The sequence below is a fragment of the Gordonia paraffinivorans NBRC 108238 genome (genome assembly GCF_000344155.1).
Taxonomy (GTDB): Bacteria; Actinomycetota; Actinomycetes; order Mycobacteriales; family Mycobacteriaceae; genus Gordonia; species Gordonia paraffinivorans.
This window is the reverse complement of the sequence record NZ_BAOQ01000002.1, coordinates 1-57,314: the sequence shown is the minus strand read 5'-3', so window position 1 is coordinate 57,314 and position 57,314 is coordinate 1. Positions and strand designations below refer to the sequence as shown.

The following is a 57,314-nucleotide window of genomic DNA, read 5'->3' as shown; positions in this document are numbered from 1 at the left end:
GTAGACGCCGGGACGGGACGCCGACAGCTCGGCGACCGCGGTCTCGATCTCCGCGCCGATCTCCGGGGTATCGGGCGCGCCGGCGCAGAGGACCAGCTGGATCTCCTGATCGAAGTCATGGGCGGCCGCGACGAGATGGGCGACGCCCTTCTGCCGGGTGATGCGGCCGACGAACGCCACGATCGGACGGGTGGGGTCGACGCCGAGCGCGGTCAGTGTCGAGTCCGGCCCGAACGGGTCGTCGACCGGATGCCACCGGGTGGTGTCGATGCCGTTTCGGACCACGTGGACCCGCCCCGGGTCCAGTCGGGGGTAGGTGGAGCAAACGTCGTTGCGCATGCCGGAGCTGACGGCGATGACCGCGTCGGCGTACTCGACGGCGTTTCGTTCGACCCAGCTCGACACCCGGTATCCGCCGCCGAGCTGTTCGGCCTTCCACGGCCGCGACGGTTCCAGCGAGTGAGCGGTGAGGATGTGCGGGATGCCGTAGAGCTGCCCGGCGAGGTGGCCGGCGAGGCCGGTGTACCAGGTGTGCGAGTGAACGACGTCCGCGCCCTCGGCGCCGACGACCATGCGCAGGTCCGCGGAGAGCGTCGTGATCGCCGCATTCGCCCCGGCCAGCCCGGGGTCGGGGGAGTAGACCCGGGCGGTGTCGCGCTCGGCTCCCATGCAGTGGACGTCGACCGTCGCGAGATCGCGTAGGTGCCGGACCAATTCGGTGACGTGTACGCCGGCACCGCCGTACACCTCGGGTGGATACTCCCGGGTCATCATCGCCACCCTCATGGTGATGACGCTAGTGGTTGCCCGGGGTCTTCGCCATCGCAGCGGTGCCCGGGCTCCGGGCCCGGTCCCGCGGTGCACCCGGACGGTTACCGCGGGGGCCGGTTCCAACTCGCCCGTCGTCTGGCCCGTGCCCCCGATCGCGGTTAAGTTGGGGGAGTGAGATCACAGCCGCACGTCCTCGGCATCGTCCTCGCCGGTGGAGAAGGCAAGCGCCTCTACCCGCTCACGGTGGACCGCGCCAAGCCTGCGGTGCCGTTCGGCGGTGCCTACCGGCTGATCGACTTCGTGCTTTCCAACCTGGTCAACGCCGGATACGAACGCATTTGCGTGCTCACGCAATACAAATCGCACTCACTGGACCGGCACATCTCGCAGACGTGGTGGACGTCGGGATTCCACGGGGAGTACATCACCCCGGTGCCCGCGCAGCAGCGCCTCGGCCCTCGTTGGTACACCGGCAGCGCCGACGCCATCTTCCAGTCGATGAACCTCATCTCCGACGAGGAGCCCGAGTACATCGTGGTCTTCGGAGCCGACCACGTGTACCGGATGGACCCGTCGCAGATGGTCGCGGCGCACATCGAGTCCGGTGCCGAGGTGACGGTCGCCGGCATCCGCGTGCCCCGTGCGGAGGCCACCGCTTTCGGGTGCATCGACGCCGACGACTCGGGCCGGATCACACGGTTCCTGGAGAAGCCCGCCGATCCGCCCGGAACCCCCGACGATCCGGACGTCACCTTCGCCTCGATGGGCAACTACGTGTTCAGCACCGAGGCCCTGGTCGAGGCGCTGCGCGCCGACGCCGCCGACTCGGACTCCGACCACGACATGGGCGGCGACATCATCCCGGCGTTCGTCGCCCGCGGGCAGGCCCACGTCTACGACTTCAAGGACAACGAGGTCCCCGGCGCCACCGAACGCGACAAGGGATACTGGCGCGACGTCGGAACCCTCGACGCCTTCTACGAGGCCCACATGGACCTGGTGTCCGTGCACCCGATCTTCAACCTCTACAACACCAAGTGGCCGATCCGGGGTGAGACCCACAACCTGCCGCCCGCGAAGTTCGTGCAGGGCGGTGTGGCAGAGGACTCCGTGGTGGGTGCCGGCTGCATCATCTCCGCGGGTACGGTCCGCAACTCGGTGCTGTCGTCGAACGTCATCGTCGAGGACGGTGCCGTCGTCGACGGCGCCGTGCTGATGCCCGGCGTGCGCATCGGCAAGGGTGCCGTCGTGCGCCGCGCGATCCTCGACAAGAACGTCGTGATCGGGGACGGCGAGCAGATCGGCGTCGACCTCGACGCCGACCGGGAACGCTTCTCCGTCAGCGCCGGCGGCGTGGTGACGGTGGGCAAGGGCGTTCGGGTCTAGGACCCGCGCGCACCTCCCGGGCCCCGAGCGGCAGGCGCGTGCGCTCCGCGGTCAGTCCAGCGCGGCCCGGATGAGCTCGCCGATGTCGGCGTCGGCGTTGTCGGGCAGCGCGTCGATCGGCCACCACTGCAGGTCCACCGACTCCTCGCTGCGGGCGAACCGCGGCAGCGATCCGTCCGCGGTGGGTGCGGCGACGATCCGGTAGCGCACGTCGAGGTGCCGCGTCGGGACCCCCAGCGAGCACGTGATCGGGTGCGTGTGCAGGTGGACCAGTCCGGCGTCGGGTGCGTCGCGGTCGAGGTCGAGGCCGGCGATCCCGGACTCCTCCCGGGCCTCGCGCAGCGCCGCGTCGGCGAGGGTGTCGTCGGACGGCTCGCAGTGTCCGCCGAGCTGGATCCACTTCCCGACGCGGGGATGGAGGGTCAGCAGCACGTGGCGGCGGTCGGCGTCGAAGACGATCGCCGATCCGGTGAGATGCCCGGCGGCACAAGCCCTCAGGCACGCCTCGGAGGTCGCGGCGAGGAACGCCAGGTATGCGTGCCGCAGGCTGTCCTGCGCCGAGGTGGGCGCAGTCCACGACGTCAGGGCCGCCACTGCGGACGCGTGCAGCGATTCGGCGCTCACAGCTCGATCACCCATTCTTCGGTCGGGGCGGCCGGGCGCAGCGGTGCGGGTTCGCGCGGGTGTCCGATGGCCACGGCGCCCAGCGGCTCCCACGCGTCGTCGAGTCCGAGCACGCGGCGGACGGTGGGCGCGGCGAAGATCGTGGACCCGATCCAGCAGCTCCCGATCTCCCGGACCGACAGCGCGATCAGCAGGCTCGCCACCGCGCCGCCCGCGGCGACCGTGAACATGGTGTGCTCGGCGGCGTTGCGGCGATCGTCGGGGTAGGTGTGCGCACCCTCGGGGACGAGAAACGGGATCACGAGTTCCGGTGCGTCGTAGAGGATCTGCCCGCGCCGCAGGCGCTTGGCGATCGACTCCTCCGACTTGCCGTCGGCGGTCAGGTCGGCGCGCCAGTCGGCGTTCATCGCGTCCAGCAGCTCTCGTCGCCGATCCGCCGAGCGGACCCAGACGAACCGGACCGGGTGCGTGTGGTGCGGCGCCGGGGCGGTGAGCGCCTCGCCGAGCGCCTCCCGAAGCAGGCCGGGGTCGACCGGGCGATCGTCGAAGGAACGCACCGAGCGGCGCGTGCGGACGGCCTCCCGGCGCCCTTGCGCAATCGCCTCCTCGGTGCCCAGTCGGAACAGGTCCTCCTCGGCGGGCCGGATGAGGTCGGCTGCGGTCGTGCCGTCGTCGACCGGCGCGAATCCGCGGACCACGGCGACCGGCACCCCGTCGAGCTTGCCCTTGACCAGATCGGCGGCGGCCGCGAGTTCGTCGGCGACCGCGATGTCGGTGACGACCAGCGGATTGCCGTAGTCATCGACACCGCCGTCGTACGGATGGCTGACGGCGATGCCGGCCGAACCGATGGCGACGTCGACCTGCCCGGTGCGCCAGGCACGGCCCATGGTGTCGGTGATGATGACGGCCACGTCGAGGCCGGCGCGCTCGGCGATCTCGCGCCGCAGGCGCGCCGCGCTGGCATCCGGGTTCTCCGGGAGCAGCGCCAGCTCGTCGGTGCGGACGTTGGAGCCGTCGATGCCCGCGGCCGCCTGCACCAGGCCGAGGCGGTTCTCGGTGATGAGGGTGCGGTTCTTGCGTGCCAGCACCCGGACCGACTCGGCTTCGACGAGTCGTCGCCGCAACGCGTCCCGCTCGTCGGGATCGGTCGGCGCGGTCACCATCCGGCCCTCGGCCTTGGAGATGATCTTGCTGGTCACCACCAGGATGTCGCCGTCGGCCAACCACGGTGCGGCGGCGAGGATCTCACCGGCCACATCCGACGACGGACCGAACTCGCCGAGTCCGGTGACCGGTCGGATCTCCAGACCGCCCGGCGCCCGGTGGTCGGTGCGCTCGCTCACGCCGTGCCCACGTTCCGGCCGGGCAGGGCGACGTCCACGAGCGCACATGCCGCGCGGATCATCTGCGCGGTGGCGGCCGGGTCGGTCATCAGCAGCGGGGCCGACCCGATGGCGATGCCGTCGACACTCGCCCGGTCGCCGTCGGCGATGAGCCAGCCGTCGAGGATCCCGTTGCCGCTGCGGGCGCCGTAATGGGCCGCGATCGCCTCGGCCGAGGTCTCGACCCCGATGACCGACAGGCACTCGTCGGCCATGCCGCGCAGCGGGCGGTTGTCGATCACCGGCGAGATGCCGACGATCTTGGCCTTCGTCGACCGCAGCGCGCTGCGCATCCCGGGGACGCTCACGATCGCGCCGATGCTCACCACCGGATTCGACGGCGCGAGCAGCACCACGTCGGCCTCGGCGATCGCGTCGAGCACGCCGGGGGCCGGGGTGGTGTCGTCGGAGCCGACCTGGGCGAAGCCGAAGGTCGGGACCTGGGCCCGGTGACGCACCCACCATTCCTGGAAGTGGATGGCGACACGTTCGTCCTCCGCGCCATCCGGTTTGGCGATGACGACGTGCGTCTCGTGCCGGTCGTCGGTCACCGGGAGCAGGCGCACGCCCGGGTTCCAACGGCGGCACAGGGCGGCGGTGACGTCGGAGAGCCGGAAGCCCGCATCGAGCATCTGGGTGCGGATCAAGTGCGTGGCGAGGTCACGGTCGCCGAGACCGAACCAGTCCGGGTCGGCTCCGTAGGCGGCAAGCTCCTCCTTGGCGTTCCAGGTCTCGTCGCGGCGGCCCCAGCCGCGTTCGGGGTCGATGCCGCCACCGAGCGTGTACATGCACGTGTCGAGATCGGGGCAGATGCGCACGCCGTGCATCCAGGCGTCGTCGCCGACGTTGACGATCGCGGTGATCTCGTGGTCGCCGGCCGGGGCGTCCGGGAGCGGCGGGAACGGGGTGGCGCCGAAGAGTTCGCGTGCGCCGAGCAGGAATCGCGCGCCTCCCACGCCGCCGACGAGTACGGTCACCTTCACAGCAGGTACTCCTTCACACCGCCACTCTAGTGGTCTTCGGAGCGGGCCCCGCCGTCGGCGCCGGAGGCGGCTCGGGCAAAGGCGACGCGTCGGCGGAGTGTGATCTTCGTCGGGCTTGGTTGATCTCGCCGTGTCGAGTCACATGAAGAGCAGTCGGCGATGGTAAAGGGGAATCTTCGTTTCGACTTGACCCGGAGCGCCCTCGGCGTGTCTAATCACATCAGTGTCATTCCGAGTTTGAGATCGAGAACCTTCGAAGTCGAGAACCGCTGGCCTCCAACGGATTCGATCATATGTTCGAACTCGGCCAAGGGGGGGGGTCGGCAGCGGATGGGGTGCCGTCGCTCGGGCGCTGTGTGCAACGCGAGCAGGCACTTCGCCGACGCGTAGTACAAGTGGTGTGGCAGCAGTGGTGGGTACGGCACACATGTCGTGTTCGCGAAGGACAGTTAACGACCGAAATCCCGAGCTAGGAGGCGCCGACGATGGCTTTGGACAACCCGATCGGCAATCCGCTTGAACCACATGATCGCCCGCAGTACATCTCGGATTCGAGCGTCGTCGCAGGGTCTGCGGACCGCGATGTCGCCGGATTTCACGGCATCGGCCCGGTCGATGATTCGATGATCGGCGGCACCGCCCGCCCCGGTGTCCCCGAAATCGGTGACGCCGCTTCGGATTTCGCCGGTGGCGCCGACGACCGGTCCGGTCGCCGGCATCTGGCCCTGGTGCCCAACGGATTCGACGAGCTCTTCGACGCCGTCGAGGAATCGTGGCAGGACCGGGCGCTGTGTGCGCAGACCGATCCCGAGGCGTTCTTCCCGGAGAAGGGCGGCTCGACCCGTGAGGCCAAGCGCATCTGCCAGGGGTGCGAGGTGAAGGCGGAATGCCTCGAGTACGCACTTCACAACGACGAGCGCTTCGGAATCTGGGGTGGCCTGTCGGAGCGTGAGCGCCGGCGTCTCAAGCGCGGCATCATCTGAGTCCGCCGGCGGGCGCGGGTCGACGACACGAGAGATGTCGCCGATCCGACGTCATCTGAACGGATCAATTCCGATCATTCGAATTTCATACGGGCCGAACGTATTCGGCCGGCAGTTCGGCGGCGGGCCGTCGAACGCGATCATCGACCGCGGATCACTCTGGTCCGCGGTCGATCGTGTCTTCGTCGAGTCCGAGGTGGGTGGCGACCTGCTGGACGAGGACCTCGTGGATCAGCTCGAGCAGATCCGTGCCCTTCTTCGCCCGCGATTCCAGCGGCCGGCGGAAGAGGATGATCTGGGCGCGCGTCGGCACGCCGTGGACATCCATGCCCGCCGGGATCAGCCGCGCCAGCGGCACGGCGCCGTCCGCGGTCACCTCGTCGGGCCACTCGACGGTCTCGGGGTCGCGGGGGAGGAGGCGCGGGATCTCGTCCACGGCGATGTCGAGACCCGCGAGCTGGTCGTGCCAGTTGGCGTCGATCTCGGCAAAGGCCTCGAGCGCGATCGCGTCGAACTCGTCGGACCGGGTGTTGTAGGCGGGCACGTGCTGCGGCAGCAGCGGGGAGCGCAGCCCACGACCACGACGGTCCCGGAAGCGGCCCGGGCGCCGACGACCACGGCGGATGCCCGGCGCGCCATAGGGGCCCGGGGTGCCGTGGGAGCCGCGCGCGGGCTTTGGGTGGATGCGCATGGCGCGAGTGTAGGAGGTCGTGGCGACCCGTGTCGCGCCTGCCCCGCGGCGGTCGATGAGCGTGTCGGCTCAGTGGTTGCCGACAAGGCGGGCTAATCTCGTCTCGTGAAGCTTCCCCGTCTGTGCTGCCGACCCGGCTGCGCCCGATCCGCGGTGGCTACGCTGACCTTCGTCTACGCCGAATCGACCGCGGTCATCGGTCCGTTGGCGACCTCGGTGGAGCCGCATTCCTGGGATCTGTGCGAGGACCACGCGCGTCGGATCACCGTGCCGCGCGGGTGGGAGATGCTGCGCAGCGAACGTGGCTTCTCGGTGCCGGCCGAGGACCACGAGCTGACCGCACTGGCCGAGGCCGTCCGGGAGGCGGGCGCCGTCGCCGGCGGTCCGCGTCCCGGCTTCGACGCCGGCCGCGGGTCCATCGACTCCCTCGACGCACTCGACTCCGGGAGGTCCCCGGTCGACGCGGCCGTGGACGCCGCGCTCGCCGACCGTCGGTCCGGCCGCCACCGCGCCGGACCGGTCGACCAGCAGTCGCCGCTCACCCAGGGCTCGTCCTCGTCGACGCCCCGCCACCAGACCCGTCCGCGTCCGGGACGCCGGGGACACCTGCGTGTCCTGCCGGACCCGGTCGACTGAACGCACGCCGCCACGCGCACGGCGCGACACCCGTCCACCTCGCGCTGGGCGCGACCTCCGTCCACACGGACGCACCCGACACCGTCATCTCCCGATCCGGGACGATTCCCCGGATCGGGCCCACGAGTGTGTCGTGTAGCGGGACGGGTGTCACCGTGGCTGGCTACGCTGGTCCCATGCGTACCGGTGCCCCCGACCTCGACGACGCCGAGGAGTTGCTCTCCGCGGACGCCGACGGTCTGTTGCGGACCGTCGCGCTCGCGGGGGCCCAGATCCGGGCCACCGCCGAGGCTGTCCGCGAGGGTGCGCTCGCACCACTTGCCGAGTTGCGGCCGCGCAGCGTGGTCGTCGTGCACGGTGCCGGCGAGGTGTCCCATCGGGCCGCCGGGCTGATCGTGGCCGCCGTCGCGTCCCGGATCGACGTGCCGGTGGTCACCGCTCCGGTCCTGCCGGGCTGGGTGGGCCCCCTCGACGTGGTCGTCGTGGCGGGCGAGGACGCCGGGGACATGGCGCTCGCCGATGCCGCCGCGCGCGCCGGGCGGCGCCGCGCGGAGGTGGTCGTGGCCGCGCCGATTGCGGGACCGCTACGGGATGCGTTGGGCGGCAACGGGATCGATCTCTCCCCGCGCTTCGACCTGGAACCGCGGTTCCGGTTCTTCGGATTCGTCGCCGCGCTGCTGGCGGTGTTCGGCGCGCTCACCCAGGTGCGGATGACGGGTCCGGTGCCGGCCCTCGACGACCTGGCCGACGCCCTCGACGCCGAGGCCTCGGCCTCGCATCCGAGCCGGGAGACCTTCCGCAACCGGGCCAAGTCCCTCGCCGTCCGACTCCAGGACCGCCCGGCGGTCTGGACCTCGGACTCCCCGGCGGGCACCGTGGTCGCCGCGCATGCGGTGGCGGGCCTCGTCGGCATCGCCGGGGTCGTCGGCGCCGTCGCCGAACTGGCCGAGGTGGCGCGGGCGTCGCGGCTGTTAGCCGCCCGCTCGGGTGGTGCGCCGGCCACCGACTCGATCTTCTACGACCCGGACTTCGACGAGCCGCCGGCCGACCAGGCCCCGCGCATCCTCGTCGTCTCCACCGCGCGCCGGGAGTGGTACACGCGGCAGCGTGTGATGGGGCTCGGCGACGTCGACCTCGTGGTCGGGGTCGACGCGGCCGACCAGCCGGCAGCCGCCGAGGCGCCCCGGTCGGACCTGCGCCCGCTGCCGGGGGAGGACCCGGTCGCCGACGGTCCGGGCGACGTTCTGGACTTCTTGATCGTGGCATTGAGGGTCGAGATGGCGGCGGTGTATCTCCGCCTGATTGGGAACACGGTGCAATGAGGATTCTCGAGGGATTGGTTCGTCCCTACGCGTGGGGTTCGCGTACGGCGATCGCGTCGATCCAGGGCAGGCCTGTCCCGTCGGCGCATCCGGAGGCCGAACTGTGGTTCGGCTCCCACCCGGCGGGTTCGGCGCGCTGCGTCGACGAGTCCGGTCCGGAGCAGCCACTGGTGGACGTGATCTCGGCCGACCCGGTGTCGACTCTCGGGCCGGCGAGCACCGAGGCGTTCGGCGATCGCCTGCCGTTCCTGCTCAAGATCCTCGCCGCCGAGGAGCCCCTGTCGCTGCAGGCCCATCCGTCGGCCGAACAGGCGCGCGAGGGGTTCGAGCGGGAGAACGCGCGCGGACTCGCGCTCGACGCCCGCGACCGCAACTACCGCGACCCCTGGCACAAGCCCGAACTGATGGTCGCGACCACGCCGTTCGACGCCCTCGCCGGATTCCGCGACCCGCACAAGACGATCGAGCTGCTGCGGGAACTACAGGTCAGCGAGCTCGACCATTACCTGGGAATGCTGGCCGGACAACCGGATTCGGAGGGGCTCCGGGCGGTCTTCACCACCTGGCTGACCCTTCCCGAGGCGATGATCCGCCGGCTCGTCCCGGCGGTGCTGCACGGCGCAGTCGAGGTGCTGGCGCAGGGGCGGACGCAGTTCACCGCCGAGCTGCGCACGCTGTGCGAGCTCGGCGAGGACTATCCCAACGACCCCGGCGTGCTCGCCTCCCTTCTGCTGAACCGCGTGCACCTCGAGCCGGGCCAAGGACTGTACCTGCCGGCGGGCAATCTCCACGCCTACCTCCGGGGCACCGGCGTGGAGATCATGGCCAACTCCGACAACGTCCTCCGCGGCGGACTGACGCCCAAGCACATCGACGTGCCCGAGTTGCTGCGCATCCTCGACTTCACCCCGGTCGACCCGGCCGACCTGACGCCGTCGGTGCGCACCCTCGGCGCCGAGCAGATCTACCTCACCCCGGCCCCGGAGTTCCGGTTGTCGCGGGTCGAGTTGGACGGCACGGGACTGCGTCACGCCTCGTCGATCTGCTTCGACATGCCCGGACCGCAGATTCTCTCGGTGCTCAGCGGGGCCATCGAGGTGCGGCCGGTGGACGGGACGCCGCTGACCGTGCCGGCGGGTCGTGCGCTGTGGATCACCGACTCCGACCCCGACGTCATCGTCCATGCCGCGTCGTCGCGAACGGTGTTCTACCGGGCGCTCGTGCCGGTGGCGGTGTCGTCTGCCGGCGACGCCGAGGCGGGCGGGGTCGCGGTCGGGGAGCACGCGTCGGCCGCTGTCGACTGACCTCGCTCGGGCGCGTTCAGCGCGCGGCGGCCGCCGGTTCGGGATAGCCGCCGATCAGCGTCCACTCGTCCGGCGTCGCGACCATCGTCACGAGTACCGGGGGTCTCCCGGCCGTCAGTGAGAGATCCTGTGGCGCACGGGGATTCTGGGTCACCGTCACCGTGTGGCCGCCGGTCGGGTCGTCGAGTCCGGGCGCGGTGATGATCATGCGGGTCGTGTCGGCCCGGGGTGGCGGCGGCGTCACGCCGTCGGCGATGACCAGTGCCGGTCCGGGCCGTGCCGTTGCGCGGTCGTCGGCCAGCGACAGGGCGCTCGGATCGGCCACGGCATTCACCAGCGGTGCCCACCGGTGCGGACGGTCGGTGTGGATGCGGACCGCGGCCCCGACGGCGACCGCGCGCAGTGCGATCTGTGCGACGACGTGGAGTCCGGCGGACACCGCGACCGTCGCGATGCCCGGCCCGACGAGGCGGGTCGCCACCGCGCGCCCGGCATGGTCGGCGCCGATCAGCTGGCCGCAGCCGCCCGCCGGCAGCCGCACCGAGCGGAGGAATTCCCGTGCCTCCTCGCCCCTCAGCGCCGGGAGATCCCGATCGAGGCGGGTCGGGGTCGCGATCGGCAGACTCACGCCGAGCGCGTCGAACTGGCGTCCGTCGAGAGGCACCAGGCCCTCCGGCCAGGTCGCCAGCGCGCGGTGGGCACCCGGGAACTCGTTGAAGCGGACGAAAGCGGCGACCTCCACCTCGCCGCGGTCGTTGCGCGAGCGACGATCGGTGGAGACATGGCGGAGGCGAACGGTGAGGGTTGTCGACACGGCGGGATTGACCCAGACGTCGCGGATGGTCGCCGTCAGCGCTGCCGGTTCTACTGCCGCACTGCGGATCCGGAGTCCGGCGACCCCCACCGAGTCCCACTCCTCCTCCAGCGAGTCGATGCCGGCGCCCTCGGTGAGCTGCGTGGTGACCGAGGTGATCTGGGCGGCCGACAGGATCGTCGTCCTCAGCCCGTGCTCGCCGAGGCGTTTGGCGACGCGGCGTGTGGTGATCGTCGCGGTGCGCAAGGCCCCGGTGGCGCCTCCGCCTCGTCGTGCCACCGCGTCCGGGCAGTCGAGCGGGTCCAGGCGCAGGACGACGAAGATCGACCGCTGGGCCGTCGCGGCCAGCGGACCGAGCGTGCGTTCGTAGGTCGACGGTGCGACGCCCGAACCCCACACGCGCACACCGTGGCTGATGACCTCGACGGAGCTCAGGACGATGTCGTAACGGTTGACGCAGTCGGCGAGGGCGTCGAGCGGGACGAGCTGTCCGGCCTCCTCGGCGAGCGTGCTCGATCCCGGGGCGAGGTAGGTCACCGCCGGACCGCCCGGGTCGACGCGGATGACCGTCACGAGGGTGTCGCCGACCCACCGCGCGCCGATCGTCGTGGGTGCCGACGGGCGTCGGGCCGAGGGATGGCTTGCCGGGCCGGCGAGCGGGACGTCGAACGGCGCCGGCGCCAGATCCGATGCACTGCGCCGCACCCGGGACCAGGAGAACGCGGCACGTCCGGCCAGGCGCCCGAACAGCGACGGGCGTCCGCGGAAGCGGATCAGTCCGGCGGCGAGGACGGCCGCGACGGCGAGGGCCGCCGCTCCCCACACGCTTGCCGACGCCGTCCAGATGACGAGCCCGGCGGCGAGGATCACCTCGACCACCACGAGTGTGCGCATCGCTGCCGCACGCGAGTTCGCGTCCACGCTTCGGCCCCCCAGTTCCCCCGATACGGCGTCGTCGACGCCTCCGCCGGCGGGTGTCCACAGCCGCCGAGCCCCACCTGTCGGGGGCCTGTTCGTCGGTTAGGCTACTACCGCGCGGCGGGGGGTACGCCGCGAGAGATCACAACCGTCCACGGCCTGCCCGGCTGCTGTGCCGACGGTGCGGACAGGGGGAGTCGTGGCACGTCAACTGACGACCAAGGCTCAGGTCAACGGCTACCGCTTCCTCATCAAGCGCCTCGAGCACGCCCTCGTGCGCCGTGACGTGCGGATGCTGCACGACCCGATGCGTTCCCAGTTGCAGGCCCTCGTGGTCGGCACGGTGCTCGGCCTCCTCGTCCTCGGCGGCTGCGGCGTGTGGGGCCTCGTCCGCCCGCAGGGTTCGGTCGGCGACGCGAAGATCATCGTCGGCAAGAACAGCGGAAGCACCTACGTGCTGGTCGAGGACACCCTGCACCCGGTGCTCAACCTCGCGTCGGCGCGACTGATCTCCGGCAGTGCCGAGAAGCCGGCGTCGGTGGCCGACGGAAAGTTGAAGTCCTACCCGCGCGGCCCGTTGCTGGGCATCCCGGGCGCACCGGGCTCGCTGCCGTCCTCGGCGCACAAGGGGACCTCGACGTGGACGGTGTGCGACACCACCGAGGTCTCCGACGACGGCTCGGCGGAATCCATCCGACAGACGGTCATCGGGGACCGCCCCGTCCTCGACGAGGCCACCGCGAGCACCACCGCGCCGCCAGACGCGATCCTGGTGCGGTCGGACGACGCGACCTTCCTCGTCTACCAGCTGTTCCGGAACGGTTCGTGGAGCCCGATGCGCGCCGAGATCGACACCGACAGCGCGCCGGTCATGCGCGCCCTCGGACTCGAGGGCACGACGCCACGCCGCATGTCGCCGGGCCTGCTCAACGCCTTCCCCCTCGTCGATCCGATCGCGGTGCCGACGATCCCCGGGGCGGGCGAGCGGGGGGCCGTCGAGGGGATGACCGTCGGTTCGGTGGTGAGGTCGGTGGGCGTCGACGACGAGACCAGCTATCACCTCGTCCTGCGAGACGGGGTTCAACAGATCGGCGAGCCGGCCGCGGAGATCCTGCAGCTCGCCGACAGCAAGGGGAATGCGGAGGTGCGGACGGTGCCGCCGGGGCGTCTCGCCAGCCTGAAGGTGGTCGACACCTTGCCCATCTCCGACTTCCCGCAGCTCACACCGACCCTGCTCGGCGCCTCGGCCGACCCGACCCTGTGCCGCACCTGGACCAGGGCGTCCGGTGAGCCCCGGGCCGAGACCATGTTGCTGGCCGGGCGGGACCTGCCCTTGAGATCCGGCGCGGTGCCGGTGCGTCTCACGTCGGCGGACGGCTCCGGACCGGGACTCGACCAGGTGTACCTGCCGCCGGGATCGGGGGAGTACCTGCAGGTGACCGGCAACGAGGACAACTCGACGCGTAAGGAGTCGCTGTTCTACGTCAATGATTCGGGCGTGCGGTTCGGCATCCCGGACCCGCAGACGGCCGAGATGCTCGGTCTGGCCGGGGAGCCCGCTCCCGCGCCGTGGTCGGTGGTGTCGCTGCTCGCCCCGGGGCCGACGCTCTCACGAGAGGCCGCGCTCGTCGCGCACGACGGTCTGAAGACCTCGGCGATCGAACGCGACGGGGAGTAGTCCCGCGGTCCAGGGGTGCGGCGGGCACGCCGTCAGGTGAGCGGGCCGCCGATGATGTTGCCCACGATGCCGCGGATGATGGTGGTGCCGTCCTCGTGCCGGAGCTCGTCGTACCAGGCCGCGGTCTTCTCGGGATCCTTGCCGTGGGTGACGTCGCACCGCTTGCGGGCACGGAGCACGAGATCGCCGGCGCGTTCGGTGCGGGCGGCCTGGTAGGCGGCCAGCGCGGCTGACACATCGTCGGGATTGTCTTCGAACGCGAACTGCAGGGCCACTGCGTCCTCCATCGCGGAGCAGCCGCCCTGGCCGATGTCCGGGGTGGTGTTGTGGGCGGCGTCGCCGAGCACCGCCACACGGCCCTTCACCCAGGTGTGGAACGGGTCGAGGTCGCAGATCTCGACCCGGTTCGTCGTCGCCGGATCGAGTTTGTCGATGAGTGTCTGCACACCCGCTGCCCAGTCGGCGAACTCCGCGGCGAGGAACTCGCGGGCGGTGCCGCGTTCGAACGGCACCCCTTCGGGCATCGGGACGTCGAAGAAGAAGTAGAAGCGGTTGCCGGCGACCGGCATCACCGAGACACGTCGTGAATCTCCCACGTACGTGGTCCATTCCGTTGCCGGGCCGATCCGCTCGTCCACCTCGACGAGGCCGTTGAAGTTGACGTAGCCGGCGTAGCGGCGCTCCACGGGGTGGCCCAGCACGTATTCGCGGGTCAGCGACCTGGCGCCATCGGCGCCGATCACCAGGTCGCCGGAATCGCTGGTGCCGTCGGCGAATTCGACGGTGGCCCGGTCGCCGTCGTCGTGGACGGCCACCACCTTCTTGCCGAAATGGATGTCGTCGAACCCGTAGGCGTTCATCAGCATCAGCTGCAGTTCGGCGCGCGCGATCGGGTACGGGCGCTGGCCGACCTCGTCGATGAGCGGCTGCATGCTGAAGCGGCACATCGTCTCACCGGTGAAGGCGTCGACGTAACTCATCGAGTCGACGATGCCGCCGAGCTCGGCGGTCTCCTTCTCCAGGCCGAGGTGGTTCAGGCATTTGACGCCGTTGGACCACACCGAGATCGCGGCACCGACGGGCTTGTTCTCGGTGACCTGTTCGTAGACCTCGACCTCGATGCCGAGCTGTTTGAGCGCGATCGCCGCAGACATCCCGCCCATTCCCGCGCCGACGATCACTGCCTTCACTCTCACCACCGCTTCCTCGTCCACGAGCACCGCCACGCCCCGGCCGGGTCCGAGGGTGGTGGTCACCAGGCTAAGACGACATGGGACCGCGCGCGCGACGAGCGGCCGGCGGTGTGACGAGGGGATCGCTCAGTGTGTGCGGCGGGCGCGGACGAGGTCGGTGACCATCCGTTGCCACTGTGCGGTGATGGTCTCGAGGTCGAATCCGACCTCCTGCATGAGGTATCGGACCGATCCGGCCGACATCGGGGCCTGCACGGTCAGCGCCATGAACTCGACGTCGTCGTCGAAACCCAGCTGTCGCAGCAGGATTCGAACGTGTTGGGTCGACGCCCGGCCGGCCGGGTGGGTGAGGAAGTCCTCGGCGGTCCCGCCGGCCTCGAGCAGGATGTCGAGGTGGTCGCAGGTGAGCTTCAGTCGTGCCCGGCCGTAGGCGAGCAGTCGCTCGAGCGGCGGCGCCCCGGGACCGAGAGGTTCGGGGCCCGACAGGTAGGCCTGCTGCATCTCGGATTCGGAGTGGTCGAGCAAGGCCAGCATCAGGCCGGTGCGATTGCCGAAGCGGCGGAACACTGTGCCCTTGCCCACACCTGCCTCGCGTGCGACCGCCTCCATGGTGACCGCGGAGGCCCCGTGGTGGTCGATGAGGTTCTTGGCGGCGGCCAGCAACAACCGCCGGTTACGTGCGGCGTCGGCACGTTCGGTCTCCGCGTTGGTGACGGAGATCTGGATCGGGGAGTGGTCGGGGCCGTTCGACACGTGACGAGGGTAACTCTTGACCTCGGACGGGAATCAATCGGACCCTGGTCCGGTTAGAGATTGCGTAACCGGTCCACGAGGGCCGAGTAGCCACTTCGAAAGGAATGTCATGTCGGATCGAGCCGTCGAACTCGTCGCGCTGGTCGGTAGCCTCCGGGCAGCCTCCGTCAACCGCCAGCTGGCCCAGGTGGCCGCGGACAACGCCCCGGCCGGTGTCAATGTCACCGTCATCGACAACCTCGGCTCCCTGCCGTTCTACAGCGAGGACATCGACGTCGAGGGCCGGCTCGACCCCGCCGTGGTCGCACTGCGCGAGGCTGTCGGCAAGGCCGACGGCGTGCTCATCGCCACCCCTGAGTACAACGGCTCCATCCCGGCCGCGCTGAAGAACGCCATCGACTGGCTCTCGCGCCCGTACGGCAACGGCGCGCTCAACGGCACCCCGGTCGCGGTCTTCTCCGCGGCGCTCGGGCAGTACGGCGGCCAGTGGACCCGCGAGGACACCCGCAAGTCGGTGGGTGTCGCCGGCGGCCGCGCCATCGAGGAGGCCGACCTCGGCCTGCAGATCCCCGCGCTGCCCGAGAGCGGTCTGAACCACCCGGAGATCGTGGAGAAGGTCGTCGCCTCGGTGAACCGTCTCGTCGCCGAGGTGGCCGTCAACGCCTGAGGCCTGTTCCTTCTCTCTCATACGCCGCGCCGGGTGGACTGCCACCCGGCGCGGCGTCGTCCTGTCAGGGGGGCGGCTACGGGGTCGGGCAGACCGTTCGTGTCCGTTCCGTGACCGGACTGTGGACTGTCGGTGCACACGTTGTGGAGCACTGTTGGACAACCTGTGGGCGACACGCCGGGAGTGCCGGCGACACGCCGGAATTTGAGATCGTGCACCCCTGCGACCTGCATGTCTTTCACCGATGTTATTCACAACCCCTTGTGGTGGCATGAAATGTCAGCCACTAGGTGTAGTGTTTCCAGTACCAGCGAAGCAGGCGCCGAGGGCGGGCATCGATCCTCGGAGAAGGCCCTGGAAGCGGTGACACAGATCACCATCTTCACGCTGGGAAACCGCACGTCACTGGCGATTCACACACGACTGAGGAGAACACTCGATGTCTTCGATCACCGTCTACACCAAGCCGGCATGCGTCCAGTGCAACGCCACCTACAAGGCCCTCGACAAGCTGGGTCTCTCCTACGAGGTCGTCGACATCAGCCAGGACCCGGAGGCCCGTGACTACGTCATGGCGCTCGGCTACCTGCAGGCCCCGGTCGTGGTCGCCGGCGACGAGCACTGGTCGGGCTTCCGTCCGGATCGCATCAAGAAGCTCGCCACCGCAGCCGCCTGATCTGTTCGTCGGGTCCCGTCACGACGCCGACGCCGGTGTGATCCGAAGGGGAAGCCGGATCCGCGGCGACGCGATGTGACGAGATGCCGGAGAACCGGGTGCCGAAGAACCGGATATCCCGGAACGCAGCACCGAGGAGTGGCGATCCCGGGAACGGGAAGCGGCCACATCGGTCCAGTTGTCATCGAGAAGTCCACACGCCGTCGTCGCCGGCCATCAGGCCGGGGCGGACGGCGGTGGCGCGAGTCGTCAATCGTCACCATGAGGATTTGGAGTCGGACATGTCGGCAGCATCGCCGTTGATCGTCTACTTCTCCTCTGTCTCCGAGAACACCCACAGGTTCGTCGAGAAGCTTCGGATGCGCGCCGTGCGGATCCCGCTGACCGGCGGGGCCGAGGGGTTCCGGGTCGACGAGCCCTACGTGCTGATCTGTCCCACGTATGGTGGAGGCAAGGTCGGACAGACCGGCGGGTTCGTTCCCAAGCAGGTGATCCGCTTCCTCAACGACCAACACAACCGGTCGTTCATCAGGGGGGTGATCGCCGCGGGCAACTCGAACTTCGGCGAGGAGTTCTGCTACGCCGGCGACATCATCGCGCGGAAATGCCGCGTGCCCTATCTGTACCGATTCGAGTTGATGGGCACCACCGACGACGTCGAGCGCGTGCGCGCGGGACTCGCCGAGTTCGCCCAGAGCCAGGCGTTCGCCGACGGGCCGTCGCTGCACGCCACGTCCGCCTGACCGGCGCCGAGCGCGTCGCCCCGGGCCCGCCGTCCCTGTCCTGTCACAGCCCTCTCATACCCTGCACCCAAGGTTCCAGCCACAAGGAGTCATCTGTCGTGTCGCCCACCGTCACCGTCTCGGACACCACCTCAGCCAGCAAGTCGGGCGTTCATGCCGGTCCGTCGGGGCACGACCCCGCCGAGCTCGACTACCACGCGCTCAACGCGATGCTCAACCTGTACGATGCGGACGGCAAGATCCAGTTCGACAAGGACCGCGAGGCGGCCCGGCAGTACTTTTTGCAGCACGTCAACCAGAACACGGTCTTCTTCCACGACCTCGACGAGAAGCTCGACTACCTCCTCGAGGAGAACTACTACGAGCCCGAGGTCCTCGAGAAGTACAGCCGCGAGTTCGTCAAGGAGCTCTTCGGCCACGCCTACAAGAAGAAGTTCCGCTTCCCGACGTTCCTCGGGGCGTTCAAGTACTACACCAGCTACACGCTGAAGACCTTCGACGGGAAGCGCTACCTCGAGCGCTTCGAGGATCGCGTCTGCATGGTCGCGCTGACGCTGGCCGACGGCGACACCGCCCTCGCACGCGACCTCGTCGACGAGATCATCGACGGCCGCTTCCAGCCGGCGACCCCGACCTTCCTGAACTCGGGCAAGAAGCAGCGCGGCGAGCCGGTCTCGTGCTTCCTGCTGCGCATCGAGGACAACATGGAGTCGATCGGCCGCGCGATCAACTCGGCGCTGCAGCTGTCCAAGCGCGGCGGCGGTGTCGCGTTGCTGCTGAGCAACATCCGCGAGCACGGCGCCCCGATCAAGAAGATCGAGAACCAGAGCTCGGGCGTCATCCCGATCATGAAGCTGCTCGAGGACTCGTTCTCCTACGCCAACCAGCTCGGCGCCCGTCAGGGCGCGGGTGCGGTGTACCTGCACGCGCACCACCCCGACATCCTGCGCTTCCTCGACACCAAGCGCGAGAACGCCGACGAGAAGATCCGCATCAAGACGTTGTCGCTGGGCGTCGTCATCCCGGACATCACGTTCCACCTGGCCAAGGCCAATGACGACATGTACCTGTTCAGCCCGTACGACGTCGAGCGCGTCTACGGCGTGCCGTTCGCCGACGTCAACGTCACCGAGCGCTATCACGAGATGGTCGAGGACCGGCGCATCCGCAAGACCAAGATCAACGCGCGCGAGTTCTTCCAGACCCTCGCCGAGCTGCAGTTCGAGTCGGGCTACCCGTACATCATGTTCGAGGACACGGTGAACCGGTCCAACCCGATCGACGGCAAGATCACGCACTCCAACCTGTGCTCGGAGATCCTGCAGGTCTCGACGCCGTCGACCTTCAACGACGATCTGTCCTACTCCCATGTGGGCAAGGACATCTCGTGCAACCTCGGCTCGCTGAACATCGCCAAGACGATGGACTCGCCCGACATCGGCAAGACCATCGAGGTCGCCATCCGCGGTCTCACCGCGGTCAGCGACCAGACCGCCATCACCTCGGTGCCGTCGATCGAGCGGGGCAACAACGAGTCCCACGCCATCGGCCTGGGGCAGATGAACCTGCACGGCTTCCTCGCCCGCGAGCGGATCTTCTACGGCAGCGAAGAGGGCATCGACTTCACGAACATCTACTTCTACACGGTCACGTTCCACGCGATCCGGGCGTCGAACGAGATCGCCAAGGAGCGCGGCCGGGCGTTCGCCGGCTTCGAGAAGTCGAAGTACGCCAGCGGCGAGTTCTTCGAGAAGTACATCACCCAGGTGTGGGAGCCGAAGACCGAGAAGGTGCGGGAGCTGTTCTCGCGGTCGGGGATTCACATCCCGACGCAGGACGACTGGCGCGAGCTGAAGGAGTCGGTGCAGCGCTACGGCATCTACAACCAGAACCTGCAGGCCGTGCCGCCGACCGGTTCGATCAGCTACATCAACCACTCGACCAGCTCGATCCACCCGGTCGCGGCGAAGATCGAGATCCGCAAGGAAGGCAAGATCGGTCGCGTCTACTACCCGGCGCCGTACATGACCAACGAGAACCTGGAGTACTACCAGGACGCGTACGAGATCGGGTACGAGAAGATCATCGACACCTATGCCGCGGCGACGCAGCACGTCGACCAGGGCCTGAGCCTGACGCTGTTCTTCAAGGACACCGCCACCACGCGCGACGTCAACCGGGCCCAGATCTACGCGTGGCGCAAGGGGATCAAGACGCTGTACTACATCCGCCTCCGCCAGATGGCCCTCGAGGGGACCGAGGTCGAGGGCTGCGTGTCGTGCATGCTGTGATCCGCAGCGGCGCGGCAGATTCAGATACTTCCGGACTCCACTCGAACCACCAGATGAGGAAGATTCGATGACCTCCACGCACAGCCCCGCCGACGGCGCACCCATCAAGCTGATCGACCGGGTGTCGGCGATCAACTGGAACCGCGTCCCCGACGAGAAGGACGCCGAGGTCTGGGATCGCCTGACCGGCAACTTCTGGCTGCCGGAGAAGGTCCCGGTGTCCAACGACATCCAGTCGTGGAGCACGCTGACCGACTACGAGAAGCAGCTCACCATGCGGGTGTTCACCGGCCTGACGCTGCTCGACACCATCCAGGGCACGGTCGGCGCGGTGTCGCTGATCCCGGACGCCACCACCCCGCACGAGGAGGCGGTGCTCACCAACATCGCGTTCATGGAGTCGGTGCACGCCAAGTCCTACAGCTCGATCTTCTCGACGCTGTGTTCCACCAAGGAGATCGACGAGGCCTTCCGCTGGTCGGAGGAGAACGAGAACCTCCAGCGCAAGGCGCACATCGTCATGGACTACTACCGTGGCGACGACCCGCTCAAGCGCAAGGTCGCCTCGACGCTGCTCGAGTCATTCCTGTTCTACTCGGGCTTCTACCTACCGATGTACTGGTCGAGCCGCGCCAAGCTCACCAACACCGCCGACCTCATCCGCCTCATCATCCGCGACGAGGCCGTCCACGGCTACTACATCGGCTACAAGTACCAGCGCGGCCTGGAGACCCAGTCGCCGGAGCGCCGTCAGGAGCTCAAGGACTACACCTTCGAGCTGCTGTTCGAGCTGTACGACAACGAGAGCGACTACACCGAGGCTCTCTACGACGAGGTCGGACTCACCGAGGACGTCAAGAAGTTCCTGCGCTACAACGCCAACAAGGCCCTGATGAATCTCGGCTACGAGGCGATGTTCCCGAAGGACGAGACCGACGTGAACCCGGCGATCCTGTCGGCGCTGTCGCCGAACGCCGACGAGAACCACGACTTCTTCTCGGGATCCGGCAGCTCGTACGTCATCGGCAAGGCCGTCAACACCGAAGACGAGGACTGGGACTTCTAGTCGGTCAGGATTTCGTAGAAGTGGTAGGCGCTATGCGCCTACCACTTCTACGAAATCCATTGCTACGCATCGCCGGAGGTCATGCGGTCGTACAGGTCGCCGAGTTCGTCGATGGCCTCGGCGATGTCGGCCGGCGCCACGCCGGTCGCGCGCAGGGCCGCCCGCAACTCCGTACCGTCCAGTGCGGTCAGCGGATTCATCGGTGACACGGACGGCGGCGGGGGAAGTGGGGTGGTCGTCCCGTAGAAGTCGTCGAAGGTCAGGGGCGCGGGCGCTTCGTCGGGCGCCGCCGCCGTGGCCGGGCGCGCGTCGATCTCGGCGAGCAGGCCACGCAGGTCCGTCCCCATCACGGTGAGCAGCGTGAGCGGCGAGCGGTCGATCTCGGCTGCCACCTCGTAGGCGGTGGCGAGCGCGTGCACGCAACGTGGCGCCTCGTCGGGACAGGTGCAGTCGGTGGCGACGTCGGCCGATTCGGTCGGCAGGAGCAGCTCACCGAGGATCGGCGGTTGTTCACCGCGGGGGAGCCGCATGAGCTCGTCGACCCCGCCGCGATCACGGAGCAGGTCGGCGAGGGTCGGTGTGTCGACGGTGCGCATGGTGATGATCACCCCGAACGGCTCGAGCTGGGTGCCCTCCACCGACGACGTCACCCGGCCCGCGCCGATCCGCAGGCCGCGGACGTGACGATCGCGAAAGTACCTGCGCGCCTTGGTGATGTGCCGGCTGTCGGCCACCGACGAGCCGTCGGGTCCTCGTCCTTCCACGACGTTGACGAATGCCCGCGACCACGGGGTGAGCGCATAGCCGCGCACGGCGATGGTGCTTCGTGCGTTCTTCCGGCCGGTGGACTTGCGTGCGCTCATTCGCTCACCGCCTCGTCACGCAGGCGCAACAGTTCGAACAGCTCGTCGTCGGCGAGGTCGGAGACCCAGTTCTCGCCGGCGGCGACGGTCAGCCTGGATAGCTCCCGCTTGCGGCTGATCATGTCGTCGATCCGCTCCTCGATCGTTCCCACGCAGACGAACCGGTGCACCGACACCTTCTGGTCCTGCCCGATCCGGTAGGCGCGGTCGGTGGCCTGGTCCTCGACCGCGGGGTTCCACCACCGGTCGATGTGGATGACGTGGTTGGCGGCGGTCAGGTTGAGGCCCGTTCCGCCGGCCTTGAGGGTCGCGAGCATCACCGGCGGGCCGTCGTCGGACTGGAATTCCGCGACCATCCGGTCGCGTTCGGCGCGGCCGAGACCGCCGTGCAGCAGCGGGATCCCGGTGCCGAACTCCTCGGACAGCCAACCCGACAGCATCTCGCCGAAGGCCGCGAACTGGGTGAAGACCAGGGCTCGATCGCCCTCGTCGGCGACCGTCGAGACGATGTCGGAGAGCAGTTCGACCTTGCCGGAGCGATGTTCGCCGTCACGGAGCAGTCCGGTGCCGTCGGCGAGGTAGTGCGCGGGATGGTTGCAGATCTGCTTGAGTCGCGTGAGTGCGGCCAGCACGTTGCGCCGGCGCAGCGTGCGTTGTTGCTTGTCGCGCAGGGCCTCCATGAGTTCGTCGATCACCGCGCGGTACAGCGCAGCCTGTTCGACGGTGAGGTTGGCGCGTACCGCGAAGTCGGCCTTCTCCGGCAGGTCCGCGGCGATCGCCGGGTCGGTCTTCTCGCGCCGCAGGATGAACGGCCGGGTGATCGCCGACAGCCGACGCAACGCGCCGGTGTCGCGGTCGCGTTCGATGGGTTCTGCGTACCGTGCACGGAACACCGACGCCGACCCCAACAACCCCGGGTTCACGAGGTCGATGACGGCGCGCAGATCCTCGAGACGGTTCTCCACAGGGGTGCCGGTGAGGGCGAGCCGACGGTCGGCGGGGATGGTTCGTACCGCCTTGGAGGCGATGGTGTTCACGTTCTTCAGGTGCTGCGCCTCGTCGACGACGACCCGATGCCACGGTCGCGACGACAGCAGTTCGTGGTCGCGGGCCGCGATGGCGAAGGTCGTGATCACGACGTCGGAGGAGTCGCGGACCGCCTCGAACATCGATCCCGACGCGCGCGTCGGCCCGTGATGGACTGCGACGCGCAGTGATGGGGCGAAGCGGGTGAGCTCGCGAGACCAGTTGCCGACCAGCGACATCGGGCAGACCACGAGTGTCGGGGCGCGGGGCGGCTCGTCGGTATCGGTGCGTTCGTGGCATTCGAGCGCGATCACCTGCAGCGTCTTGCCGAGACCCATGTCGTCGGCGAGGACGCCGCCGACGCCGAGCCGCGACAGGTGGACGAGCCAATCCAGGCCGCGCTGCTGATACGGACGCAGGGTGGCTTCGAGCGACGCCGGGACAGCGACCGGTTCGGGACGGATGGTGCCGGTGGCGGCGATGTCGTCGAGCCACGACAGCCCCTCCACCCGGGTGACGGGCACCGGGATCGCGTCCGACGCCCCGGTGACCAGGCCGAACAGCTCCCCGAAGTCCGCCGGGGGTTGCGAGCCGGCGAGGGCGCGCTGTGTCGCGACGAACGTGGCGGCGCGGGTGAGCGCCGCACCCTCGGCGCGCACCCAGACGCCGCGGACGCGCACGAGATCGCCCTTCTGTCCGGACAGTTCGTCGAGGTCGGCATCGGTGAGGACGAGCGCGTCAGGCGAATCCCCCAGCGCCAGGCGCCATTCGAACTCACGGATCTCACGCAGGCCGACCATCGCCGCCGGGGCGCCGCCTCCCGGAGGCGGCACTGCGCGCAATGCGAGGCTCGGCCGGACCTCGGCGATGGTACGGGGCAACAGCACCGGGATGCCGACCGCACCGAGGGCGGCGGCGCCGGTGGCGAACAGTTCGGCGGCGACCTCGGTGGGCAGCAGGAAGTCCAGCGAGCCGCGGTCGGGGTCGGCGTGGTCGAGCTCGGGGAACGCCCGCACCGCCTCGGCGAGCGCTGTCGTCACCTCGTCGAGTTCATGGGCGTCGAGCCGGTGGGGTGCCACCGGTTCGATCTGGCCGTCGATGCTGCGCCGGCAGACCTCGAGCCGCCAGCGCGAGTTGTGCGCGAGCTCATCCCGGGTGGGCAGGTCGAACGACTCGTCGTCCCAGGCGTCGTCCCAGTGGCCCTCTGCGAGATCGTCGTATTCGGGTTCGTGGAGCCGGAAGATGAGCGACGGGTCGTCGCGCACGGTGCCGGTGTTCCACTTCAGCCAGCTGCTCGCCGCCCGTGAGAGGCGGTCGGGCGAGCAGGGCGCGGCGGCATCGGGGCCGGGCAGGAGCGCTCGCACCACGGGTGACTCCGGCGCCGGCCGTCCCCACCTCGGGGTGGACCGTTCGATCGCGGCGCGACATTCGTGGTCGACGAGTTCGGTCAGGAAGTCGTCGATCGCCGAACCGGTGCCGTTGTGCAGCAACGCATCCGGTGCGGAGCCCAGGGCGACGGCATGCCAGCTGCGCCATGTGGGGGTGGGGACGGCACCCCACCGCAGCAGCCACTCGTCAGCGACGTGGGCCACCGTCGGGGCCACCGCACCTGCGGCGACGAAGGACCGCACACCGTCGAGCAGATACCGGTACCAGCGGACGTCACCAACGACCTCGACCGTCCGCGAGGCGTCCAGCAACGCGACCGCCGTGGTGATGCCCAGGGTGGCGGCCCGCACGAACCGTCGACGGTCGCCTTCGCCGATGACCGGGATCTCGCTGCGGAAACGGCGATTGCCGAGCACCTCGCGCAAGGGTTCGGCGAGCTCGGCCGGGTCGCCGTCGACCCACACCGACATCCCCACACCCGGTCGCCACAGGGCGTGCAGGGGTGGGCTGGGCGTGGTGGCGGAATCCGGGCCGCCGGGCTGCGGTTGCGATGGCATGAAGAATCAACCGCCAGTCTATCGGCGGCGGCCGACAGGCCGGATTCCGCAGAGCCGGTTTTCCCGCCTCCGACGGGGTAGGACAGAGGTATCGGCGACCCGCGTTCCGCGGGCGCGAGAACGAGGAGTCACCCATGGGGAAGTCCGATCGGAAGACCGAACACGCGAAAGGCACCGAGGAGGTCCGCAAGGACCCACCGGGGCCGAAGGATCACGGCCGCGAAGGCGGCATGGCGACCCGGGAGAACGCGCCCGATGCGGTGAAGCGGTCCGACGACTGACCGAGACCCCGTATGCAGACCGACCGGGCACCCGCGCGGGTGCCCGGTCGGTGGTGTGACCGTCAGTCGACCTCGCGCAGCAGTCCGGTCGCGACGTCGAAGACGAAGCCGCGCAGCGAGGTGGTCTTGGTGATGAACGGGCTGTTCTTGATGCGGTTGAGCGACTGACGGACGTCCTCGTCGACGTCGGTGAACGACTCGGCGGCCCACTCCGGTTTCTGGCCGATCTCGTTCTGGATATCGCGCTTGAAGTCGTCGTCGGTGAAGGTCAGCATGCCGCAGTCGGTGTGATGGATCAGCACGATCTCGGTGGTGCCGAGCAGTCGCTGGCTGATGGCCAGCGAGCGGATCTCGTCGGCGGTGACCACGCCGCCGGCGTTGCGGATGACGTGGGCCTCGCCTTCCTTGATGCCGAGAACGCGGTAGACGTCCAGGCGTGCATCCATACAGGCGACGATGGCTATGTGCTTGCTCGGCGGCAGGGGCAGGGGACCGGAGAAGGTCTTGGCGTATTCGGCGTTGTTGGCCAGGTACTCGTCGGTGACAGTCATGCGCCAACAGTGATGGGTCCGAATCCGGGATGCGAGGTTTTGACCTGGGCTGAGTGAAACGGGTGACCCTGCGCGTCACGGGTGCTCGCGGTCTGGCGCAGGTGCGGCCTGCCATGACCGTTGGGTCGCCTCCGTCCGCGTATCTCTCAGGAGTTGCCGTCGAGTGAGCCCTTGACGTCGTTGAGCACCAGCCACGCGGCCGCCAGGCCGGAGGAGTCGTACCAGATCTGGTCGTTGACGGCGAGGACGCGCTTCCACATCGAGGCGCCCAGGTTCAGCCACTCGTCGCTGAGGAGAACCTTCTCGGCGTGCTTCTGGCCTTCCTCGCCTTCCCAGCTCACATAGATGAGGTCGCCCTCTGCGTCGCGGAAGTCCTCCGAGTCGACGGGGAAGGAGTCGGGCACCCGCTGCGCGGCCGGCCGCTGGACGCCGATCTCGGCAAGGATCTGCCCGGCGAAGGTGTCGGTGCCGGCGATGGTCTCCGAGTCCGGGCCGAACCGGACCAGCGACACCTGCGTGTGGGAGGCGTCCATCCGCCTGCCGGTCTTGCGGGCCTCGGTCGAGAACTCGGCGAGTCGTGCGCGTCCCGCCTCGCTGCGACCGACCGCGTCGGCCACCGCCTGGAACTGCTCCTGCCATGTCCCGTCCGGGATCGTGACCGCGCGCACCGCCCCGAACGGCCTCGCCGACGACGTGGTCTGCGGGGTGGTCAGGACGAGATCGGCATCGGCCTCCGAGACCGCGGCGGCGTCGGGCGTGGTCCCGATCGTCGGCACAGCGTTCAACTGGGGGCCGAGATAAGCGGGAACGGAGCCCGGCGCGGCCGTCACCGCGACCGCCTTGTCGCCGATGCCGAGGGCGCAGAGCGCATCGAGCAGCGTCGGATCGGTCACCACGATGCGGGTGACGTCGGTGGCGCCGGGGTCGGCGGCGGTGGGGGCCAGGCAGGTCTTCGCGTAGTCGCGGTCGGCCGAGACGATGTTGACCTCGGCCACCCGTGTGACGGTGGTGGAGATGGGGGAGCCGTCGGGCGTGGTCAACGGCTCGTCGCCGGAACATCCCGCCGACGCCGCGATGACCACACCGAGAAGAGCTGCCGCACAGATCGCGCGCTTCCGCATACTCCTACCCCTGCTCTGCACCCGCCCAACCTAGCACCGGCCACATCGCGCCGGGCGTAGGCTTTCCCCGGTGGCCGCGCGACCGTCGGCCACCCATCCCGGAGGGGTGCCGGAGCCCATTGGCGCGTCGCGGGGAAATGGCTTTGAGCACGGTCGATGTGGTCGCCCGGGTCGGAAATACGACAGATCGTAGGACCCGGTCGGCCCGGGCGTCGGGAAGGGTTTAGGATCAGTACCCAGCGCTCGGTTTGTTCATGTGCCGACCGGCGTCCGAAGGGGTTCGGCGTCGAGCTCGGGCAAGAGGAGGATCTGTGACCGCGGTAGACCAACCCACCACGCAAGTGGCTCCAGTGCGTCCATTCCCGGAGCGCTATCAGCCCAAGGGTTCGTTCATCTACAAGCTGCTGACCACGACCGATCACAAGCTGATCGGCATGATGTACATCTCTGCGTGCTTTGCGTTCTTCCTGATCGGCGGCCTCATGGCGCTGCTGATGCGTGGCGAGCTCGCACAACCGGGCATGCAGTTCCTGTCCACGGAGCAGTTCAACCAGCTCTTCACGATGCACGGCACCGTGATGCTGCTGATGTACGCCACCCCGATCGTCATCGGCTTCGCCAACTTCGTGCTGCCGCTGCAGATCGGCTCGCCTGACGTCGCCTTCCCGCGCCTCAACGCGCTGGGCTTCTGGCTCTTCGTCTTCGGCTCCACCGTCGCCCTCGCCGGCTTCATCACCCCGGGTGGTGCCGCCGACTTCGGTTGGACCGCCTACACGCCGCTGACCGACGCGGTCCACAGCCCCGGCCTCGGCGCCGACCTGTGGATCATGGGCCTGGGTGTGTCCGGTCTGGGCACCATCCTCGGTGCGGTCAACATGATCACCACCGTGATCTGCCTGCGTGCCCCCGGCATGACGATGTTCCGCATGCCGATCTTCACCTGGAACATCCTGGTGACCAGCGTCCTGATCCTGCTGATCTTCCCGCTGCTGACCGCCGCCCTGCTGGGCCTCGAGGTCGACCGCCAGTTCGGCGCCCACCTGTACGACCCCGCCAACGGCGGCGTCATCCTGTGGCAGCACATGTTCTGGTTCTTCGGTCACCCCGAGGTGTATGTCATCGCGCTGCCGTTCTTCGGCATCGTCTCGGAGGTCTTCCCGGTCTTCTCGCGTAAGCCGATCTTCGGTTACTCGGGTCTGATCTACGCCACCCTCGCCATCGCCGCCCTGTCGGTCGCGGTGTGGGCGCACCACATGTACGTCACCGGCGCCGTCCTGCTGCCGTTCTTCTCCTTCATGACGTTCCTGATCGCGGTGCCCACCGGCGTGAAGTTCTTCAACTGGATCGGCACGATGTGGCGAGGACACATCACGTTCGAGTCGCCGATGCTGTTCGCCGTCGGCTTCATCGTGACCTTCCTCTTCGGTGGTCTGACCGGCGTCCTGCTCGCGAGCCCGCCGCTGGACTTCCACCTGTCCGACACCTACTTCGTGGTCGCCCACTTCCACTACGTGCTCTTCGGCACCATCGTGTTCGCCACCTACTCGGGCATCTACTTCTGGTTCCCGAAGATGACCGGACGCATGCTCGACGAGCGCCTGGGCAAGATCCACTTCTGGCTGACCTTCATCGGCTTCCACATGACCTTCCTGGTCCAGCACTGGCTGGGCAACGAGGGCATGCCGCGCCGCTACGCCGACTACCTGCCGTCGGATGGCTTCACCACCCTGAACACCATCTCGACCGTCGGTGCGTTCGTCCTCGGCCTGTCGACACTGCCGTTCCTGTGGAACGTTTTCCGCAGCTACCGCTACGGCGAGGTCGTGACCGTCGACGATCCGTGGGGCTTCGGCAACTCGCTGGAGTGGGCCACCTCGTGCCCGCCGCCGCGTCACAACTTCACCGAGCTGCCCCGCATCCGTTCGGAGCGTCCGGCCTTCGAGCTGCACTACCCGCACATGATCGAGCGGATGCGTGCCGAGGCCCACGTCGGTCCGGGCCACAGCGCGGGCCACGACCGTCAGCTCGAGGAAGCTCGTCGCGAGCCGTTCACCGTCGGGTCGCACGAGGGGTCGCCGGATGCCGATCCGCGCTGACCGGTGAGCAACGACTCAACAGGCACTACCGGCACGACTGTTCTCTTCACGGTCACCGGACCAGACCGGCCAGGGGTCACCTCCGTTCTCATGGGGGCCCTGGCCGGTCAGGCCGTTGCACTGCTCGACGTCGAACAGGTCGTGATCCGGGGCCAGCTGACACTCGGCGTGCTGGTGTCCGCCACCGGTGATCCCGAAGCACTTCAGGACGTCGTCGAGCAGGCGATGGCCTCGATCGGCTTCGACGTCCGCGTCGAGATCGGCGCCGATCCGGAGAGTCGGCCGCCGTCGTCGCACGCGGTCGTGATGCTCGGCAGCCCGGTCACCGCGACCGCGTTCAGCGCGGTCGCCGGCGAACTGGCGTCGCAGGGCGGCAACATCGACTCCATCCGCGGCATCGCCGACTACCCGTTGACGGGTCTCGAGCTGATGGTGAGCGTGGCGGGCCGGGGTGGGGTCGCCGCCGATGCCGCGCTCCGCAAGGGTCTCGCCGAGGTCGCCGCCAAGCACTCGGTCGACATCGCCGTCGAGCGGGGCGGTCTGGCCCGCCGGGCCAAGCGCCTCATCGTCTTCGACGTCGACTCCACGCTCATCCAGGGCGAGGTCATCGAGATGCTGGCCGCCAAGGCCGGTCGCGAGGCCGAGGTCGCCGCGGTCACCGAACGCGCCATGCGCGGAGAACTCGACTTCGAGCAGTCGCTGCACGAGCGAGTCGCGGCCCTGGCCGGGCTCGACGCGAGCGTCATCGACGAGGTCGCGGAGTCGCTGCAGCTCACCCCCGGTGCTCGCACGACGATCCGCACGCTGCATCGTCTCGGATTCCACTGCGGTCTCGTGTCCGGCGGATTCCGCCAGGTGATCGACGGCCTCGCGCACGAACTCGAACTCGACTTCGTGCGGGCCAACACCCTCGAGATCGTCGACGGAAAGCTCACCGGCCGCGTGATCGGGGAGGTCGTCGACCGGATGGGCAAGGCGCGTGCGCTGCGCACGTTCGCCGACCAGGTCGGCGTGCCGATGGAACAGACCATCGCGGTCGGTGACGGTGCCAACGACATCGACATGCTCAGCGTCGCCGGGCTCGGCATCGCGTTCAACGCCAAGCCCGCGCTGCGGGAGGTCGCCGACGCGACCCTCAACCATCCGTTCCTCGACGCCGTGCTGTTCATCCTCGGGGTGTCGCGCGACGAGATCGAGGCAGCGGACGCTGCCGACGGCGTCCTCCGTCGCGTCCCGCTGGGCTGAGGCGAGCAACCACGTACCGGCAGTCGCAGGGCGGCTGCCGGTATGTCTTTGTGGTGACCGATGCCGAGAAGCAGGGGTGACGTATGAGCGACGAGCTGACACCACCGACCGTCGAATCGCAGTTGGCAGGATCCGACGACACCGCGCGGGAGAGTGGTGCGGCGGTCCCGGCCTCTCCGGAGGCGATCGTCGCCAACCACCGGCGTCTCGTCGGGTACGTCGGCGGCGGTGAGGATCCGGAGGATCCCGCGGCCGTCCTCGCGATGCCGATGGTGCTGCGCATCGAGAAGAACGATCCGCCCGACCGCACCGACCTGCTGACCGCCGCCGCGCGAGCCGTCGCCCTGCTGTGCCTCGACGACCGGGCGGCCGGCGACGGACCCTGGGCAACTGCGATGGACGACTGGTGCAACGCGCGCATCCGCAAGATCGCCCGGCGCGCTCGAGGGGCGCAATGGGCTGCCGCACAAGAGGTGTGGGGCGTGACCGCGTCGGAGGGCAGCGCCCAGGCGCGCGCCTTCGTGCCCGGCCGGGTCGGCGATCTCGACCGCCGGATCAAGAAGCTGCAGATCGGCGGCACCGAGGTCGAGGGTGAGCTGCCGACCGATCCGCCGGCGGGTGGCGTCGTGCTGTGGACCAATCCCGAACTCGACATGACGGTCGGCAAGCTCGCCGCGCAGGTCGGGCACGCCGCGATGCTCGCGGTGAAGCTGCTCACTCCGGAGGAGACGGTGCGGTGGCGGATCGCCGGGTGTCCACTGGCCGTTCGCGAGGCGACCCCGGACCGGTGGCGAGGACTGCTCGCCGCCGACGCCGCGGGACATGCGGTCGCGGTGCGCGACGCCGGGTTCACCGAGATCGCGCCGGGTTCGGTGACTGTCATCGCACAGGTGGCCCGGGCCTGAGATCATCGGCGGAAACGGTCGGACCGCGGGACAGGGGACAGATGAGCGACGAAACGCTGCCGGACTGGGTGAGAAACCTCGATCTGCAACCCCATCCCGAGGGCGGGTGGTTCCGGGAGACCTGGCGGAGCACGACGACGATCCCGCAGTCGGCCCTGCCCGCGGGATACCCCGGCGATCGCGCCGCCGGCACCGCGATCTACTTCGTGCTGATGCCAGGACAGCAGTCCGCATGGCACACCGTCCGCAGCTCGGAGATCTGGTTGTACCACCGCGGCGCGCCCGTCCGGTTGGACCTGGGCGGGGACGGAGACGTCCCCGGCGAGCCGGAGCCGATCCTCGTCGGCCCCGACACCGACGCCGGGCAGCAACCCCAGGCCCTGGTCCCGCCCGGGGTGTGGCAGCGCGCCACACCTCTCGGCGACGAGCCTTCGCTCGTCAGCTGCGTCGTGGTGCCCGGATTCGACTTCGAGGACTTCCGACTCGAGCCCTAGACGCTCAATTGCCCACGGCCACCGGTGACTTCGCCGGTGCGAGGTGCTCGAAGGTGCCCAGCCACACGTCGCGGCTCGGCGCCACCGAGGCGACGATCAGCTCGTCGGCGTCGGCGTGGTCGGCGAACCAGCCGAGGTAGTCGCGCACCTCCTGCGGGGTGCCGATCCCGGCGTAGCGCAGCATCTCGTCGACCTGCCGACCCTGCGGCGTGGAGAGGATGGCGTCGGCCTCCTCGTCGGTGAAGTTTCGTCCGCCACGCCCGAACAGCAACGAGACGCGCTGCCGTTTCGCGATGAGCAGTTGCTCCCTCGCGACCTCGGCGTCCTCGTGGGCGATCGCGCCGACCCCGGCGATCACGTACGGCTCCGACAGGTGTTCCGATGGTCGGAACTCGCGGCGGTACAGCCGGACCGCGTCGAGCAGCGCCTGCGGTGCGAAGTGCGAGGCGAAAGCGTAGGGGAGACCGAGGGCTGCGGCGAGCTGTGCGCCGAACAGCGACGACCCGAGGATGTAGATCGGCACGTGCGTCCCGGCGCCGGGCGTGGCCCGCACGCCCTCGATGCGGGACTCGTCGCCGAGGAACGCCTGGAGCTCGAGGACGTCGTGCGGGAAACGGTCGGCCGACGCGACGGTCCGCCGGAGTGCGGCGAACGTCTGCTGGTCGGTGCCCGGCGCCCGGCCGAGGCCGAGGTCGATGCGCCCGGGGTGCAGCTCGGCAAGGGTGCCGTACTGCTCGGCGATGGTCAGCGGGGAATGGTTCGGCAGCATCACGCCGCCCGCACCGAGACGGATGGTCGAGGTGTGTGCGGCGATGTGCGCGATCAGCACCGCGGGCGCCGACGAGGCGATCGTCGACATGTTGTGGTGCTCGGCGTACCAGATCCGCTTGTACCCCCACTTCTCCGCGTGCTGTGCGAGATCGACACTGGCGGCGAAGCTTTGCGCGACGGTTTCGTCGCGGCCGACGTAGGCGAGGTCGAGGATCGAGAGAGGTACTTGTCGAGACGTCACGTCTCCGGTCAACCGTCGGGGAGTGGCCGACTATTCCCGGAACGCTGCAGAGGAGGCGTGGCCCACATGTCCCGACACGGGAGGCGTAGACAAACGAAGCCCGGTCGGTGAGGCAGGATAGGGGGCGTGACCGAATCCGACCCCGACCTCTTGATCGACTTCCGCGACGTCGCGATCGTCCGTGGTGGAAAAACCCTCGTGGGCCCCCTGTCCTGGCAGGTCGAGCTGGACGAACGCTGGGTCATCATCGGACCCAACGGCGCCGGCAAGACGACGCTTCTGCGTCTCGCGGGTGCGGAGATCCACCCCACGTCGGGCACCGCCTACGTCCTGAACGAGAAGCTCGGCCGGATCGAGATCCGCGAGCTCGCCACCCGCATCGGCGTCGCGAGCCCCGCCCTCGTGGACCGCGTGCCCGACGACGAGATCGTCAGCGACGTCGTCATCTCGGCCGGCTACGCCGTGCTGGGCCGCTGGCGCGAGAAGTACGACGAGATGGACCGGGCACAGGCGGTCGAGTCGCTGGAGTCGATGGGCGCCGAGCATCTCGCCGACCGCACCTTCGGCACGTTGTCGGAGGGCGAGCGCAAGCGTGTCGTCATCGCCCGCGCCCTGATGACCGACCCCGAACTGCTGCTGCTCGACGAGCCGGCCGCGGGCCTCGATCTCGGCGGCCGCGAGGAACTCGTCGACCGTCTCTCCACCCTTGCCGCCGACCCCGACGCCCCTGCGATCGTGCTGATCACCCATCATGTGGAGGAGATCCCGGAGGGGTTCACGCACGCGCTGATCCTGTCCGAGGGCGGGGTGGTCGCGCAGGGCCTCCTCGAGGAGGTGCTCACGAGCGAGAACCTCACCGAGGCCTTCCGGCAGCAGATCGTCCTCGACAAGGTCGACGGCCGGTACTTCGCTCGACGCCGTCGCCGCGCGGGCGGTCATCGTCGAGCAGGAGGTAACTGATGACTTCGACCGATCCGGCCACCGAGGCGGTGTCCGCGCCCGCGCCGCTGCGTGACGCCGCGACCGTCGTGCTGGTCCGGGACTCCGCCGACGGCATCGAGGTGTTCCTGCAGCGTCGCGTGAAGCAGATGGCCTTCGCCGGCGGCATGACCGTCTTCCCGGGTGGCGGCGTCGACAAGCGCGATGTCGGAGCCCACGTGGCCTGGACCGGTCCCGACGCGCAGTGGTGGGCCGAGCGATTCAACGCGGAGGCCGAACTCGCCCAGGCGCTCGTGTGCGCGGCGGTGCGCGAGACCTTCGAGGAGTGCGGCGTCCTGCTCGCGACCACCGCCGACGGCGCGTTCGCCGACCCCGGCACCCTGGCCGACGAGCGGAAGCGACTCGTGGAGAAGTCGCTGTCGTTCGCCGAGTTCCTCACCTCGAGGGGTCTCACGCTGCGCGCCGACCTGCTCAGCCCGCTCGCGCACTGGATCACCCCGGTCAACGAGAAGCGCCGCTACGACACGCGCTTCTTCCTCGCCGCGATGCCCGAGGGGCAGCACGCCGACGCCGAGACCAGCGAGGCGGAGGTCGCCGACTGGATCGCCGCGTCGAAGGCACTCGAGTTGTGGTCGTCGGGAAAGCACTTCCTGCTCCCGCCCACCTGGGCGCAGCTGAGTTACGTGAGCGGCTTCGACACGGTCGAGCAGTTGCTCGCCGCCGAGCGGTCGATCTCTCCGATCCTGCCCGACATCACGCCGGGCGCGGGACTGCAGGGGTTGAGCTTCCCGGGCTCTGACGACTACTTCCGCACCCTCGGCGACCAGAAGCCGCCGGAGATCACCCTCTGAGCCGGTAGCCGGTCACCGATCGAGGTCGGCGACCCCGTCCTCGGCCTCCTCGGCGATGTCGTCCCGGTCGGCCCATTCGAGCAGCGTGTCGATCCGGTGCTCGACGTCGTCGATCTCCTCGTGCAGGTCGCCGAGTTCGGCGAAGCGCGCGGGCACGGTGGCGATGGTGAAGTCGTCGGGTTCGATGTCGTCGATCTCCTCCCAGCGCACCGGGGTGGACACCGTCGCGCGCTGGTTGCCGCGCACCGAGTAGGCCGCCGCCATCGTGTGGTCGCGGGTGTTCTGGTTGTAGTCGACGAACACCGCCGCGGGGTCGCGGTCCTTGCGCCACCACGTCGTCGTCACGTCCTTCGGGGCGCGGCGTTCCACCTCGTGCGCGAACGCGAGCGCGGCGCGTCGGACCTGCGGGAACCCCCACTCGGGCGCGATGCGGACGTAGACGTGCATGCCGCGTCCGCCGGATGTCTTCGGGAAGCCGCGCATGCCCAGCTCGTCGAGCACCTCATGGACCACGTGCGCGACCCGGCGGATGCGCGCGAAGTCGCAGTCGGGCATCGGGTCGAGGTCGATGCGCCATTCGTCGGGTGACTCGGGATCTGAGCGCCGCGAGTTCCAGGGGTGGAACTCGACGGTCGACATCTGCACGGCCCAGATCACCGACGCGAGCTCGGTGACGCACAGTTCGTCGGCGGTGCGCCCGTACCGCGGGAAATAGATCTCGGTGGTCTCCAGCCAGTCGGGTGCGCCCGCGGGGACTCGTTTCTGGTGCACCTTGTTGCCGCTGACGCCCTTGGGGAAGCGATGCAGCATGCAGGGGCGGTCCCGCAGGGCGCGGACGATGCCGTCACCCACCGACAGGTAGTACTCCGCGAGGTCGAGTTTGGTCTCGCCGCGCTCGGTGAAATAGACGCGATCGGGACTCGTCAACCGGATGGTGCGCCCGCCGACCTCGAGTTCGACGGGTTCACCTGCGGAAGCCTCGTCCTTCGCCATGAGGCCACTGTAGGTCGGACCGGCGCCCGGCGGGGCTTGTCCGGGCTGGCCGCACCACCCCGACTTACCAGACGGTAGCCTTCGAGAATGCCTGAGTTCGTGACCCTCGAGACGTCCGACGCCCATCCCGGCGTGGGGACCATCCTCATCTCGCGGCCGCCGATGAACGCGCTGAGCCGTCAGGTGCAGGCCGAACTGCGTGCCGCTGCCGAGGAGGCCTCGGTGCGCGACGACATCAAGGCCGTCGTCGTCTACGGCGGCCCGAAGGTGCTGGCCGCCGGCGCCGACATCAAGGAGATGAACGACCTCTCCTACGCGGAGATGAGCAAGGTCGCCGGTCGCCTGCAGCGCGACCTCGGCGTCATCTCCGAGATCCCGAAGCCGACGGTCGCGGCGATCACCGGCTATGCACTCGGCGGCGGTCTCGAGGTCGCGCTCGGCGCCGACCGGCGCATCGCCGGCGACAACGCCAAGCTCGGCGTGCCCGAGGTGCTGCTCGGTGTGATCCCCGGCGGAGGCGGCACGCAGCGCCTGGCGCGACTCATCGGTCCGTCGAAGGCCAAGGACCTCATCTTCACCGGCCGGTTCGTCGACGCGGAGGAAGCCCTGCAGATCGGGCTCGTCGACGAGGTCGTCGCGCCCGACGAGGTGTACAACGCCGCACTCGCCTGGGCCGGACAGTTCGCAAACGCCGCCACGGTGGCCATCGCCGCCGCCAAGAAGGCCGTCGACCAGGGGCTCGGCGTCGATCTCGACACCGGTCTCAAGATCGAGGAACAGCTTTTCGCCGCGTTGTTCTCCACCGAGGACCGGGCCATCGGCATGAGGTCGTTCGTGGAGAACGGCCCCGGCAAGGCGGAGTTCATCGGGCGCTGAGCCGCGATCCGAGTCCCGCCGGTCACCAGACCTTCACCCCAGAAATCACACACGCGACAGGAAAACGATCATGACCACCGACGCCAATCCGGGTATCGATCCGGCGCCGAACCCGCACGCCACCGAGGAGCAGGTCCAGGCCGCGCTCAAGGACACCAAGCTCGCCCAGGTGCTCTACCACGACTGGGAGGCGGAGACCTATGACGAGAAGTGGTCCATCAGCTTCGACGAACGCTGCATCGAGTACGCGCGCGGACGGTTCGACGCCGTCGCCGCCGACGATGAGCTGCCGTACGAGCGTGCGATGGAACTCGGTTGCGGCACCGGCTTCTTCCTGCTGAACCTCATGCAGTCCGGCGTGGCCGAGAAGGGCTCGGTCACCGACCTGTCGCCGGGCATGGTGAAGGTCGCGCTGCGCAACGCCGAGAACCTGGGCCTCGACGTCGACGGCCGCGTCGCCGACGCCGAGAAGATCCCTTACGACGACAACACCTTTGATCTCGTCGTCGGACATGCCGTGCTGCACCACATCCCGGACGTCGAACTGGCGCTGCGCGAGGTGCTTCGCGTGCTGAAGCCGGGTGGCCGGTTCATCTTCGCCGGCGAGCCGTCGACCATCGGCGACTTCTACGCCCGCTGGATGAGCCGTGCGACGTGGGCGATCACCACCAACGTCACCAGGTTCGGCCCGCTGCAGAGCTGGCGGCGCCCGCAGGAGGAGCTCGACGAGTCCTCGCGTGCGGCCGCGCTCGAGGCCGTCGTCGACATCCACACCTTCGATCCGGACGAGCTCGCCGGCATCGCCCGCTCCGCCGGAGCCGCCAAGGTCTCCACCGCCACCGAGGAACTCGCCGCCGCGATGCTCGGATGGCCGGTCCGCACCTTCGAGGCCGCGGTCCCGCCGGAGAAGCTGGGCTGGGGCTGGGCGCGTTTCGCCTTCGGCGGTTGGAAGCGCCTGACCTGGCTCGACGAGAACGTGCTGCGCAAGATCGTGCCGCCGAAGTTCTTCTACAACGTCGTGGTGAGCGGCTACAAGCCCGAGTGATCGCGATCGGTAGAAGTCAGCGGGTCATAGCGCCGACGACTTCTACGGAATCCTGCGCCGGTAGCCTGCTGGATCATGAGCTACTCCTTCACCCTCGACGACGTCGCGTTCCTACGGTCGCGGCACGGCGAGAAGGCGTTGGAGATGGTCTCGGCCCTCGCGCTGACCCCGGCGTCGATGCTCGCCGACATCACCGAGGCGCGTAGCCGTTACGCACCGCACGACGCCGCGCTCATCGAGACGGTCCGATGCCGGCGTCGTGCCGCCGCCAAGCTTCGCGAGTCCGGCGACATGCTGTTCACCGATGACGCCCTCCAGCAGGCGACGGCGTCGGCGGTCTCGGCTCACCGGGCAGCCGAGATCGCCGCGCGCTTCGACGGCGCGGTGGTCCACGACATGACCTGCTCGATCGGTGCGGAGTTGCGAGAACTCGTGCGGGTCAGCGGCATTCGAGGAGTGATCGGCAGCGACATCGACCGGGTCAGGTTGGCGATGGCCCGTCACAACGTTCCTGGCGCCACGCTCCTGGTGGCCGACGCGCTCACCCCGACCTCGACAGCCGACGTCCTGCTCGCCGATCCTGCACGACGCTCCGACGCCGGACGCGTCTTCCGTCTCGACCAGCTGACCCCGCCGCTGCTCGAGCTCCTCACCACGTACGCGGGTCGCGTGCTGATCGTGAAGTGCGCACCGGGTCTCGATCACCAGTTGCTGCGCAACAGATACGGATTCGACGGCGAGGTTCAGCTCACCTCGCTCGACGGCGGGGTTCGAGAGGCGTGCCTGTGGTCGGGTCCCGGGATCGAGCCGGGCCGGCGCGCGACGGTGCTGCGGACTCGACCGGACGGATCGGTGTCGACCTTCGAGATCACCGACCGCGAGGACGACGATGTGCCGGCGGGCGAACCTGGGGAGTGGATCGTCGATCCCGACGGCGCGGTCGTCCGCGCGGGACTGGTGCGTCACTACGCCCACCGCTTCGGCTTGTGGCAACTCGATCCTCAGATCGCCTACCTGACGGGTGATTCGGTGCCTGAAGGGGCCCGCGGCTTCCGCGTCATCGAGCAGACCGGCACCTCCGAGAAGGTGCTCCGCAAGGCACTCGCCGCCCACGACGCGGGATCGCTCGAGATTCTGGTGCGGGGGCTCGACGTCGATCCTGATCATCTGCGAAAGAAGTTGAAGACCAAGGGATCTCGTCCCCTGTCGCTGGTGTTGACCCGCCTCGGACGCAAGGGCGTGGCATTCATCTGCGAGCCGGGGGTGCGCTTCTGATCCGGCCGGGATTGTAAACGTGAACTTGACACTCGGGCACTTGTAAACCTAGTCTTTACAAGTGTCCGAGGTAGAAGAGACAGCCCGTGAGATAGAGCGATACGCGCACAGTGTGGCCGGTGGCCCCGGTGTCCAGCCGGGCGAGCCGGGAGCACGACAAGCTGCGCTGGCGAGGGTGTACGACGCGCTCGAACTGAGTCGTCGTGCCGAGGAGTTGCTCAGTGCGACGGCCCGCGCCGCCCGCGACTACGGGTGCACCTGGCAGGAGATCGGCGACGTCGTCGGCGTGACCAGGCAGGCCGCGTTCCAACGCTTCGGCAAACCCATCGATCCCAGAACAGGAGCACCCATGCAGAAGACGACGATCGCACACGCCGACGTGATGGCCCTCGACCTGCTCGAGAAGATCACCACGGGGGAGTGGGCTCAAGCGTGCGCCCGGTTCGACGAGACGATGTCGGCGGCCCTGTCGGAGTCGGCACTCGCCGACGCGTGGGCGTCGGTGGTGGCGCTGCACGGTGAACTCGAAAGCACCGGAACGCCGTTCGTGCGCGGCCACGGCCTGCACACGGTCGTCGACGTCCCGTTCGAGCAGGAGGCCGGCGAGATGGTCTTCCGCGTCGCCTTCGACGCCGACGGGCGCATCGCCGGTCTGTTCTTCCTCAACCCCGACGCGGCCGGCAGGGAACTCTGAGCGACCGACGAAAAATGCGGGCTGGGTGCCGATTTCCGGCACTCCGCCCGCATTCTGTGTTCGGTGCCCTATTCCAGGTTCTTCTTGCTGTCGAAGAAGTAGACCTCGCCGGCATTGGTCGCAGTGGCGATCTGACCCCAGTACGAGACCGCGACACCGGTGGCGAATCCGGACGAATTGGGCAGCGGCAGGGTCCGTTTCGTCGAACCGTCCTCGGTGGACACCTCCACCAGCGACAGCGTCTCCTCGCCCTGGTCGCGCACGACGGTCCAGGCGGTGCTCTGCTGGGTCAGCGTCGACAGGCTCGCGGTCGCGAGGTCGTCGCGCTGCCACAGCTGCTCGGCGCGGTCGCCGGCGTCACGGAGCAGACGCAGCGGCGCACCGACCCGGCCGGCGGGGATGATCAAACCGCTCGGTGAGACGGTCATGGTCGCGAAACCGGGGTCGCCGAGGTCGTGGGTCCACTTGGTCGAACCGTTCTCGGCGTCGAGAGCCACGAGCTTGCCGTTGCGGGAGAACGCGTACAGCGTCGTGCCGTCGATCGACAGTGTGGGCGTACCGATCACGCCCGACGGGATCTCGGCCTTCCAGGCCGGTCGGACCTCGCGTTGACCACCGACCGCGCTGTACTTCATGGCGCGGATCTGCGACGTCTGGGCGTCCTGCGGGAAGAAGTTGAGGTAGAAGCGTTCCCGAGCGGTGTCGACCGCTGCGGGGGCGGGGATCGCGCACTTCGGTCCGCCGCGGGCGCAGTCGTCGAAGCCGAGCAGCGGCTGCTCGGGATCGGCGTCGTCGCGCAACTTGACCTCGGGGGCGACGAGCTCGTTGCGCTGGGTGTCGATCAGCAGGATCTGGCCCTGCGTCGTCACCACCAGCACGACGTTCGGGGCGGCGAACTTCGCCGACAGCGGCACGCCGATCACCCCGGCACGCCACCGGATCGCGCCGCCGGCGTTGAAGGCGAGGAAGGTGGTCTCCTCACCGAGGTACGGCTGGTCGTACTGGTCGACGAGCATCGCGTTCATCTCGACGCCGGCCCGCATGTCCTTGCAGAAGTTCTTGCGTCCCGACCGGCCGTCGAGCACCAGGACGTTACAGCCCTCGGGAGCGTTGGACGTCACGCCGACGTTGCCCTTGCCGGAGATGGTCAGGGGCGCGGTCACCGGGCCTCCCGTGGGGCGGGTCCAGCTGAGGGTGAGGTCGTCGGGGACGTCGGCATAGGCGAAGTTGCCGTTGCCGGGGACGCCGCCGTAGCTGGGCCACCCGATGCTCGGGATGGATCGCACGTCGATGTGCCCGTCGGAGCAGGCGGCCAGCCCCAGTGAGCACACGGCCGTGACGGCCACGAACAGGCGGGTCAGCGCGGATCGGCGGTGTCGCGACACCTGCCGTCGTGCCAAGGCCATCGGCGCTCCTCATCGATCGTTCGTCACCGGCACGAGACGTGCCAGCAGTGAGCCTATCGTGTGCGAAAAGCCGGTCGTTTAGGGTTTGTCCCATGACCACGATGTGGAACGCCTCGTACCGGTCCCGCCGACGCGCGGGCCGTCGCCGCGACCCCGAGCAGGCACGATTCCTGACCTTGGACTCGCTGCGCTGGGTGAAACGCAACAAGGCGTACACCCCCTGGTACCTGGTGCGTTACTACCGGCTCGCGAAGTTCCGGCTGGCCAACCCGCACATCGTTCTCAAGGGGATGGTGTTCCTCGGGCGCAACGTGGAGATCCACTGCACCCCGGAACTCGCGCGCATGGAGATCGGTCGCTGGGTCCACATCGGCGACGGCAACTCCATCCGCTGCCACGAGGGCAGCCTCAGGATCGGCGACAAGACCGTCTTCGGCTGCAACAACGTGGTCAACGCCTACCTCGACATCGAGATCGGCGGGTCGACGCTCGTCGCCGATTGGTGCTACATCTGCGACTTCGACCACAAGATGGACGACGTCAACCTGCCCATCAAGGACCAGGGCATCGTGAAGGGCCCGGTCCGCATCGGCCCCGACACCTGGGTCGCCGCCAAGGTGTCGGTGCTGCGCAACACCATCGTGGGCCGCGGATGCGTCCTCGGCTCGCACGCGGTGGTCAAGGGCGAGATCCCGGACTACTCGATCGCCGTCGGCGCCCCGGCCCGCGCGGTCAAGAACCGCATGGAGGAGTGGAACAAGAACGCCGCCGAGCGTGCCGAGCTCGAGCGTGCGCTCGCCGACATCGAGCGCAAGAAGGCCGCGGCCGAGAAGGCCGCGAACAAGGCGGCGGGAGGCCACGCCGAGTAGAGCGGTCGGACTGAAGTCGCCCGCGACCTCGGTCGGGATCTGCGACCTCGATCGATGTCGCGCGATCGGATCGAGGTTGCGTGCGAGTCTGCTTCGGCCCGTGGGGATCGGTCGCGGACGACGGAAGCCGGCCGAGACGGACCCGCTGATCGAGCCGCGCCGGGTCGTGTGCGGTCAGGACTCGCCGGGCTCTTCGGCGGTCGGTACCTCTTCGGTGTCCTTCGCCTCCTCGGTGGCCTCGGGCGTCGATTCCGACGTCTCCATGTTCTTGGCGGAGCGCTGTTTCTCGGTGGTCTCCGCGACCTGCACGGTCTCGGTCCAGCGCGAGCCGACCTTCTTCACCAGCGTCACCGTGCCGTCGGGCTCGGTGATCTCCAGCGTCGACGTCTCGGGTAGCCAGCGGATGTCGCTGCTGGACGAGAACCGGCCCTCGTACTCGGGTTTGCCGGTCTCGGCACTACGGATCGTCACCTCGCCGCCCGACCTGTAATAGGCGTAATCGCCGGAGTCGGACAGCTTTCCGCCGGATGGGAGGTCCACCTTCGTCGAGGCGGGGGTCGACGAGTCGTCTGTGGACTTGTCCTCCTGTGCGGACTTGCTCGCTGGAGTCGACTCGTCGGGTTCGGCGGACTTGCTGATGGAGGACTCGTCGGGTTCGGCGGACTCTGACGGTTTGGCTTCGGTGGATTCCGAGGATTCGGTAGTCGCTGACTCCGGCGTGGCGAGACGTGCTCCGATCGGAGGAGTTCCGCATCTGATGCCCAGCGGCAATTCGAGGCCGGCAGTCTTGCGGATCCACACGTCTCTGTACGTCGTGGATTCGAAGTTCCCGATCATGTTGGTCATCCGGAGCCTGATCGAGGTGCCGCTGCCGAAGAGATCCAACAAGGACAGAAGAGCGGAGAGCAGGCCCTCGGCGACCACGTAGGTCTCGGTGCCGCTGGTCTTGGTGGCAGGCACGTACTGTTCGTCGATGTCGGGTTCATCGGGGGCTCTGAACATGTATCCCGTGTAGACGGGTGAGGCCGGCCAACTCAGCTGGACGGAAGAAAACAAGATCAGGAGCGAAGTGTTACTGCAGTTGAGAACAGTCGGACCGTTCGGAACCCCGGCACTCACCGTGCCGGTGGCGGTGGCTGTCGTGGCTGCGTGTGCCTCGCCGGCGCCGTGAACACTGCCGACGCCCATCACGACGACGGTGGCCGCGGCCGTGCCGGCCAGAATGCGTTGCCCTCCCGGTGAGTTGCGCCAGCCACGCTTGGGGGCGAAGGCAACCCCGAGTAGGAGCACGAGTGTCAGGGCCTGAAGTGCGAGCGTGTAGGGATTCTTGAGCCACGCAGCCACGTAACCGAGCAGAGGGATCGAGCCCACGATGCGCTGCACCTCGGTCACGGTGTAAGGCTGTCGATCCGTGGTGTCGTTCGCGTCGCCGCGGAGACGAAGGGTCACCGAGTTACCGGTGGGTTCAGAGACTGATTCGACGCGGTGGGTGACGCGGACGCCGTCTTGGCGGACGACGCTGACCACATCGCCCTCGTGGACAGACGCGGCCGGAACAGTGCGACTCAGGCCCAGCGAACCGGTGGGAATGGTGGGCGCCATCGATCCGGTCTCGAAGATCATCGGACGGAGGCCCAGACTCAGGGCGAGCACTGCCGCGACCACGCAGAGTGTGCCCAGCCCGGCGCCGACGGTGAGGAGGAGGTCGCCGCGAGTGCGTGTGACCGGAGCGGAATGCTCGACGGTAGGGAATTCGTTCTGCGCGGAGTAGACCATCAGGCCGCCGTCGCGTCGAAGGTGAACTTGACCGTCTTACCGGTGTTGCCGGCCAGTGTTCCGGGCGCGGACATGGGCAGGGTCAGCTGCAGGCACAACGTCTCCACACCGCTTGTTGCGGCCAATGGACCCCGACTCGTGGCAAAAGCCGCGTCGGCACCTGTGATCGAAACACCATCGGCGACCAGTCCAGTACCTGCCGTGCATGTCGAACCGCTGACTGACCCCCCGGCAGTGACTTTCAGCTGCATTGCCTGCCCCAACGCGTCGCTGCTGGAGACCCTTGCGTTGTATCGGATTGCCACTGAACCGACGTTCTGAACGTTGACCACAGCGGCGGTGGTGCTGCCTGGCAGGAGCGAACCGGGAAATGTAAACGTGTAGGCGTCGGTGCCGTTCACCCTGAGTTCGATGTTGGCGGTGGTGAAGGTGCCGGAGGTGGTTGCGGCGGTGGTGGACCATAGGGCCGTCGTGCCGAGCGTCCCTGTGGTCAGCAGGATTCCGCAGCTGAGCAGCGCACGCACCCGGCGTGACACGTTGGGGGACCAGGGAATCCGTCTCATGCGGTCGCCTCGGGCTCGGGTTCGGGCTGGGGCTCGGGTTCCGGCTCGTCGGAATCGTCGTCGTTCTTGCCGTCGCGATAGTCGGCGACGAACTGCCATGCGCCGTAGACGAACAACGCGCCGGCGAGGCCGAAGATGATCTTGGTGCGGCGCTCGCTGGTCAGCCAGTTGTTGACCCAGCCGATGTAGGGCACGGAGTACCACAGCGTGCCGCGCACTTGAACGGGGCGGACAGGTTCGTCGTCGGGGGCGCCATTGTTGTCACCTTGGGTGATGAGCCGCGTCTCGCCCTCGTCGTCCTCGGTCACCTCGATGACTCGGTGGGTGACGACATCCGGTGAGCCTGAGCGAATCTGATAGGTGATGACATCGTTCACCCGGATCTCTTCTGTCGGCTCCGGTTTCACGACGATGAGTGTTCCCGGCGGATAGTTCGGCTTCATCGACCCGGTCAGCACCGTATAGGTCTGTGCGCCGGCGATCTTGGGGATGAGGATGGTCACGCACAGGAGCGCGAACGCGCCGATCAGGAGCGCCCAGGAGACAATCTGCCAGACATAGTGCAGGGGGCCGCGTCTCTCGTCGGCGTCGCCTGCGCTCTCGTTGTCAGGTGACCCGATGCCTGCCGGCCTGGTGCCTGACGACTCGGTAGCCGTCGACTGCGTGCCGGCAGACTGGGAGTAGGCAGTTCCGGCGACTGCCGGCTCGACTCTTTCCAACTCGATGGTGGGTTGATCGTCGACAGTCGCTTCTGGCACCTGCGAGTCCTCGCTCATGGTCGGTCCTGCTGAGCGTCGAAGTTGAAGGTGATGGAGAAGGTTGCCGGCTGTGTTCCGGTCACAGAAACGAACTCGGCTCGGATGCACCACGCGGTCGAGGCGCCCGCTGCAAGCGGAATCTCCACGCCGTCGATGTCGGAAACGCCAGTGAGGGTCCCGGTCGCGGTGAAGGCGCCGCTCAGCGGGACATTACTGGCGGGGCATGTTGTTGATTGGCTCCCCGACAGTTTGATCGACACCGACGCACCGGGCGTCGACACCACCGGTCCGGCGGAAGCCAGCCGGAACTTGAGCGGTGTCGAACCGGTGTTGGCGATGTTCAGGACAGCCTGGGACGACTGGCCGGGAACCATGTTGGTTCCGTTCAGCGCTGGAAAAGTGAACGACGAACCACCACCGGAACCCGGTGCGAGACCGATGGTTCCGGTGGTGATATTGCTGCCGGAGGTGTCCGCCTGCTTGGTCCACAGCGCCAGGGTGGTTTGTACAGATCCGAAGAGCAGCACCACCACCCCGATCGCGAGAGCTGCAAAGAGGACGCCCCGTCGCTTGAGGGCTGCGGGCATGAATTCTTCGCGGTTACGGACGGACTTGGTTCAGTTCGATCTTCATGCCGCTGACATTGATCGTCCCGTTCGTGAAGTCCGTATTCGGAGTTGCCGACGAGAAAGCGACAGTCACGGTGACGGGGAGGACCTGGCCGTTCGAGACTGTCACGGGCGTATTGGGCGTGCCACCGCCCACCACCGTCGTAGTGGTGACATATGTCGTTGTCGGCGTGGTGGATCCGGTGCCGATCCCGATGATCGACAATTCGGCCTTCATGTTCTTTCCCGTGGCCGTCACGGTGCAGTTCGCGTTGTACTCCCAGGTGTCGCCCGGCACCATCAGGTCGGTGGCGGGGTTGATCGCCACCTCCGGGACGTCGCCGGATACGTCGGTCCAGGCGCCCGCAGGGCAGTCGAGAAAGAAGTTTCCCGCGGTGATCGAACCCCCGGCAACGTTCTCCTGGTCACTCCACAACGCATACGACCCCAACCCACCCAGCAGCAGAATTGCACCAGCGCCGACAGCAACTGCGCCTTTGGCCTTCCGATTCATGTCACGCACCCTTCCAGGAACAGCCACTCCCCAGCAGTACGCGATGGGGAACCTACGTGACGCTAGCGAATTTGTTCAAGAATGGTTAGTGAAAGCAAAGGCAAAACTGGGACAAGTGGCATGGGTGTTACGGAAGTGAATCTGGAATGTCACGATTCGACCGGATTGCCCGGATCGCGTTCCGGAAGGGGGCGTAAAGGGATATCGGGGCGTCCGACGGGGTGCCGCACACGACGCTTTGCGGCCAGATAAACCGCAGCCGTTCTTTCTGCGACCTCGGCCCAAGAGAATTCCTCGGTCAATCGTGCCCGAGCGCGAATCGCGCGCTGGGCTGCCGCATCGGGGTCCGAAAGTGTTGCGCGGACGGCCGCGGTGAGACCCGCGACGTCGGCGGGCTCGAACGTGAGCCCGGTGTCCGGCTCCTGCACGGCCTCGCCGAGACCGCCTGCGGTGGACACCACCAGCGGGATGCCGGTGGCGGCGGCCTCGAGTGCGACGATGCCGAACGGCTCGTAACGGCTGGGCAGCACGATCGCATCACAGCGGTGCATCAGCGCCACCAGGTCCTCGTGGCCCACGGCGCCGAGGAAATTCACCGCCTTCGCGACGCGATGTTTGCGAGCCAGATCCAGCAGCCAGTCCCGCTGGGTGCCGTCGCCGGCGATCGTCAGCGTGGTGCCCGGGTGGCTGCGCCGGATGCGGGGGAGCGCGGCCAACAGGTCCTGCACGCCCTTCTCGTATTCCAGCCGACCGGCGAACAACAGTTCCGCCGGGCCGCTCGTCCGCGGGCTCGGCGCGAACGGCCATGTGCGGACGTCGATTCCGTTGTGGATCACGGTGATGTCGCCGGCGTCGTAGCCGAACAGGCGGTTCACCTCGTCGCGCATCGACGCCGAACATGTGATGAGAGAGTCGGATTCGGTGACCAGCCACCACTCGACCGAGTGCACCTGGCGGTTCGTCGGGCCGCTGACCCAGCCGCTGTGCCGGCCTGCCTCGGTGGCGTGGATGGTGGAAACCAATGGCACGTCGAAGAATTCGGCGAGCGCGATCGACGGGTGCGCAACCAGCCAGTCGTGGGCGTGCACCACGTCGGGGGTCCAGCTCCGCTCACCGGCCAGGAGTCGCAGCCCCGCGCGGATGAACGAGTGGCCCATCGCGAGCGTCCACGCCATCATGTCCTGCCCGAAGTCGAACTCCGGCGGGTCCTCGGCGACCGCGATCACGCGCACACCCTCGACCATCGCATCGACGGTGGGGTGGGTGAGGGCGTCGGTGCCGGAGGGACGACGCGTCAGGACCACCACCTCGTGTCCGGCGGCGGCCAGTTCCGTGGCGAGGTGATGGACGTGCCGGCCGAGGCCGCCGACGACCACGGGTGGGTACTCCCACGACACGAGCAGAATCTTCATCACATGCCCCCCTCGGCGCCGTGCCCCTTCGCGCGAGGTTCCGCCGTCATGATCGCGTAAAGGCGGCGTGCGTCGAGCGCGGGGAAGAGATTGTCGGCGCGCGCCCAGTTCCGCGCCAGTTCCTCGGCGACCGCGTCCCGACCCCGCAGCGCGGCGTCGCAGATCTCCCGGGTGGCGTGTGCATGCGTGTGCGCACGCGAGACCGCATACTCCGCAGCGGTGTCCTTCGACACCATGAACGGCCAGTCCGACGAGACCGTCATCAGCGTCTCCCGCACGATCTGGTCGGCGACCCGATTCCGCTGACCGCGATCGCTGAGCAACTTCGCGACGGCGTCGAGCGCCGTCTCGGTGACCTCGGCGTTCAGGGTCACCAGGTGCTCCACCTGGGGGCCGTTCCACACCCGCCAGTCCTTGCCGGAACCCCACGACGACGCGGGCAGGTCGACCGGTTCGCCGACGAGTCCGGCTCGCGTCGCCCCGGCCAGGGTCCCGACCTTCACCCCGACCTCGCGCAGCCGTCGCAGCACACGTTCCAGCCACACCGGACCCTCGTGCCACCAGTGGCCGAAGAGCTCGGTGTCGAAAGCGGCCACCACCAACGCATCTCGGCCGATGCGCGCCGATTCGTCGATGAGCCGCTGCCGGACGTGACCGATGAAGTCCTCGACGTGCCGGTCGATCACCGCGTCGACGCGCGACGGGTCGTACGGCTTTTTCTGGTCGCCGGGCACCGACCGCCCGGTCACCCGGAAACGCTTCAGGCCGGTTTCGTGGTCGTAGGTATGGAAGTCGCGGTACGCGGCGTGGCCCGGGTAGCCCGACTTCGGCGACCAGACGCGATAGCTGACGGTCAGGTCGCGCCCGTAGGCGATGACGCCGCTGTCGCCGACGGGCCGCCCGAGCGCGGTGTCGCCGTGCAGCGTCGGGCCGTCGACCATGAAATGGCCGACTCCGGCGCGTGCATACTCGGCCTCCATGCCCGGGTCGAAGGCGCACTCGGGTGCCCAGATGCCGGCCGGGTCGAATCCCCACCGCGCCCGCGCGTCGGCGAGTCCCTCGGTGAGCGAGAACATCCGCAGCCGGGGATCGAGGAGCGGGGCGAACGGATGCGCGAGCGGCCCGCCGAGGATCTCGACGACCCCGCTCGACGCCACCCGCCGGATCAGCGGGGAGGCCCCGTGACGCCACTTGGTCTCGAAGGTCTCCAGCGCGCGCTGGGCGGCGAGGTATTCGCGACTCCCGGCCTCGGCGCGGTCGGGGTCGGACGAGACGGCGGCCTCGGTCGCCCGTAGCTGCCAGTCGGCGAGCCATTCGTACATCGACGCCGCGCAGTGCGGGTCGTCGAGCTGTGCGGCCAGCACCGGGGTGATGCCGAGGGACAACTGATCGGTGAACCCGTCGTCGGCCAGTCGCTCGAGCATGTCGAACAGCGGCAGGTACGACGCCGCCCACGACTGATACAGCCATTCCTCGCCGACCGGCCAGCGACCGTGATTGGCAAGCCACGGCAGATGGGAATGAAGGACAAAGGTGAACTGTCCCGGAACCGAAGAGCTGGTGTTCGTCACGACATCAATCCCGGGTGGCGACGGCGAACAGATCGAGCGACGCGTCGATGTCGCGTTCGCGCGCGTCGACGACGTCGAAATCCTCGGCGACGACGCCGGCCACGTCGTCGACCAGACCGTCCGGCCACGGTTCGCCGGCAAGGGCCCGCGCGATCTGGGCGTCGATCAGCGATCCGCCCCACTTCTCGTCGAGCGCCTGCAGTCGCGGGCCGTGGTGGACGCCGAGCATCGCGTCCAGCGTGAACCCGCCCTCGACGATCAGCTCGGTCAGCTCGGCCGCGTTGAGCTCACGCGTGTGGAACGGGTTGAGCGGGGTGTCGCGCCCGGGGGAGAAGGTGATCCGGTTGGGCGTGGAGATCAGCAGGCGGCCGCCCGGCCGCAGCACCCGACGGCACTCGTCGATGAACTTCGCCTGATCCCACAGGTGCTCGATGACCTGAAAATTGACCACCATGTCGACCGACCCGTCGGCGAGCGGCAGGTCGACGAGATTGCCCTGATGAACGATCAGCCCCGGGTAGCGGCGCCGGGTGTGCTCGACCGCGGCCGCGTCGTAGTCGACGCAGACCACCGACGACGCCCCGGCGTCGGCGATCATCGCCGCCCCGTATCCCTCGCCGGACCCGGCCTCCAGCACATCGCGGCCGGCGCAGCGGTCCAGGATGTGGAGGTAGGCGATCTCATGGCGGCGGAACCAGTAGTTCTCCGCGGGAATGCCCGGAACGGTGCGTTCACCGGTCAGCGCGAGCTGCTGGTCGGTGTCGAGTGCCTCGAGGCCGGCGGCGCCGGCAGGGGCCGGTGTGCCGGGGGCCGGAGAGCCGAGGTCTGCGTCAGTCATCTGCACGAGCGTAGGGCATCGCCAACCGCCCCTCGCCCGGTCCCGTCGCACGTGACCGACCAAGCGAACGGTCGGGAGCGGTGCCGGGACGGGTGCGACGCCCGCGTGAGCCCCATTGTGTGAGGTAGTCGATCTTTGGGGAGCGGATGCGACCCGCTAAAGTGGTGGAGACCCATGGCCTTACCCGCCGGTAAGTTGCCGAACCCGACGCAGGAGGTCGACGTAGACCCATGACAAATATTGTCGTACTGATCAAGCAGGTTCCCGACACCTGGTCCGAGCGCAAGCTCCGGGATGATGACTACACGCTCGATCGTGAGGCCGCCGACGCCGTCCTGGACGAGATCAACGAGCGTGCCGTCGAGGAGGCGCTGAAGATCAAGGAGGCCGACGGCGGTGAGGTCACCATCCTGACGGCCGGTCCGGAGCGGGCCACCGACGCCATCCGCAAGGCCCTGTCGATGGGCGCGGACAAGGCCATCCACATCAAGGACGACCTCCTGCACGGCTCGGACGCGGTCCAGACCGCCTACGTCCTGGCCCGCGCACTCGGCACCGTCGAGGGCGTCGAGCTCGTCATCGCCGGCAACGAGGCCACCGACGGTCGCGTCGGCGCGATCCCGGCCATGATCGCCGAGTACCTCGAGCTGCCGCACCTGACCCACCTGCGCAAGCTGACCCTCGAGGGCGACACCCTCAAGGGTGAGCGCGAGACCGACGAGGGCATCTTCCACGTCGAGGCGTCGCTGCCGGCGATCGTCAGCGTGAACGAGAAGATCAACGAGCCGCGCTTCCCGTCCTTCAAGGGCATCATGGCCGCCAAGAAGAAGGAAGTTCAGGTCGTCTCGCTGGCCGAGATCGACGTCGAGCCGAGCGATGTGGGCCTGGAGAACGCGGGCAGCGTCGTCAACTCCTCGACCCCGAAGCCGCCGAAGACCGCGGGCGAGCGCGTCACCGACGAAGGCGACGGCGGCACCAAGGTCGCCGAGTTCCTGGTCGGCCAGAAGATCATCTGATTCTTCTCGACAGACCAACCGGCGAACCCAAGACCCTCAGGAGAAAACCAAAATGGCAGAAGTACTCGTGCTCGTGGAGCAGGACGCCGAAGGCGCCCTGAAGAAGGTCACCAGCGAGCTCATCACCGCCGCCCGCGCCCTCGGTACCCCGTCGGCTGTCGTCGTCGGCAAGCCCGGCTCGGCTGACGGCATCATCGACGGTCTCAAGGAGGCCGGCGCCGAGAAGATCTACGTCGCCGAGTCCGACGACGTGCCCAACTACCTGATCGACCCGCAGGTCAACGTCCTGTCGTCGATCGCCGAAGACGTCTCGCCGGCCGGCATCCTGGTCGCCGCGACCGCCGACGGCAAGGAGATCGCCGGTCGCCTGGCCGTGCGTCTGGGCTCGGGTGTCCTCGCCGACGTCGTCGACGTCAAGGAAGGCGGCGTGGGCATCCACTCGATCTTCGGTGGCGCGTTCACCGTCGAGGCCCAGGCCAAGGGCGACACCCCGATCTTCTCGGTCCGCCCCGGTGGCGTCGAGGCCGCTCCGCAGGCCGGTGCCGGCGAGCGCGTCGACGTCGAGGTCCCGGCGGTGTCGGAGAGCGCCGTCAAGATCACCAAGGTCGAGCCGAACGTCGGCGGTGATCGTCCGGAACTCACCGAGGCGTCGATCGTCGTCTCCGGTGGTCGCGGTGTGGGCAGCGCCGAGAAGTTCTCGGTCGTCGAGGAGCTCGCCGACGCGCTCGGCGCAGCCGTCGGCGCCTCGCGTGCCGCGGTCGACTCGGGCTACTACCCGGGCCAGTTCCAGGTCGGCCAGACCGGCAAGACCGTGTCGCCGCAGCTGTACATCGCCCTCGGCATCTCGGGCGCGATCCAGCACCGCGCCGGCATGCAGACCTCGAAGACCATCGTCGCCGTCAACAAGGACGAAGAGGCGCCGATCTTCGAGATCGCCGACTACGGCGTCGTGGGCGACCTGTTCAACGTCGCCCCGCAGCTGACCGAGGAGATCAAGAAGCGCAAGTGATCTCACCGATCGCCTGACCTTCTGGTCGACTGACTCCACGACGGCCCCCGACGTTCGCGTCGGGGGCCGTCGCGCATCTCGGGACGCGCACGCCCGGCAAGTGACATCGACTGTTCTCTGATATAGGTTCTCAGTCGTGAGCGGTCGCGCGGGCGGCCGTCGCCGATCACCGGTTCAGCCGTATGCCGAAGGAGCCCGACGATGACGTCCACCTTGTCCCGAGAAGCGGCGCGCGCCAAATTCTTCGAACTCAAGGAGGTCGACGGCCTCGTCGACGACGCGGTGCTCGACACGGTGTGGGCGGGCCTGGCCACCCTGCGCCCCGAAGAGATGCTCGGCCGGTGGAAGGGCGGCGAGTTCAACACGGGCCACGCGATCAACGGGGCGCTGGCCAAGGCGAAGTGGTTCGGCAAGACCTTCACCTCGCGCAGCGACGTGCAGCCCCTGGTCTGCCGTGACGAGGACGGCAACCTGTTCTCCAACGTCAAGCTCGGCAAGGGCGAGGCCAGTCTGTGGGCGATCGAGTTCCGCGGCGAGGTGACCGCATCGATGGTCTACGACGGCCAACCGGTCATCGACCACTTCAAGCGCGTCGACGACACCACCGTCATGGGCATCATGAACGGCAAGGGCGGCGTCATCGACGGTCGTCACCTGTACTTCTACCTCGAACGCGTCTGATCTCACCCGCACCGCGCGGAATTTGTCGGCGCCGTCGGCGCGTCTATCCTTGCTAGCGATGCCCTTGTCAACCCGAGCGCCGCGCGCGTCCGTCTACCTCGACCACGCCGCTTCGACGCAGATGCTGCCCGAAGCCGTCGAGGCGATGACCGCTGTCTTCGCCGACCCGGGTAACGCCTCGTCGCTGCACGGGTCCGGGCGCGCGGCACGACGCCGGCTCGAGGAGGCGCGCGAGGCAATCGCGGCCGCGGTCGGCGCGCGCCCGTCGGAGGTCATCTTCACCGGCGGCGGCACCGAGTCGGACAACCTCGCCATCAAGGGCATCTATTGGGCGCGCCGTCGCGCCGATGCCAGGCGACGCCGCATCATCGTCTCCGCGGTCGAGCACCACGCCGTCCTCGACCCGGCGCAGTGGCTCGCGTCCGACGACGACGCCGAGCTCGTGGTGCTGCCGGTCGACGCCGAGGGCGTCGTGTCGCCGGCGGATCTGCGCGCCGAGCTCGAGGCACACGCCGACGAGACCGCGCTCATCTCGGTGATGTGGGCCAACAACGAGGTCGGCTCGATGCAGCCGATCCACGAGATCGCCGCACTGGGAGCCGAATTCGGTGTCCCGGTGCACTCCGACGCGATCCAGGCCGTCGGACACGTGCCCGTCGACTTCGCGGCGAGTGGCTTGTCCGCCTTGAGCATCGCCGCCCACAAGTTCGGCGGGCCGCAGGGAGTGGGAGCGCTCTTGCTGGGCCGCGACGTGCCGTGCGTGCCGCTGCAGCACGGCGGGGGACACGAGCGCGACGTGCGTTCGGGTACCCAGTTCGTGGCCGGGGCCGTCGGCATGGCCACCGCGCTCACCTGGTGCGTCGAGAACATGGACGCCAACACCGCCCGCGTGCGTGAGCTGGCGTCGAGGCTGACCGACGTCCTGCTGGGCGTCGAGGGCACGGTGCGCAACGGCGCCGCCGCCGACGCGCGACTGCCGGGCAACGTGCACGTGTCCTTCGCCGGATGCGAGGGCGACTCGTTGCTGATGCTCCTCGACGCCAAGGGCATCGAGTGTTCCACCGGGTCCGCGTGCACCGCGGGTGTCGCCCAGGCCAGCCACGTGCTGATCGCCATGGGCCTCGGCATGGCCGACGCCCGCTCGTCGCTGCGGTTCTCGCTCTCCCACACCACCACCGACGCCGACATCGACGCGGTGGCCCAGGTCATCGACGAGGTCGTCGATCGCGCACGCGCAGCGGGCCTCGTCTCCGCACCCGGCGGGAAGGTTTCGTGATGCGCGTACTGGCAGCGATGAGCGGCGGCGTCGACTCGGCGGTTGCGGCCGCCCGTGCGGTCGACGCCGGCCACGAGGTCGTGGGCGTCCACCTCGCCCTGTCCACCGCGCCCGGGGCGCTACGGACGGGTTCGCGCGGCTGCTGCTCGCGAGAAGACGCCGACGACGCCCGCCGCGCCGCCGACGTGCTCGGAATCCCGTTCTACGTCTGGGATTTCGCGGACCGTTTCAAAGACGACGTCATCGACGAGTTCGTCGAGGCCTATGCCGCCGGGCAAACGCCGAACCCGTGCCTGACCTGCAACGAGAAGATCAAGTTCGCCGCGCTCGCCGACAAGGCGATCGCCCTCGGCTTCGATGCGCTGGCGACCGGACACTATGCGCGACTGGAGAACGGCGAACTACGCCGTGCCGTCGACTCCGACAAGGACCAGTCGTACGTCCTCGCCGTGCTGACGAAGGATCAGTTGGCGCGGGCGATGTTCCCGGTCGGGGACACCCCCAAGAGCGAGATCAGGGCGGAGGCCGCCCGCCGCGGCCTCGCCGTCGCCGACAAGCCCGACTCGCACGACATCTGTTTCATCCCCAGCGGCGACACCCGCGCCTTCCTCGGCGCCCGGATCGGCGTCCGGCCCGGTGCGGTCGTCGACGCCTCCTCCGGTGAGCGTCTCGCCGAACACGACGGCGTCCACGGCTTCACCATCGGCCAGCGCAAGGGCCTCGGCATCGAGGCGCCGGCCGCGGACGGCAAGCCGCGCTATGTCACCGACATCGACCCGGAGAGCGGCACCGTGACCGTCGGCACCGCAGCCGACCTGCAGGTGTGGGGCATCACGGCCACCCGCGCGGTCTGGACGTCGGGGGAGGCCCCCGATGCGCCGTTCGAGGCCGTCGTCCAGGTCCGGGCGCACGGCGGACTCGCGCCGGTGACCGCCACCCCGACCACCGTCGACGGCGAGCCCGCGATCGACATCGTCCTGCACGAACCGCTGACCGGTGTGGCCAAGGGCCAGGCAGCGGTCCTCTATCTGCTGGACGCCGAGCGCGGCGACCAGGTCGTAGGGTGCGGACGCATCGCGGCCACCTCGTCGCAGCCGACCGTCGCAGCGGCTCGGTGACCACACCGGCACTGCCCACCGGGCTCGGCACCGGTGTCGGGTCGATGCCCGGCACCGACCCGCGTGCGGCCTCGTCGATCGTCAACGGCGAGCTCGATCTCGCCCATCTCGTCGAGCTGCCCGGCAGGGGCGTCGGCGCCGATCTCATCGGTCGGATGGCGGCGCTGCTCGTCGACCTGCCGATGGACACCGCGACCTGGGGATACCGCCTCGCGCAACGTGACTCACTGCTCACCCGACGCGCCGCCGACTACCTCAAAGAGGATCTCGACGTCGTCGAAGAGCTATGGGAGAACGCCGGATTCGTGGGAACCGGGCGCGCGTTCAAGGTCCAGGTGGCCGGCCCCTTCACGACGTCGGCGATGGTCGAATTGCCCAACGGTCACCGCGTGCTGCGCGATCCCGGTGCAGTCCGGGACATCGTCGCGTCCGCGGCCGAGGGAATCGCCCACCACGTCGGCGAGATCCGCCGACGCCTCGGCGCCGAGGTCGTCGTCCAGATCGACGAGCCGATGATCGGCCAGGTGATCGACGGCACGGTCCGCCCGCTCACCAGGTTCGACCCGATCCGCGCGATCCCGGCGATCGAGGTGGCGCGTGCCCTCGGTGAACTCGTCGAGCACGTGGGCGCACCGGTGATCCTGCACGACTGCAACAAGCCCCGCTGGGACCTCCTCGAACACCTGAAGACGGTAGCGTACTCGATCGACGTCACCGCGCCGACCGCCGCGGACCTCGACGGCATCGGCATGCTCATCGACCGCGGTGGAGTCCTGGTGGCGGGATGCATTCCGTCGACCGAGCCGGCACGTCCGGTGCGCGCCGAGACCGTCGCCACCGACCTCGCAGCGATCACCGATCGCATCGGCCTGAACCGAAAAGTGCTGGCGGACAACATCATCGTCACACCCACGTGCGGTCTCGTCGGTGCCTCACAGCGGTGGGCCAAGACCGCGTTGTCCATCTCTGCCGAGGCCGGGCAGTTGCTGTCAGGAGATCCCACCGCGCTGTGAGTCGCGGTGATCTCGTCGGACGATTCTCTGACCGACGAACGTCTCCATGGCGCGTGCGACGTCATCCTGCATCGGCGACATCCATGAACGTCGTTGATCCCCAGCGATGTCGCGGGCGACTGCGTTTCCGTCGAAGCCGGTCGACATGCCCGAGGCCGAGTCAGTTCGGGTAGGCGTGGTCGAGTAGCGCCGCATACAGCGCGAGTTCGGCCGGTGTGGCGTTCTGCAGGTCGGTGTAGTGGAACCGTGGTGGGCGCGGCGGATCGTCGGGCGACCCGGGTTCGGGTTGTCCGTGTTGGTCGGGTGCCCTGCGCTGGTCGGGCTTGTCAGGTGTGGGGTGGATGTCGTTCCGGATCTCGGTGAGTATGTGCCGGAATCGGTGGCCGATGTCGGGTTTTCGGTTGATCCGCGGGCGTCGGGGTGGTGTGCCGGGGGCGGTGTTGAGTTCCCAGGTGCAGCGCCCGGCGTCGGGTCCGCTGCCGATCATGCGGGTGGTGTAGTCGCCGGGACGGTTGCCGATCATGTGGTGATGGCGGGTGCAGGCCGGGGCGAGGTTGTCGATATCGGTACCACCACCGTCACCCCAGTCGGTATGGGCGTGGTGCATCTCCACACGCGTTGCGGGCACGTCACAACCGGGCGCGGAGCAGCTGTCACCGCCGGGACGGGCGAAGGACGCCAGGCGTTGTTCCATCGACGCCAGACGTGTGCCGCGTCCGAGATACAGCGGTGCGGCGGTGGCATCGACGAAAATCGCCAGCCATGGCTGCACTGTGGCGCCTGTCCTGATCAGGTCTTCGATGTCGATGAGGGTGCCATCAGCGGTGGCCGCCAGCCCGGCCGCACGCTGCAGATCTGCCAGGTCGGCTTTGACGATCAACTGGATGGGCAACCCCCGATGAGTCTTGCCGAGCAACCCGTCGTCGAACACCGCTTGCAGCAGTGCGTTGAGGGCGTCGTGGTTGAGTTGTGCCGGGGTACGCAGATCCCGTTGCGCGGCCGCTTCCAGCCGCTCGGGGTCGGCGTCCTGGATCGCCCCGGTCGGTGAGTCGGGGTCGTTGGGGTTGTTCATGCCTGGGCGCGCCCACACATCCAAGAACGTCGCCAGGCGTGCGCGGAGTTCTGGGGTGAGGGTGGCGGTGAGTTTCGATGTGCCATCAGCGCGTTGCCGGTTGATCCAGAGCTTGCGGCGTCGTCTGCGGTCCTCGAGGTCAGTCAAGACCCCGTCGGGGTCGAGGTGTGCCAGCAGGCGGGCGCCGGCACGCTCGATCTCCGGTGGTGTCATCCAGGTCGCGTACTCGGCCATCGTCCGTTCGGCAGCAGCCGTCACGTCGTGAGCTATTGCGGTGGGGATCTGATCGAGCACGTCCATCACCGCGTGTACGTGATCGGGGCCGACGCGTCCGTCGGCGAATGCTGCAGCCAGGGTGGGCAGTTCGGGTTGGAGGGGTTGGCCGGTGAGGTCGGTGAACGTCGCGATGGCTTTCGCCTCGGCGCGGCGGCGACCAGGCCGGGTCATCCGCAACACATCGTGCATGTAGGCCAGGATGTTGCGCCGGCCGGTCTTGCGCGGAAGATCGCGGGTTTCGACCTCCACCAGCTGTTGGTCGCCGGCGGCTGTCACTCGCGCTACGACGCGCTCGGTTTCGGCGGCCACATACTCGACCTGCGCATCCGACAACGCCGACAGATTCGCCTGCAGCAGTTGTGTGGCAAGTCGATGCATCTCGTCGACGATCGCCACTGCGTCAAGGGATGTGGCGACTGCCGGCTCGGTCACGATGAGCAC

53 protein-coding genes (1 of these 53 running past the window's edge) are annotated in these 57,314 nt (G+C 68.5%); 29 read left to right on the top strand and 24 right to left on the bottom strand.

The genetic code is table 11. The annotated features are described in order from the left end of the window. A protein-coding gene (gene glgA / locus GP2_RS01180) for a glycogen synthase (protein WP_217997240.1) crosses the window boundary here: on the bottom strand, positions 1–786 show its 5' portion. 381 nt of this gene lie to the left of the window's left edge; the window shows 786 of its 1,167 coding nt (coding positions 1–786); it begins with the start codon at positions 784–786; its stop codon lies beyond the left edge, outside the window. Between the two features lie 156 nt (positions 787–942). On the opposite strand from glgA, the gene glgC reads away from it, so the two are divergent. Then, on the top strand, positions 943–2,157 hold the full coding sequence (gene glgC / locus GP2_RS01175; protein ID WP_006898613.1) for a glucose-1-phosphate adenylyltransferase: 1,215 nt from the start codon (positions 943–945) through the stop codon (positions 2,155–2,157). A 51-nt stretch (positions 2,158–2,208) separates the two neighbouring features. Here the strand turns inward: glgC and GP2_RS01170 are convergent, their stop codons facing one another. Genes GP2_RS01170 through cofD form a run of 3 tightly spaced genes read right to left on the bottom strand, consistent with a single transcriptional unit; the run spans position 2,209 to position 5,149 of the window. Further along, complete coding sequence (locus tag GP2_RS01170) at positions 2,209–2,781, bottom strand: NUDIX hydrolase (RefSeq protein ID WP_006898612.1); 573 nt, start codon at positions 2,779–2,781, stop codon at positions 2,209–2,211. Continuing rightward, positions 2,778–4,127, bottom strand: coding sequence for a coenzyme F420-0:L-glutamate ligase (locus GP2_RS01165; protein ID WP_006898611.1), 1,350 nt, complete (start codon positions 4,125–4,127; stop codon positions 2,778–2,780). The genes GP2_RS01170 and GP2_RS01165 overlap by 4 nt, the downstream gene beginning before the upstream one ends. Then, positions 4,124–5,149 carry a 2-phospho-L-lactate transferase gene (gene cofD, locus GP2_RS01160; RefSeq protein ID WP_006898610.1) on the bottom strand — a complete coding sequence of 342 codons (1,026 nt, stop codon included), beginning with the start codon at positions 5,147–5,149 and terminating at the stop codon, positions 4,124–4,126. Before cofD ends, GP2_RS01165 begins: the two co-directional genes overlap by 4 nt. Before the next feature lie 485 nt (positions 5,150–5,634). Between cofD and GP2_RS22440 the strand changes: the two genes are divergently transcribed. Further along, complete coding sequence (locus GP2_RS22440; protein WP_006898609.1) at positions 5,635–6,132, top strand: WhiB family transcriptional regulator; 498 nt, start codon at positions 5,635–5,637, stop codon at positions 6,130–6,132. Between the two features lie 154 nt (positions 6,133–6,286). Here the strand turns inward: GP2_RS22440 and GP2_RS01150 are convergent, their stop codons facing one another. Then, a complete protein-coding gene (locus GP2_RS01150) occupies positions 6,287–6,823 on the bottom strand; it encodes a metallopeptidase family protein (protein WP_006898608.1) in 537 nt (178 codons plus the stop codon). Between the two features lie 105 nt (positions 6,824–6,928). Here GP2_RS01150 and GP2_RS01145 point away from each other — a divergent pair, with 105 nt between their 5' ends. The 3 genes from GP2_RS01145 (at position 6,929) to manA (ending at position 10,085) form a co-directional block, all read left to right on the top strand. After that, complete coding sequence (locus GP2_RS01145; RefSeq protein ID WP_085950484.1) at positions 6,929–7,459, top strand: DUF3499 domain-containing protein; 531 nt, start codon at positions 6,929–6,931, stop codon at positions 7,457–7,459. Between the two features lie 176 nt (positions 7,460–7,635). Further along, the gene (locus GP2_RS01140; RefSeq protein ID WP_006898606.1) at positions 7,636–8,781 is read left to right on the top strand and encodes a hypothetical protein; all 1,146 of its coding nucleotides are present in this window, start codon (positions 7,636–7,638) and stop codon (positions 8,779–8,781) included. After that, positions 8,778–10,085 (top strand): mannose-6-phosphate isomerase, class I, encoded by a 1,308-nt coding sequence (manA, locus tag GP2_RS01135; RefSeq protein WP_006898605.1) that lies wholly within the window; start codon positions 8,778–8,780, stop codon positions 10,083–10,085. Before GP2_RS01140 ends, manA begins: the two co-directional genes overlap by 4 nt. Positions 10,086–10,101: 16 nt before the next feature. Here manA and eccE read toward each other — a convergent pair whose 3' ends face one another. Then, positions 10,102–11,820, bottom strand: coding sequence for a type VII secretion protein EccE (gene eccE / locus GP2_RS01130; RefSeq protein WP_040526170.1), 1,719 nt, complete (start codon positions 11,818–11,820; stop codon positions 10,102–10,104). Positions 11,821–12,016: 196 nt separating this feature from the next. On the opposite strand from eccE, the gene eccB reads away from it, so the two are divergent. Beyond that, the gene (gene eccB / locus GP2_RS01125) at positions 12,017–13,495 is read left to right on the top strand and encodes a type VII secretion protein EccB (protein ID WP_006898603.1); all 1,479 of its coding nucleotides are present in this window, start codon (positions 12,017–12,019) and stop codon (positions 13,493–13,495) included. A 32-nt stretch (positions 13,496–13,527) separates the two neighbouring features. On the opposite strand, the gene hpxO is transcribed toward eccB, so the two are convergent. Both hpxO and GP2_RS01115 read right to left on the bottom strand, forming a co-directional pair. Beyond that, positions 13,528–14,685, bottom strand: coding sequence for an FAD-dependent urate hydroxylase HpxO (gene hpxO, locus GP2_RS01120; RefSeq protein ID WP_040526188.1), 1,158 nt, complete (start codon positions 14,683–14,685; stop codon positions 13,528–13,530). A 129-nt stretch (positions 14,686–14,814) separates the two neighbouring features. After that, entirely contained in the window at positions 14,815–15,441 is a 627-nt protein-coding gene (locus tag GP2_RS01115; RefSeq protein WP_006898600.1) for a TetR/AcrR family transcriptional regulator, read from the bottom strand. A 109-nt stretch (positions 15,442–15,550) separates the two neighbouring features. Between GP2_RS01115 and GP2_RS01110 the strand changes: the two genes are divergently transcribed. The 5 genes from GP2_RS01110 to nrdF all read left to right on the top strand — a co-directional run bounded on the left by GP2_RS01110 (position 15,551) and on the right by nrdF (position 20,884). Then, positions 15,551–16,108: an NAD(P)H-dependent oxidoreductase gene (locus tag GP2_RS01110; protein ID WP_006898599.1), complete on the top strand. Its 558-nt coding sequence runs from the start codon at positions 15,551–15,553 to the stop codon at positions 16,106–16,108. A 439-nt stretch (positions 16,109–16,547) separates the two neighbouring features. Beyond that, a complete protein-coding gene (locus tag GP2_RS01105) occupies positions 16,548–16,784 on the top strand; it encodes a redoxin NrdH (protein WP_006898598.1) in 237 nt (78 codons plus the stop codon). Between the two features lie 281 nt (positions 16,785–17,065). After that, complete coding sequence (gene nrdI, locus GP2_RS01100; protein WP_006898597.1) at positions 17,066–17,527, top strand: class Ib ribonucleoside-diphosphate reductase assembly flavoprotein NrdI; 462 nt, start codon at positions 17,066–17,068, stop codon at positions 17,525–17,527. 98 nt (positions 17,528–17,625) lie between these two features. After that, positions 17,626–19,818 (top strand): class 1b ribonucleoside-diphosphate reductase subunit alpha, encoded by a 2,193-nt coding sequence (nrdE, locus tag GP2_RS01095; protein ID WP_006898596.1) that lies wholly within the window; start codon positions 17,626–17,628, stop codon positions 19,816–19,818. A gap of 67 nt (positions 19,819–19,885) precedes the next feature. Beyond that, entirely contained in the window at positions 19,886–20,884 is a 999-nt protein-coding gene (gene nrdF, locus GP2_RS01090; protein WP_006898595.1) for a class 1b ribonucleoside-diphosphate reductase subunit beta, read from the top strand. A 62-nt stretch (positions 20,885–20,946) separates the two neighbouring features. On the opposite strand, the gene GP2_RS01085 is transcribed toward nrdF, so the two are convergent. Beyond that, a complete protein-coding gene (locus GP2_RS01085; RefSeq protein ID WP_006898594.1) occupies positions 20,947–21,747 on the bottom strand; it encodes an SWIM zinc finger family protein in 801 nt (266 codons plus the stop codon). After that, complete coding sequence (locus tag GP2_RS01080) at positions 21,744–24,719, bottom strand: DEAD/DEAH box helicase (protein ID WP_006898593.1); 2,976 nt, start codon at positions 24,717–24,719, stop codon at positions 21,744–21,746. The genes GP2_RS01085 and GP2_RS01080 overlap by 4 nt, the downstream gene beginning before the upstream one ends. A gap of 134 nt (positions 24,720–24,853) precedes the next feature. Between GP2_RS01080 and GP2_RS21785 the strand changes: the two genes are divergently transcribed. Further along, positions 24,854–25,000 (top strand): hypothetical protein, encoded by a 147-nt coding sequence (locus GP2_RS21785; RefSeq protein ID WP_006898592.1) that lies wholly within the window; start codon positions 24,854–24,856, stop codon positions 24,998–25,000. A gap of 62 nt (positions 25,001–25,062) precedes the next feature. Here GP2_RS21785 and GP2_RS01075 read toward each other — a convergent pair whose 3' ends face one another. Both GP2_RS01075 and GP2_RS01070 read right to left on the bottom strand, forming a co-directional pair. Continuing rightward, a complete protein-coding gene (locus GP2_RS01075) occupies positions 25,063–25,551 on the bottom strand; it encodes a beta-class carbonic anhydrase (RefSeq protein WP_006898591.1) in 489 nt (162 codons plus the stop codon). A 146-nt stretch (positions 25,552–25,697) separates the two neighbouring features. After that, entirely contained in the window at positions 25,698–26,672 is a 975-nt protein-coding gene (locus tag GP2_RS01070) for an ABC transporter substrate-binding protein (RefSeq protein ID WP_006898590.1), read from the bottom strand. 311 nt (positions 26,673–26,983) lie between these two features. Between GP2_RS01070 and ctaD the strand changes: the two genes are divergently transcribed. From ctaD to GP2_RS01050, 4 genes are all read left to right on the top strand, one after another. Continuing rightward, positions 26,984–28,768, top strand: a complete 1,785-nt coding sequence (gene ctaD / locus GP2_RS01065) for an aa3-type cytochrome oxidase subunit I (protein WP_006898589.1) — start codon at positions 26,984–26,986, stop codon at positions 28,766–28,768. 3 nt (positions 28,769–28,771) lie between these two features. Next, complete coding sequence (gene serB / locus GP2_RS01060) at positions 28,772–30,013, top strand: phosphoserine phosphatase SerB (RefSeq protein WP_083900167.1); 1,242 nt, start codon at positions 28,772–28,774, stop codon at positions 30,011–30,013. Positions 30,014–30,096: 83 nt separating this feature from the next. Further along, positions 30,097–30,918: a peptidyl-tRNA hydrolase gene (locus GP2_RS01055; RefSeq protein WP_006898587.1), complete on the top strand. Its 822-nt coding sequence runs from the start codon at positions 30,097–30,099 to the stop codon at positions 30,916–30,918. A 41-nt stretch (positions 30,919–30,959) separates the two neighbouring features. Beyond that, entirely contained in the window at positions 30,960–31,412 is a 453-nt protein-coding gene (locus GP2_RS01050; protein WP_006898586.1) for a cupin domain-containing protein, read from the top strand. Between the two features lie 4 nt (positions 31,413–31,416). On the opposite strand, the gene GP2_RS01045 is transcribed toward GP2_RS01050, so the two are convergent. Further along, positions 31,417–32,424 carry an LLM class flavin-dependent oxidoreductase gene (locus tag GP2_RS01045; protein WP_006898585.1) on the bottom strand — a complete coding sequence of 336 codons (1,008 nt, stop codon included), beginning with the start codon at positions 32,422–32,424 and terminating at the stop codon, positions 31,417–31,419. 126 nt (positions 32,425–32,550) lie between these two features. Between GP2_RS01045 and GP2_RS01040 the strand changes: the two genes are divergently transcribed. Continuing rightward, the gene (locus GP2_RS01040) at positions 32,551–33,384 is read left to right on the top strand and encodes an ABC transporter ATP-binding protein (RefSeq protein ID WP_006898584.1); all 834 of its coding nucleotides are present in this window, start codon (positions 32,551–32,553) and stop codon (positions 33,382–33,384) included. Continuing rightward, positions 33,384–34,214, top strand: a complete 831-nt coding sequence (locus GP2_RS01035; RefSeq protein WP_006898583.1) for an NUDIX hydrolase — start codon at positions 33,384–33,386, stop codon at positions 34,212–34,214. The genes GP2_RS01040 and GP2_RS01035 overlap by 1 nt, the downstream gene beginning before the upstream one ends. 12 nt (positions 34,215–34,226) lie before the next feature. On the opposite strand, the gene ligD is transcribed toward GP2_RS01035, so the two are convergent. Next, positions 34,227–35,207: a non-homologous end-joining DNA ligase gene (ligD, locus tag GP2_RS01030; protein WP_006898582.1), complete on the bottom strand. Its 981-nt coding sequence runs from the start codon at positions 35,205–35,207 to the stop codon at positions 34,227–34,229. Positions 35,208–35,294: 87 nt separating this feature from the next. Between ligD and GP2_RS01025 the strand changes: the two genes are divergently transcribed. The 4 genes from GP2_RS01025 (at position 35,295) to GP2_RS01010 (ending at position 39,097) form a co-directional block, all read left to right on the top strand. Further along, positions 35,295–36,083 carry an enoyl-CoA hydratase-related protein gene (locus tag GP2_RS01025; protein WP_006898581.1) on the top strand — a complete coding sequence of 263 codons (789 nt, stop codon included), beginning with the start codon at positions 35,295–35,297 and terminating at the stop codon, positions 36,081–36,083. Between the two features lie 70 nt (positions 36,084–36,153). Next, positions 36,154–37,128 (top strand): class I SAM-dependent methyltransferase, encoded by a 975-nt coding sequence (locus GP2_RS01020; protein ID WP_006898580.1) that lies wholly within the window; start codon positions 36,154–36,156, stop codon positions 37,126–37,128. 75 nt (positions 37,129–37,203) lie between these two features. Then, positions 37,204–38,403 (top strand): class I SAM-dependent methyltransferase, encoded by a 1,200-nt coding sequence (locus tag GP2_RS01015; RefSeq protein WP_006898579.1) that lies wholly within the window; start codon positions 37,204–37,206, stop codon positions 38,401–38,403. Positions 38,404–38,464: 61 nt separating this feature from the next. Continuing rightward, positions 38,465–39,097: a DUF3887 domain-containing protein gene (locus GP2_RS01010; protein WP_006898578.1), complete on the top strand. Its 633-nt coding sequence runs from the start codon at positions 38,465–38,467 to the stop codon at positions 39,095–39,097. A gap of 68 nt (positions 39,098–39,165) precedes the next feature. On the opposite strand, the gene GP2_RS01005 is transcribed toward GP2_RS01010, so the two are convergent. Next, positions 39,166–40,503, bottom strand: coding sequence for an outer membrane protein assembly factor BamB family protein (locus tag GP2_RS01005; protein ID WP_006898577.1), 1,338 nt, complete (start codon positions 40,501–40,503; stop codon positions 39,166–39,168). A gap of 92 nt (positions 40,504–40,595) precedes the next feature. On the opposite strand from GP2_RS01005, the gene GP2_RS01000 reads away from it, so the two are divergent. Beyond that, positions 40,596–41,372: an acyltransferase gene (locus tag GP2_RS01000; protein ID WP_006898576.1), complete on the top strand. Its 777-nt coding sequence runs from the start codon at positions 40,596–40,598 to the stop codon at positions 41,370–41,372. Between the two features lie 174 nt (positions 41,373–41,546). Here the strand turns inward: GP2_RS01000 and GP2_RS00995 are convergent, their stop codons facing one another. The 8 genes from GP2_RS00995 to GP2_RS00960 form a co-directional block, all read right to left on the bottom strand. Further along, the gene (locus GP2_RS00995) at positions 41,547–43,148 is read right to left on the bottom strand and encodes a hypothetical protein (RefSeq protein WP_006898575.1); all 1,602 of its coding nucleotides are present in this window, start codon (positions 43,146–43,148) and stop codon (positions 41,547–41,549) included. After that, positions 43,148–43,672: a hypothetical protein gene (locus GP2_RS00990; RefSeq protein ID WP_230823229.1), complete on the bottom strand. Its 525-nt coding sequence runs from the start codon at positions 43,670–43,672 to the stop codon at positions 43,148–43,150. Before GP2_RS00990 ends, GP2_RS00995 begins: the two co-directional genes overlap by 1 nt. Before the next feature lie 35 nt (positions 43,673–43,707). After that, positions 43,708–44,487, bottom strand: a complete 780-nt coding sequence (locus GP2_RS00985) for a signal peptidase I (RefSeq protein WP_006898573.1) — start codon at positions 44,485–44,487, stop codon at positions 43,708–43,710. Then, complete coding sequence (locus GP2_RS00980; protein ID WP_006898572.1) at positions 44,484–45,056, bottom strand: hypothetical protein; 573 nt, start codon at positions 45,054–45,056, stop codon at positions 44,484–44,486. Before GP2_RS00980 ends, GP2_RS00985 begins: the two co-directional genes overlap by 4 nt. A gap of 13 nt (positions 45,057–45,069) precedes the next feature. After that, entirely contained in the window at positions 45,070–45,591 is a 522-nt protein-coding gene (locus GP2_RS00975; protein ID WP_006898571.1) for an alternate-type signal peptide domain-containing protein, read from the bottom strand. A gap of 149 nt (positions 45,592–45,740) precedes the next feature. Continuing rightward, positions 45,741–47,003 (bottom strand): glycosyltransferase family 4 protein, encoded by a 1,263-nt coding sequence (locus GP2_RS00970; protein WP_006898570.1) that lies wholly within the window; start codon positions 47,001–47,003, stop codon positions 45,741–45,743. Next, complete coding sequence (locus tag GP2_RS00965; RefSeq protein ID WP_006898569.1) at positions 47,003–48,574, bottom strand: 1,4-alpha-glucan branching protein domain-containing protein; 1,572 nt, start codon at positions 48,572–48,574, stop codon at positions 47,003–47,005. The genes GP2_RS00970 and GP2_RS00965 overlap by 1 nt, the downstream gene beginning before the upstream one ends. A 4-nt stretch (positions 48,575–48,578) precedes the next feature. Further along, positions 48,579–49,412: a class I SAM-dependent methyltransferase gene (locus tag GP2_RS00960; protein ID WP_040526187.1), complete on the bottom strand. Its 834-nt coding sequence runs from the start codon at positions 49,410–49,412 to the stop codon at positions 48,579–48,581. Between the two features lie 230 nt (positions 49,413–49,642). Here GP2_RS00960 and GP2_RS00955 point away from each other — a divergent pair, with 230 nt between their 5' ends. The 6 genes from GP2_RS00955 to GP2_RS00930 all read left to right on the top strand — a co-directional run bounded on the left by GP2_RS00955 (position 49,643) and on the right by GP2_RS00930 (position 55,525). After that, on the top strand, positions 49,643–50,428 hold the full coding sequence (locus GP2_RS00955) for an electron transfer flavoprotein subunit beta/FixA family protein (RefSeq protein WP_006898567.1): 786 nt from the start codon (positions 49,643–49,645) through the stop codon (positions 50,426–50,428). Between the two features lie 52 nt (positions 50,429–50,480). Then, on the top strand, positions 50,481–51,437 hold the full coding sequence (locus tag GP2_RS00950; protein WP_006898566.1) for an electron transfer flavoprotein subunit alpha/FixB family protein: 957 nt from the start codon (positions 50,481–50,483) through the stop codon (positions 51,435–51,437). Positions 51,438–51,638: 201 nt separating this feature from the next. Beyond that, entirely contained in the window at positions 51,639–52,118 is a 480-nt protein-coding gene (locus GP2_RS00945) for a DUF4334 domain-containing protein (protein ID WP_006898565.1), read from the top strand. Positions 52,119–52,176: 58 nt separating this feature from the next. Continuing rightward, positions 52,177–53,394 carry a cysteine desulfurase family protein gene (locus GP2_RS00940; RefSeq protein ID WP_040526167.1) on the top strand — a complete coding sequence of 406 codons (1,218 nt, stop codon included), beginning with the start codon at positions 52,177–52,179 and terminating at the stop codon, positions 53,392–53,394. After that, the gene (mnmA, locus tag GP2_RS00935) at positions 53,394–54,512 is read left to right on the top strand and encodes a tRNA 2-thiouridine(34) synthase MnmA (RefSeq protein ID WP_006898563.1); all 1,119 of its coding nucleotides are present in this window, start codon (positions 53,394–53,396) and stop codon (positions 54,510–54,512) included. Before GP2_RS00940 ends, mnmA begins: the two co-directional genes overlap by 1 nt. Continuing rightward, a complete protein-coding gene (locus GP2_RS00930) occupies positions 54,509–55,525 on the top strand; it encodes a uroporphyrinogen decarboxylase/cobalamine-independent methonine synthase family protein (RefSeq protein WP_006898562.1) in 1,017 nt (338 codons plus the stop codon). Before mnmA ends, GP2_RS00930 begins: the two co-directional genes overlap by 4 nt. Before the next feature lie 160 nt (positions 55,526–55,685). On the opposite strand, the gene GP2_RS00925 is transcribed toward GP2_RS00930, so the two are convergent. Further along, complete coding sequence (locus GP2_RS00925; protein ID WP_006898561.1) at positions 55,686–57,314, bottom strand: HNH endonuclease signature motif containing protein; 1,629 nt, start codon at positions 57,312–57,314, stop codon at positions 55,686–55,688.

What these genes read in the sequence shown, in the direction of transcription:
- GP2_RS22440 (WP_006898609.1), top strand. Translation starts at nt 5,635, where the DNA reads ATGGCTTTGGACAACCCGATCGGCAATCCGCTTGAACCACATGATCGC.
- GP2_RS01150 (WP_006898608.1), bottom strand. Translation starts at nt 6,823, where the DNA reads ATGCGCATCCACCCAAAGCCCGCGCGCGGCTCCCACGGCACCCCGGGC.
- GP2_RS01140 (WP_006898606.1), top strand. Translation starts at nt 7,636, where the DNA reads ATGCGTACCGGTGCCCCCGACCTCGACGACGCCGAGGAGTTGCTCTCC.
- manA (WP_006898605.1), top strand. Translation starts at nt 8,778, where the DNA reads ATGAGGATTCTCGAGGGATTGGTTCGTCCCTACGCGTGGGGTTCGCGT.
- GP2_RS01110 (WP_006898599.1), top strand. Translation starts at nt 15,551, where the DNA reads ATGTCGGATCGAGCCGTCGAACTCGTCGCGCTGGTCGGTAGCCTCCGG.
- GP2_RS01105 (WP_006898598.1), top strand. Translation starts at nt 16,548, where the DNA reads ATGTCTTCGATCACCGTCTACACCAAGCCGGCATGCGTCCAGTGCAAC.
- nrdI (WP_006898597.1), top strand. Translation starts at nt 17,066, where the DNA reads ATGTCGGCAGCATCGCCGTTGATCGTCTACTTCTCCTCTGTCTCCGAG.
- nrdF (WP_006898595.1), top strand. Translation starts at nt 19,886, where the DNA reads ATGACCTCCACGCACAGCCCCGCCGACGGCGCACCCATCAAGCTGATC.
- GP2_RS01085 (WP_006898594.1), bottom strand. Translation starts at nt 21,747, where the DNA reads ATGAGCGCACGCAAGTCCACCGGCCGGAAGAACGCACGAAGCACCATC.
- GP2_RS01080 (WP_006898593.1), bottom strand. Translation starts at nt 24,719, where the DNA reads ATGCCATCGCAACCGCAGCCCGGCGGCCCGGATTCCGCCACCACGCCC.
- GP2_RS21785 (WP_006898592.1), top strand. Translation starts at nt 24,854, where the DNA reads ATGGGGAAGTCCGATCGGAAGACCGAACACGCGAAAGGCACCGAGGAG.
- GP2_RS01075 (WP_006898591.1), bottom strand. Translation starts at nt 25,551, where the DNA reads ATGACTGTCACCGACGAGTACCTGGCCAACAACGCCGAATACGCCAAG.
- GP2_RS01070 (WP_006898590.1), bottom strand. Translation starts at nt 26,672, where the DNA reads ATGCGGAAGCGCGCGATCTGTGCGGCAGCTCTTCTCGGTGTGGTCATC.
- GP2_RS01055 (WP_006898587.1), top strand. Translation starts at nt 30,097, where the DNA reads ATGAGCGACGAGCTGACACCACCGACCGTCGAATCGCAGTTGGCAGGA.
- GP2_RS01050 (WP_006898586.1), top strand. Translation starts at nt 30,960, where the DNA reads ATGAGCGACGAAACGCTGCCGGACTGGGTGAGAAACCTCGATCTGCAA.
- GP2_RS01035 (WP_006898583.1), top strand. Translation starts at nt 33,384, where the DNA reads ATGACTTCGACCGATCCGGCCACCGAGGCGGTGTCCGCGCCCGCGCCG.
- ligD (WP_006898582.1), bottom strand. Translation starts at nt 35,207, where the DNA reads ATGGCGAAGGACGAGGCTTCCGCAGGTGAACCCGTCGAACTCGAGGTC.
- GP2_RS01025 (WP_006898581.1), top strand. Translation starts at nt 35,295, where the DNA reads ATGCCTGAGTTCGTGACCCTCGAGACGTCCGACGCCCATCCCGGCGTG.
- GP2_RS01020 (WP_006898580.1), top strand. Translation starts at nt 36,154, where the DNA reads ATGACCACCGACGCCAATCCGGGTATCGATCCGGCGCCGAACCCGCAC.
- GP2_RS01015 (WP_006898579.1), top strand. Translation starts at nt 37,204, where the DNA reads ATGAGCTACTCCTTCACCCTCGACGACGTCGCGTTCCTACGGTCGCGG.
- GP2_RS01005 (WP_006898577.1), bottom strand. Translation starts at nt 40,503, where the DNA reads ATGGCCTTGGCACGACGGCAGGTGTCGCGACACCGCCGATCCGCGCTG.
- GP2_RS01000 (WP_006898576.1), top strand. Translation starts at nt 40,596, where the DNA reads ATGACCACGATGTGGAACGCCTCGTACCGGTCCCGCCGACGCGCGGGC.
- GP2_RS00995 (WP_006898575.1), bottom strand. Translation starts at nt 43,148, where the DNA reads ATGGTCTACTCCGCGCAGAACGAATTCCCTACCGTCGAGCATTCCGCT.
- GP2_RS00985 (WP_006898573.1), bottom strand. Translation starts at nt 44,487, where the DNA reads ATGAGCGAGGACTCGCAGGTGCCAGAAGCGACTGTCGACGATCAACCC.
- GP2_RS00980 (WP_006898572.1), bottom strand. Translation starts at nt 45,056, where the DNA reads ATGCCCGCAGCCCTCAAGCGACGGGGCGTCCTCTTTGCAGCTCTCGCG.
- GP2_RS00975 (WP_006898571.1), bottom strand. Translation starts at nt 45,591, where the DNA reads ATGAATCGGAAGGCCAAAGGCGCAGTTGCTGTCGGCGCTGGTGCAATT.
- GP2_RS00970 (WP_006898570.1), bottom strand. Translation starts at nt 47,003, where the DNA reads ATGAAGATTCTGCTCGTGTCGTGGGAGTACCCACCCGTGGTCGTCGGC.
- GP2_RS00960 (WP_040526187.1), bottom strand. Translation starts at nt 49,412, where the DNA reads ATGACTGACGCAGACCTCGGCTCTCCGGCCCCCGGCACACCGGCCCCT.
- GP2_RS00955 (WP_006898567.1), top strand. Translation starts at nt 49,643, where the DNA reads ATGACAAATATTGTCGTACTGATCAAGCAGGTTCCCGACACCTGGTCC.
- GP2_RS00950 (WP_006898566.1), top strand. Translation starts at nt 50,481, where the DNA reads ATGGCAGAAGTACTCGTGCTCGTGGAGCAGGACGCCGAAGGCGCCCTG.
- GP2_RS00945 (WP_006898565.1), top strand. Translation starts at nt 51,639, where the DNA reads ATGACGTCCACCTTGTCCCGAGAAGCGGCGCGCGCCAAATTCTTCGAA.
- GP2_RS00940 (WP_040526167.1), top strand. Translation starts at nt 52,177, where the DNA reads ATGCCCTTGTCAACCCGAGCGCCGCGCGCGTCCGTCTACCTCGACCAC.
- mnmA (WP_006898563.1), top strand. Translation starts at nt 53,394, where the DNA reads ATGCGCGTACTGGCAGCGATGAGCGGCGGCGTCGACTCGGCGGTTGCG.